A 56,847-nucleotide genomic window follows, 5' to 3' on the forward strand; every position below is an offset into this window, starting at 1 on the left:
CGCGGATGGAACGGTGTTTCGAAGCGCGGCGTGGCGATATGGCCTTGCAGGGCGCGGCGGGTGTTCATCTCCAGCATCATGGTCTCTCCGAAAGGATGTGGCGAGCGGCCAGAAGTCCCGGCAGGCCGGAAATCCCGCCGCCCGGATGCGATCCGGCGCTGGCCAGATAGAGGCCGGACAATGGAGTCGCATAACCGGCAGCCGCGTTGACGGGGCGGTTTATCAGCAGCTGGTCAGCCTGCAATTCGCCGTGATGCCAGTGGCCGCCGGGAAGATTGTACTGTGTTTCCATATCGGCTGGCGTCATGAGATTGCTGGCGACAACGCTTTTCGACAGGCCGGGTGCATAGCGCTCCAGCGTTTCGAGGATGATCGCTTCGAAAGCCGGTTTGCCGCTCTCCCAGCCACCCTTGAGATCATAAGGTGCGAACTCGGCCAAAGCCGACAGCGTCGCCCCACCGGAGGGTGCGAGATCGGGGTTGGCGAGACTTGGCAGCGTGATCTCCAACACCGGATCGGTTGAGAATTCGCCATATTTGGCCGGATTGAAGGCGTCTTCGACATGGGCGATGGAGCGGGCGATAACGAGGCGGCCGCGATGATCGGCGCTTGAGACACCGGTAAAAGTCGGTGGCCGTTCCAGCGCCAGATCGAGCTTGGCGACATTGCCTTTGGAGCGGACGTTGCTGATCGAGCGCACGAAGCCGGTGCCGAGTTCGGCGGTGTCGCAGAGGCTGAGGAATGTCGCCTGCGGGTGGATGGCCGAGACGATGGCGGAAGCATTCAGTTGTTCGCCGGTGGAGAGAATGACGCCGGTTGCCGCGCCTCGGTCGGCGACAATGCGTGTGACATGGACACCGGTGCGGATGGTGACGCCTGCCGCTGCCGCCGCGTTTTCGAAGGCGGGGGCAAGCGTGGCCATACCGCCTTGCGGCACGTGTTGTGCGCCCGTTGCCCCATCGGTTTCGCCGGTCAGGCGATAATAGAGGCCAAGCAGCGAGGTCGGTGAGCGCGGCCCGAGGTGAATGCCAAGGGTGGCATCGAAGGCAACCAGGCCTTTCAACCGGTCGTCGCTCAGATATTCGTCGGCAACATCGGCGACGTTCATCAACAGCATGCGCAGGAAGTCGCGGCCTTCCTCGCGCCCCTTGGTGATGAGGCTGAAGCCCGCGCCGGCAAAGGTGCTGAGATCGCTCATTCCCACCTTGCCGATTTCCGGCGGACGGCGCTTGAGGAAACGCTTGAGAATTCCGGCCTGAAACACCAGCTTCTTGCGCATCGCCGCAAAGGCTTTCATTTCGGCCTGGCTGATGCCGTCGATGGTTTCGCCATAACCGCCGCGCAGCACGGCGTGTTTGCCGTCTGGCGAGAGCGCCACGGTCGGCAATGTTTCTGCTCTCCGGCCCTTGCTGTCGAGCTTGAGCAGCTTGGCGACATCCGGGTCGAGCCGGTTGACGATGTGGGCCAGGCCGGCGGAGCAGTAGCCCGGGTGGAATTCGAAGCCGCGCATCGCGCCGCCAGTGCTTTCGGCAGCCTCGAGCACAATGACCTTGCGGCCGTTCTGGGCGAGCAGGGTTGCGGCCGTCAGGCCGTTATGGCCGCCACCGATGACGATAGCGTCGAAGTTTGGGGCCTCGAAGGATGCCGGGCTGGTGGAGGCGGATGTCCGGGCTGGATCAGATGACGTCATGGGCCGGGCTCATTTCAGCGGGTTTCAGTTTCAGGTCACGCAGGATTTCAGCGGCGGCATTGCGGCCGGGTGCACCCATGACGCCGCCACCGGGATGGGTGGAGGAGCCGCAGAGATAGAGCCCGGGCACTGGCGAGCGGTATTGCGCGTAGCCAGGCACGGGGCGATTGAACAGCAGCTGGTCGAAGGTGAGTTCGCCCTGGAAGATATTGCCTTCCGTCAGGCCGACTTCCGTCTCGATTTCGTGGGGTGTGCGCACTTCCATGTGCAGGATGCGGTCGCGGAAGCCCGGGGAATAATCGGCGATCTGGCTGACGACCGTATCGGCAAAGGCATCGCGATCGGCGTCCGTCCAGTCGCGGCCTTCGATCTGCGGCGGACAATATTGCACGAAACAGCTCATGAAATGTTTGCCAGGCGGCGCCATGGTCGGATCAAGTGTTGTGGGGATCACCATGTCGACGAAGGGATCGGCGGAATAGCGTCCGGCTTTCCAGTCGTCGTAGGCGCGTTCCATCCGCTCCATCGAATCGGTGAAATGCAGGTCGCCGCGGATGCAGGACGAATTCTTCGGCAGGGCCGGAAATTCCGGCAGGCTGTCGAGCGCGATGTTGAGCTTCCCCAACGAGCCGCGCATCTTGAAATGCTTGACGCGGTGGACGAAGGTTTCGGGCAGGGCGTCTTCTTCGACCAGCTTCAAGAAGGTGCGCTTGACGTCGGCATTGGAGACCACGAGGTTGCCGCGCACTTCCTCGCCATCGGCAAGCACGACGCCGGTGGCGCGGCCGCTGCGGGTCATGACCCTTGCCACATCGGCGCCGGTGCGGATCGTGCCGCCGGATGCCTGGAAGGAGGAGGCGAGCGCTTGCGTCACCGCACCCATGCCGCCGCGGGCATAGCCCCAGGCGCCGACGGAGCCATCCACTTCGCCCATGTAATGATGCAGCAGCACATAGGCCGTGCCGGGCGACATCGCCCCAAGCGCGGTGCCGATGATGCCGGACAGGGCGAGATAGGCCTTGATCACATCGGTTTCGAAATACTCGTCGAGAAAATCGGAGATCGACATCGTCCAGAACCGCAAGGTCTGTGCCATGTCATGGGCCGAAAACTCGCCGAATTTCTTGCCGAGATAAAGCAGTTCGGAAATGTCCCGCGGCTTGAAGGAAAACGGATCGGGGGCTGTGCGCATCAACAGTGGCTGGATGAAGCGGCACTGGCGGGTGACGTCGCGGGCGTAGCGGTCATAGGCCTCCGCATCGCGCTTGGAATATCGGGCGAATTCGCGGCGATGGCTGTCATGATCGCGATAGGAGGCGATGTAATCGCCATCGCGGGTGAAGACGGCGCCGCCCTCATAGGCGATGACCTGCAGGCCATGTTTCGGCAATTCGAGATCGCGCATGATCTCCGGGCGGAACAGCGAGCAGACGTAGGAACAGTTCGAATAGAGGAAACCCGGCGTCAGTTCGCGGCTGGTGGCGGCGCCGCCGACCCAATCGTTCTTTTCAAGCACCAGCACATCGAGGCCGGCGCGCTGCAGATAGCAGGCTGCAACCAGGCCGTTATGGCCGCCTCCGATCATCACCACGTCGCATTTCTTCATAATGCCGTCTCCTTCGCAATGAAAAATCTGGCATGAAAAGCAGAATGTTGTCCAGATATATTGAATGAATATTCAGCAAGTATGTTGCAATCCTCTGATAATGCGATAGGATTTCGTGCCAGAGGTCGGGTAGCGGGAAGTGGGTATGCAGAAGGTTCTTGACATGGGGCGGCATTGTCCCGCTCATCGGTCCGATGAAAAACCGGGTGGGAGCATGTCATGACCGTTGCTCTCAGTCTGAAGGGCGAAAAGGTAACAGTCAGAATGAAGGTAGTGTCTGCGGCGGTGCAAGCTGGAGAGGGCGACAAGCGGGGCCGCAAGGCATCCAAGGAAACACGGCGCCAGCAGCTGGTCGAGGCGACCATCGATTCGCTTGCAAAGCGCGGCTATTCCGAGACGACACTTGCCGATGTTGCCGATGGCGCGGGCCTGTCGCGCGGCATCGTCAATTTTCATTTCGAAAGCAAGGAAAAGCTGCTGATCGCCACGCTGCAGTTCATGGCCGACGAATATGCGGCACATTGGGGTGCGGCGCTCGACAAGGCCGGTGAGGGGGCATCATCGCAGCTCTGGGCGCTGGTGGCGGCCGATTTCGACCGCAAGATCTGCACCAAGCGTAAGCTTGCCGCCTGGTGCGCCTTCTGGGGCGAGGCGAAATCGCGCCCGACCTATCAGGCGCTCTGCGGCGCTCGCGACACCAAGTATCAGGAACTGTTCATCGCGCTCTGCGCGAAACTGAAGGCTGAAGCTTCCTACACCTATGACGCCGAGACCATCGCGCTGGCTCTGAGTGCCATGATGGAGGGCCTGTGGTTCCGGCTGATGATGGGCGACGGGCTGACGCGCGAAAAGGCCCATGCCGCCGCGATCGAATATCTTGTCTCGGTGTTTCCGGGCCATATGACCCATGAGGGTCCGAAATAGGGAACAGCTGAAAACGGCGAAGGAGAACGGCATGCGGATAATGGGAATGGTCAGACATTTGGGCAGGGCCGCGGTGTTGGCTTCGCTACTTTCCGGCACGGCTGCACGCGCCGCCGACAATATAACCGTTTTCGACTGGTCCGGTTATGAAGATCCGGCCTTCCATCCGGCCTACACCGCCAAGCACGGTACGGAGCCGGATTTCAGCTTCTTCGGCGACGAGGAGGAGGCATTCCAGAAGCTTCGGTCCGGTTTCAAGGCGGATCTGGCCCATCCCTGTTCGCAGAGCGTCAACAAGTGGCGCGAGGCAGGTCTGCTGGAGCCGCTCGATACCTCGAAGCTGACCGGCTGGAACGATATCCTGCCCCGCATCAAGGACATGAAAGGGCTGATGACCTCGGACGATGGCAAGGCCTGGTTTCTGCCATTCGAGTGGGGCAACTCGGTCCTGACCTATCGCACCGATACCGTGAAGCCGGAGGAGATCCAGTCGCTGAAGGCATTCGCCGACCCGAAATTCAAGGACCGGGTGTCGATTGGCGACAGTGTTGATGATGCCTATGCACTGGCGAGCCTCGTCATCGGGCTGAAGGACTGGACGAAGATGACGGATGCGCAGTTCGCCGAGGCCTCCGCCTTCCTGCGCGAGGTTCACAAGAATGTCCGGCTCTACTGGACCGATTATACCGAGGTCAATCAGGCGATGGCGAGCGGCGAGGTGGATCTGGCCTGGGCCTGGAACGACACGGCGACCGTGCTGCAGAAGGATGGCATACCCGTGGAGATGAAGCGGGATACGGACGAGGGAATGTCGACCTGGGTCTGCGGCTATGTGCGGCTGAAGGGGGCTGAGGGCGACGAGGCCAAGGAATATGATTTCCTCAACGCGATCAGCGATCCCGCTGTCAGCGCCTATCTGGTGAATGACTGGGGTTACGGCCATGCCAATGCCAAGGGCATGGCGGCGATGGACCCACAAGTGCTGACGGCGAAGGGCTATGCCGATGTCGATAAATTCGTCGACAAGACGCTGTTCCAGTCGCCGATGCCGACCGAGCTTCATCAGAAGATGATTGCCGAATTCGAGAAGATCAAGGCGGGCTATTGAGCGGCTATGATGCAGATGTGATCGTCGCCGGGGCCGGTTTTTCCGGCCTTTCGGCGGCGGATGCGCTGGTTTCGGCCGGGCTCGACGTGATCGTTCTCGAGGCCCGCGATCGTGTCGGCGGCAGGGTCGAGGCGATGGCTTTTGCCGATGGTGTGGCGATCGATACCGCCGGTCAGTTCATCTGTGATGAAATGCCGAACGTGATGGCGCTGACGCGGCGGTTCAGTTTACCCCTGGTGGAAACGCCGCTGGAGGGCAATTTCCTGGTCCAGCCACAGGCTTTCGCCGAGACCGGTTCGTCCTTTGCTGAATCCGGCCGTATCCGCGCCCGGGCCAACCGGATCGACCCACGTGATCCGGGTATTGCCGGGTTGACGGCGGGTGAGTGGCTTGCCCGCCAGAATGATCCTCCGGGTGCGAAGGCCAGCTATCAGGCGATGGTCGAAGGACTCTGGTGCCGGGCGATTGGGGAGATCCCGCTGTGGTACCTGATCGACAATGACCGGCGCACGATCAGCAATGGCAACGAGCTGCAGTATTTCGCTGAGGGTACGATCCATGCGGCAGCCGAGGCTTTGGCCGTTACACTCGGCCAGCGTCTGCGGCTGGAAACGCCTGTGGTTGGCGTGGCGCGCAGAGATGGGGCGGTTTCGGTGACAACCGGTAAGGGCGACGTGCTGACGGCGCGGCAGGTGATCATTGCGGTGCCGCCGGTGATGGCATCGCGTATCGCACATGAACCCGATCTGCCGCAACCGTTGGCCGGGGCTTTGGGTGTTTGGCAGAGCGGCACGGTGATCAAGGCGCTGGTGCGCTATAAGCGGCCGTTCTGGCGGGAGCGCGGTTTGAGCGGCATGATCATGTGGCGCGATACGCTCGGGCTTTTTGCCTGCGATGTCAGCAGCGTGCAGGCAACGGCTCTGGTGATCTTCGCAGGCGGTCCGCTTGCCGCCGCATGGAGTGCGAAAGGGCGGGCGTTCATCGAGGCTGAAATCCGCCGGCGGCTGGTGGAGGCGCTGGGGGCGGAGGCGGCTGATGTAGCGGGCCTGTTGATCCGTGACTGGGTGGACGACCCGTGGAGCGGCGGCGGTTACAGCGATGTGATCAGCGATCTCCAAGCTTATGATGCCGAGGATATTCTCCGCGCCGGTCTGCCGCCGGTGCATTTTGCCTCGTCGGAACTCGCATCGTCATTTCCCGCCTATATTGAGGGCGCGATTGTCGCCGGGCGCGAAGCGGCGGCGCGGGTCATCGCCGCGCTCTAACTGGCCATTGCCACCAACGCATCCGGATCGTAGGCGAGCCGGATGGGCGCGCCGACTGGAATGTCGTCGGCGCCGAAATTGTTGGTCTCCGAAACCGACAACGGTTTTTCCAGCCCGGGTACCTCGACGATCAGGTGGGTGATCTCGCCGAAATAATGCCGGTCGACCACATGGCCGGTGACCTCGCAATCCGCCTTGGCGTCGTCCCAGAGAACCCGCAGGCGTTCCGGCCGGATGCCGATGGTTGCCTGGCCGTTGCTGGCGGTAAAACCCTTGGGCTTGGCGATGGTGACATTGCCGAAGCGGGTGGTTTCGACGGAGAGATTGACGGCGCTTTCACTGGTGATTTTCGCCTGCATGAAATTCATACCGCCCAGGAAGTCGGCGACCTGCCGGGTGAGGGGATGCTGGTAGATCTCCTTCGGCGTCGCCACCTGCGCGATCCGGCCGCCGAACATAACAGCGATCCGGTCCGACATCGCAAGGGCTTCATATTGATCGTGCGTGACCAGGACGAAGGTAATGCCGACGGCCTTTTGCAGGGTACGCAGTTCGACCTGCATTTCCTCGCGCAGCTTCTTGTCGAGCGCAGACAGCGGCTCATCGAGCAAAAGCACTTTTGGCCGCATCACCAGTGCTCTGGCAAGGGCGACACGCTGGCGCTGGCCGCCTGAAAGCTCGTGGGCCTTGCGCTTGCCAAGATGGGCAAGCCGCACCTGTTCCAGTGCATTGCCGATGCGTCGGCGCTCGTCGTCGGCGTCCAGCTTCAGACGCTTCAAACCGTAGCCGACATTTTCCTCGACATTCAAATGCGGAAAGATCGCGTAATTCTGGAAGACCATATTGGTCGGCCGCTTGTTGGGTGGCAGGCCGATGGCCGATTGGCCGTCGATGCGGATATCGCCGGATGTCGGTGTATCGAAACCGGCGATCGAGCGTAAGAGCGTGGTCTTGCCGCAGCCCGAAGGGCCGAGCAGCGAGAAAAATTCGCCAGCGGCAATATCGAGGCTGACATCATCGAGCGCCCGGTAGATGCCGTAGTAGCGGCTGACGGCATCGATCTCTATCATGGGTGTATCAGCCATGGACGGAGGCTCCAGCTTTGAGGCGGTTTTCCGCGCGGCGGCGCAGGATTTCAGCGATGGTGATGAGGATGATTGATAGTGCGATCATCAGGCTTCCAAGCGCCAGAACGCCCGGCAGCTTGGCGGCGAAACGCAGCTGCCCCCAGATATAGACCGGCAGTGTCGGCTCGGTGCCGGACAGGAAGAAGGCGAGGATGAACTCGTCCAGCGAGATGGTGAAAGAGACCAGCAGGCTGGAAATGATCGCCGGCGCCACCACCGGCAGCGTCACCCGGCGGAAGGTGCCGATGGCGGTTTCGCCGAGATCGAGCGAGGCTTCTTCCAGCGAGCGGTCGAAGCCATCGAAGCCGGAGATCAGCACCGACAGCGCATAGGGCAGACAGAAAACGGTCTGGCCGAGAATGACGGTCGCCAGCGATAATTCGATGCCGAGTTGCAGCACGATCATCAGCAGGGATACCGCGACGATGATTTCCGGCAGGAACAGCGGCGCCATCAACAGGCCTGTTGCCGCGTGTTGTCCGCGGAATTTGTAGCGGGTGACGGCGCGGGCGGCGCAGTTGGCAAGGCCGGTCGAGAGGACGGAAACGCAGATGCCGACGATCAGGCTGTTGCGCGCCGCCACAAGCATGGCCGTATTGCCCCAGAGCGAGGCGTACCATTTGGTGGTGAAACCGGCGAGCGGGAAAGTGGTGGACGCCGCATCATTGAACGAGAAGATCGGCAGAAGCAGGATCGGCAGATAGAGAAAGCCGAGGTAAACCGTCACGTAAGCCGGGAGCCAGCGGGATTTTCGAATGCCGTGACGACCGCTCATTTGATCCGCCTCACGAAGAGTTTCAATGCCAGCACCATGCAGCCGGCCATCGCCGAGACAATGACCATGGTGGTGACGGACAGGGCGGCGCCGAGCGGCCAGTTGGCGCCCTTGCCGAACTGCGCCTGGATGGCGGTTGCGATCATCACGCCATCCTTGCCGCCCACCAGTTTTGGCGTGACGTAATCGCCGACTGTCGGGATCATCACGATCAGAAAGGCTGAAATGACGCCGGGCAGCGACAGCGGAAGCGTGACGCGCAAGAAGCTCCAGAGCTTGTTGTCGCCGAGATCATGCGCCGCTTCGATCAGCGAACGGTCGATCTTCTCCAGCGACACATAGATCGGGAGGATGGCAAACGCCGCCCAGCTGTGGACAAGCGTGATGATCACGGCGTTGGAATTGTAGAGCAGGGAGGCAACCGGCTTGTCGATGAGTCCGGTTGACATCAGCCCGGTGTTGAGCACGCCCTGATAGCCAAGAATGACCTTCCACGACATGACGCGCAGCAGATAGCTGGTCCAACAGGGCACGGTGATCAGGAAGAGCCAGAGGTTCTTGTGAACACCGCCATGGAAGGAAATGAACCAGGCGACCGGGTAGGAGAAGACAACCGTGATGACGCTGACGGCAAGCGAGATGGTGAGGGAGCGCCAGAGCAGGTCGCGGTAGATCGGCTCCGTCAGCGCGATGCGGTAATTTTCAAGAGTGAAGCTGCGGTCGATGGTGAGATAATCTTGCGACCAGAAACTGTAGGCGATGACGATGAGAACCGGCAGGAAGAGCAGCGCCAGCGCATAGAGCAGGGTTGGTGAGATCAGCGTCAGGCCCTTTGCCTCGTCGCTGGATGTCCATCGGCGGCGGCCGGCAACGGATCGTCTGTTCTCCGTTTCAATGGAGCCCGGCAACGCCACCATCAGCGCCGCCTTTCCGGCGCGATGCCGGTACAACAGTGAAAAGTGAGGGATCGTATCATGCTGTCCGTCCCTGGCGGTTTTCCGCCTGTTCTTTGTTCCCGCTGACAGAATGAGCGCAAAACAGGATTGAACGCAAGTGTTTTTTCTGCCAATATTGATTGAACGGACATTCAAAATAAATGTAATTGATATTTTATATCAGTTACTTGTTTTGAAAATCTCTTTTAAATATTTATGTGGAGATGGCGAATGGCGGCGAAGCGCGAAGACGTGATCAGCTCTTTGGAAGCATCAGAAAGCATGGTTGCGCTGGCCAGGGATCATCTCGTGCAACCCTGGCCGACGGCCGGTGAGATCGGCGCCGAGGCGCGTGGCGGCATCGTCAGCGGCGATGGTATCTATGTCGTCGACAGCGAAGGGCGAAAGCTGATCGATGGCCCGGCGGGCATGTGGTGCGTCAATGCCGGGCATCGGCGCAAGGAGCTTGCCGATGTGCTCTACCGGCAGGCGATGGACCTGTCCTACAATTCGCCCTGGTACACGATGAACGAACCGTCGGTGACGTTGTCGGCGCGGCTTGCCGCGCATGCCCCCGGCGATCTCAGCCACGTGTTCTATACGACGGGCGGTTCGTCGGCGGTCGAGACGGCGCTCCGCTTCATGCAGTTTGCCAACAATGTGAAAGGGCGCCCGGACAAGAAGCTGATCGTGTCGCGCCAGGGCGGCTATCACGGCTCGACCTATCTTTCGGCCTCACTGAACGGCCGGCCGCGTGATCACGACTGGATGGACAGCGCCGGCGAGCAGGTCGTCAAGTTAACCTGCCCCAATCCGTTCCGCCGGCCGGATGGAGTGAGCGAGGCGGAATTCTGTGACGTTCTTGTCGAAGAATTCCGTACAGTCATCGAGGCAAGGGGGGCGGAGCACATCGGGGCGTTCATCGCCGAGCCAGTGATGGCGTCCGGTGGCGTCATCGTGCCGCCGGAAAGTTATCTGCGCCGGATGCGGCAGCTCTGCACCGAAAACGATATCCTGTTCATCGCCGATGAGGTGGTGACGGCCTTCGGGCGGCTTGGGCAGGTTTTCGCGTCCGGCGATGTTTTCGGCATCGAGCCCGATATGATCACCTTTGCCAAGGGCGTGACGTCCGGTTACTTCCCGCTCGGCGGCGTGATGATCTCGTCGCGTTTGTTCGAGGAGTTGCGCCGGTCAAACCATCCGGATGCGATGTTTGCGCATGGGCTGACCTATTCCAGCCATCCAATCGGCTGCGCCGTGGCGCTGAAAAATCTCGACATCCTGGAAGGTGGGTTGCTGGATCATGCGCGCGCTGTTTCCGGACACTTCCAGGCGAGCTTGAAGACGCTCGAGGATCTGCCGCTTGTCGGCGAGGTGCGTGGTGTCGGGTTGATGGCGTGCGTCGAGTGCGTTGCCGACCGGGTGCATAACAATCCGCTGACGCTGGATCTCGAGGTCGGCAAGCGCATTGACAGGCATTGCCAGGAACTGGGCTTGCTGGTGCGGCCGCTGATCCACATGTGCGTGATGTCGCCGCCGCTGACCATTTCCGTGTCGCAGATCGATGAGATGACGGCGATCCTGCGCGCAAGTATCCGCCGGACGATGGATGAGCTGGTGCGCGAAGGGCTCTGGCGCGGCTGAGCATTCTTTTGAGCAGGGCATCCATTCCCCGTCATGCTCAATATTAAAGGGCCGGTTTTCCCGGCCCTTTCTTTTGGCTGGTCAGGAGGTGGCAGACCGCAGCCGGTTGTTCATTCCGGCCATTTCCCGCTCGTCCGGGGCGGCGGGGAGATTCATCACCGGCAATATGCTGCGCAGGTGGTCGTGATGGGTGCGCACGCCATATTCGAGATCGGAGAGGTAAAAGCCGGTGAAGGCCTTCGAGGTCATCGATTCGTTCGACCAGATGGTCAGTTGCACATCCTCGGCCTGCGTGTCGCGATCGATGCGGTGGGCGAGATAGCGGGCGGCACGCTGCTGCCGGTTTTCGTCGCGATGGCGGTAGATGCTGCCCCGCAGGATCGTTTCACCGGTCGAGAGTGGAAACTCCTGATAGAACTGCACCGCTTCCGGCGTCACCGCAATTACCGCATTGGCGAAGATGCCGTAGTAGATCCAGGCCTTGCGCAGGCGCTCCGGCAGATGGGTGGCCTCCGGGGCGATCTTGATATAGTTGCGTACGCTCCAGCGCCGTCCGGCATGCGGATTGTAGGTGGCAAACGAGCGGCAAAGCCCGTTGACGAAGGGTTCGTCGTAATAGGTCGAGCCATAGAGATCCTGAAGTGCTGGATGCGCCATCGCCACGTGGTAGCCTTCGTTGTCGACGTCGCGGACTGATTTCCAGTTGACCGGCGAGGTCTGGGTCCAGATATCGGCGGCGGGGACCATGTCCTGCGTCTTGTATTCGCCGAGTTCGCCCGCAAACGGCTGCATGAGTTCCGCGACGGAAGCTTGAGGTCCGGGGGCAAAGCGGATGAAGACGAAGCCCATCCAGATTTCGAGATCGAGCCCGATCAGTCCAAATTCCTGCTTGTCGAGCGGCGGGAAGGAGCGGGGGCGGGCAGCGCCCCTCAGCGTGCCGTCGAGATTGTAGACCCAGCCGTGAAACGGACAGACAAGCGCGTTGCGGCAAGTTCCCTTGTTGTCGGCGACGACGCGCGAGCCACGATGGCGGCAGATATTTTGGAAGCCGCGCACGGTCCCTTCCTGATCGCGCAGGATCAGCGCACGCTCGCCGACGACATCCATGGTGATGTAGTTGCCTGGCTCCGGAATATCGGAGACATGGCAGGCGATTTGCCAGTGCTCGCGGAAGACATGCTGTTTTTCAAGCTCCAGAAGCGCGTCGCTGTGATAGCACCAACCGGGCAGGCCGCTCCGGTCCCAGTCATTGGGAATGCTGATATTGCGGGTCATTTCGTTCATGAATTCCCCATTTCTTGCTGAACGTTCATTCAATATAACCACATTTTTCTATAAATAGGAATAGTTTGGATTATGAATGAGTCAGCGAAACTTCGCAGAGAGGCTGGCTCTCGCAGACGCGTAACGAGACATTGCCAATGCCCGGTATGTGCTCAAGGCAATCGCGTGCGAGAAACTATTTATCCAGTTCCGGATAGACCCGGTCGAGAAAGCCGGGACGCAGCTTCTCGCCCATCATGCAATCGGTCAGCGGTGCGATTTGCACGGGGATAATCCGCGCCGCCGTCTTCGATCCGCTGACCTCCATGACCAGTTTCTGCCGGATGGCGACGGCAAAGTCTTCGGGCTGGTGGACCGGCAGAACGAACGAGCCGGGACCGCCGATAACGCAATCGGCATAGTAACGGTCAAGCGAAACAGTGCCGCCCGAGGGGCGGATGAGGATGGCCAGGCCGTTTATGATAATGCCGCTGGCAACGGCTGCGTTGCGCATCGGATCGACCGGAGGGCCGAGATTGTTCGGGCCGTCACCGGAGATATCGACCACCCGGCGCATCGCATCGTAGGGGCTCGCCGCAATCAGTTTCGATGCGAAGGCGATAGCATTGGAAATGGAAGTGCCCCGGCGGGTGAAGACCGGGCGGGCGGCAAGATGTTCGGCCAGAATTGCGGCGTCCTGCGCATCATCGATCAATTGCCAGTTGATGACGGAGGTCTCGTTGACGCTGCCGGCCCATTCGAAATAGCTGATGGCGATGCGGCCGTTGAGGCCGGCCGTGACCGCATTGATGAAGTCTGGATGACGCAGGGCTTCGACATATCCCAAGCGCTGCACCTGTGCCTCTTCAATGTCCATCGATCCCGACATATCGACGGCGAGCACCAGCGCGACATCGACCGGGACTGCATCAGCGACCGGTGTGGCAATCGGCGCGCTCGAAATCGTGAGAAACATCGCAAGTGTTGTGAACATCCAGTCATCCAATCGCTGCTAAGGATCGTATGAAACTAAAATGTAACACAGATCGTAGGTGAGGCGACCGTTCCGGATGCGGGCGTCTTCAACAATCGGTGATTTGTACTGACTGCCATTTTAGTGAATTTCGATCGACTGGAGTAAGCCTGCAATGCTTCTGAAAAACGAAACCGACACGGTCATTCTCGACCGGTTGCAGCAAGCGGCGTTCGGATACTTTCTAGAGTTCGTCAATCCCGAAAACGGCTTGATTGCAGATACCTCGCTGCCCGGCGCTCCGTCGAGCATCGCTGCGACCGGTTTTGGCCTTTCTGCCTATCCTACCGGCGTCGAGAGAGGCTGGATGAGCCGTCAGGACGCTGCGGCAAGAACACTGGTGACATTGAGGTTCTTTGCCGAAAGCCCGCAAAGCCGCAACAAGGACGCCACCGGCTACAAGGGGCTCTACTACCACTTTCTCGATATGAAGACCGGTCTGCGGACATGGCGCAGCGAGCTTTCGCTGATCGACAGCGCGCTTCTGATCGCCGGCATGATCACGGCGGCGGCTTATTTTAATCAGGACAATGAGGTCGAGACAGAGATCCGGTCGCAGGTCGATATGCTCTACGCCCGGGCAAACTGGGCCTGGGCGCTGGACGGAGAGGGGGCTTTGTGGCTCGGATGGAAGCCCCGGACAGGCTTTCTGCCCTATCGCTGGGAATCCTACAGCGAGGCGATCATCCTCTATGCGCTTGCTCTGGCTTCGCCATCCTATCCGATCGGCAAGGAAAGCTATGATGCTTTTGCCAGCAAATTCGATTGGATGACGGTGAAGAACAAGCCGTTCCTCTACGCCGGACCTCTGTTCATCCACCTGTTTTCACATGCATGGATCGATTTCCGTGGCATCCAGGATGAGGCTGTGGCAGCGCACGGCACGGATTATTTTGAAAATACCCGCCGGGCGATCGCCGTCCAGCGGGACTATGCGAGCACCAATCCGGGCGGTTTTACCGGCTACGGTGCCGACGCATGGGGGCTGACATCCTGCGATGGCCCCTTACGCCCCCGCCGGCTGCAGGATGGTCGGCGCCAGCAGTTTGCCGGTTATGCCGCGCGCGGAGCGCCGCTCGGGCCGGACGATGGCACGATCGCGCCCTGGGCGCCGCTCGCATGTCTGCCGTTCGAGCCACAGGCCGCGATGTCGGCGACACGGCATATCCTGTCGAGCTATCCCGACGTTATCGACACAGGGCGTTTTATCGGCAGTTTCAACCCGAGCGTTCCGGGCAAGACGGCGGAAGGTTGGCTCAACGACCGTAGCGTTGGCCTTGATCAGGGGTTGCTGGTGATGATGATCGAGAACCATCGCAGTGGTCTTTACTGGAACATGCTGCGCGAAACGCCGGTTATCCGGCGTGGCCTCCGGCGGGCAGGCTTTTCCGGCGGCTGGCTTTAAGCTAAACCGGCTGCCAGGTGATAACAGGCGGCCCCATTGAGCGAGAACCGGGTTTCAAGCAGCTTTCGACCGGATGATGTGCGGCACGCAAAAGCCGCCATAGCCTGGCAGGCGGAGCATTTTCCGCAGGTAGCTGTGTCCCTGGGGCGGGAGGGCGGCGATTTTCTGCCGGTCAATGAGGCATGGCATCTCGGTGGCGATATGGTCGAGCGCCTGCTGGACTACCAGAATTGTTTTGCTGCCGGCATGGACGACCGCGTCAGAGGCGCCCATCTAATTTCCTTCTACAGCCACCATCTCGGCATCGCGGCAGCAGCTGTCTATTTACAGACGGGGCTGGTGCCCAATCTGCATCCGGATCGCCTTGCGTTCCGGTTCGAACCTGTCGTTCAGCATGGCAGGGGGACGCCTTCGGACACTTATCCCTCCGGTATCAGCCGCCTTCATTTTCGTTTCCGGAGCTTTGCACGCGGGGATGATTGGGTGGCAGCATTTCATGGTGGCTTCGTCGAGAGCTTCAATCCGGTGATCGGCTTGCTGCAAGGCCGCACTGGCCTATCCCCCGTCGCGCAGTGGCGGCTGGTGGGTGACGGCATTGCGGGGGCTTTTCTGGAGATCGGTGCCGCCTTGGGCGAAGCGGATCGCGCAATGGCCGCAGCGCTTGCCATCATCAAGAGGGCCGGTTCACCGGTATTTTCCGAGACGGCGCACTACGCCAAGGTCGGCGCTGTTTGCGATGGCATCCCCGTCGAGCGAATCTTCCGGCTGCGAAGCGGCTGCTGTCTCTACTATCGAACAGAGGGTGGGGATTTTTGCGATGTCTGCGTGCTTCTCGATGACGAGACACAAAAAAGCCGCCTGCAGGCCCTTGTCGAGCGCACAGGCGGCCTTTGATGTACTTGCGGCGCAAGCAATGCTAGCGCCGCAACGATAGGGCTTAAGCCGATTTCAGAAACCGGTCGTTCAGGTATCCCGAAATCACGCCGAGCACGATCCAGAACGCCAGTGTCGTTGCCAAGGCGGCGACCGCGAATTCCGCGCCGAGAACTGCGGGTACCGGGCTCGAGATGTCCGTCGGCTGTGGCGCTCCATAGACGTGCGGAGCGGCGATCAGGACAAGGCCGATGATCTTGGCCAGGATCTCACCGCGCAACACGACAAGATAGAGGCCGGCGACGGAGAGAACGATCGCTGCGATCCACCAGGTCTGCCGGTCGTGGAGATCAGCGGCAGGGAAGCCCGGCAATTCCGGCGGCAGGCCGATGGCGGGCAAGAGATGGATAGCCAGCCAGCCGCAGGCGCCCCAGAGAGCGCCGTTGCGCAGCGTGATGGGGTAATTGAAGGCGAGGCTGGCGCCCGCAAGCAGCAGGCCAAATCCGGCGCCGGCCACCAGATTGGCAAGCAATGTGCCGGAGAACCGGCTCATGCCGAACATGATGCCGCCTTCGTCTTCGTGCTCGCCTTCATGGGCGTAGGCGGGTGTGATGGGTGAGAGTGCCGACAGCATTTCGCCGATCAACGAGGAGCGGTCGAGAGAAGAGTGCTGCTGCTGGCCTTCGGTTGCGGCCGGTGGTTCGGCGGCAGGTTCCTTGACTTCATATTCCTCGGCATGAAGGATGAGCGGGACCACCCGCAACTCCTGCGCCGCCGTCATGAAGACGCCCGCGATCAATCCAGCCACCAATGCGGCCAGAAGCGTTTTGACAATCATTTGATACCCCCAAAATCAAGCGGAGCAGATCGATCTTTAGTGCTCAACGCTTGCTGTGTTTGAATTCCCACGGCAAAGCCCGCCCGATGCCGGAGCATGGGCGCAATCCACGGCCGCGTGATTTCCAAAATGAAACCCGCGATCCCCTATCGATAGAGTGTGGAAAGGCTGAGCTTCCCACTGCCTATATCAATGGCAGGGGAAACCGTAGGAGTGGCGGACGTCATGCGCGGTGTCGTGCAGCACGGCGGAATTGGCAAGGCCGGCACCGAAAACCAGGAAGCCGCCGATCAACAGGGCGAGAATAGCCGTGGTGATACGGTCATTGAGAGAAAGCGGGACGCTTGAAACTGTAGTCGTAGCCATGACAACCTCCGTGATGGCGCGTGGGAAATATCCCACCAATTGGGCACCATGCCCTTCATCAACCGGCAGGTTTCCTGGCTCGCGGCGTCAGGCACTTTCGTGCCAAGGAGCTTGTCTCACCTTCCCGCGGCAGAGGCAAAACGCCCATCGCCGCAGTGGCTTTTACCGGCTGAACGTACCGGAATGACAACCTCTGACCGCTCTACAGTCGCGGGGTCGGCCGTGATAAAGATGCCCAGAATGGGTCCACCCGTCACGTTCCCATTTACTCCCCGAAAGCGCCTCGCTCCCAGGGAACCAATTGATCTGCTGATGATTATGCCGTCACCCCGGTCATGTCAATTCGGCGCTGCGACCAACAATGGCGCATTGCGGCTCTTGATTTTTCCGCGCAGTGTCTAAATTTGATATGTAATACAGTACGAGATGCGCCTAAGTTGCAACTGGGTTTCTTTGAAGAAGCACTTAATGGTTGTTTGTTTAAAAAGTACTCTTTTTGCTCATGGAACAATAGTTCTTTAGGAACCTTGGTGTAGAATGCGGAGGCGCTGATACGCGAAGCATCCTCTGCAGAGAAAACCATGAAGGCGGCGAGGTCCGAACAGGAATTCCAGAATATTCTTCGCCGTTTGGGAATTGCGCTTGACGCTTCTCAGATCGGCGTGTGGGAGCACGACACACAGAAAGACGAAGTCGTCTGGGATTTGCAGATGCACCGGCTCTACGCAACCGGCAAGACGCAAAGGCGCGTCAAGGCGGAGGTCTGGACGAATGCGATCCATCCCGATGATTTTGCCCAGGCCCAGGCCGATTTCGACCGGGCGATTGCAGCCAAGGATGCCTATTCTTCGGAATACCGGATCATTTTGCCGGACGGTGAAACCCGATACTTGCGTTCACGCGCCTATTGCTTCGAGGAAGACGGCCATATCACCCTTATCGGCGCCGAATGGGATGTGACGGCGGATGTGCTGCTCAATCGCGAACTGCGACGGCAAAAGGCGATCGCCGAGGCGCGGGCCGTTGCCCTTGAAGCGAGCCGCGAGCGGATCGCATATGCAGCCGAACATGATTATCTAACAGGACTTCCCAATCGACGCTTCTTTGACAGGCGATTGGCGGAGCTTGCGGGGGAGGCCGGACCGGAAAAGCTGGCGATCCTGCATATCGGTCTAGACCGGTTCAAGCAGATCAACGACACTGCCGGCCATACGACGGGAGACAATGTCCTGATATCCTGTGCCAGGCGGATTGAAGCCAGTGTGCCTGAGAACGCATTCATTGCCCGCGTCAGCGGTGATGAATTTGCGGTTTTGATCGCAAATTTCGTCTCGCTGGATGACCTCAAAATCCGTGCAGAGCGGCTGGCGCAGCAGTTGAAGCAGTCGGTCTGGCATAATGAGGAGGTCTTGCGCACCGGTGGGTCGATCGGTGTCGCGGCTGCCAGTGGCCGCAATATTGGCAGCCTGCTGGCACAGTCGGATATTGCCCTGCATCGTGCCAAGAAGCTCGGTCGGGGACGGGTCGAGGTGTATTCGGCTCAGATGAAGGCACAACTCAATGCCGAGCAGCGCGTTGGCAGGCAGTTCGCTCATGGTTTGGAAAAAGGGGAGTTCATTCCCTATTATCAGGCTCAGGTCGATGCGCGGACCCGGCGCATCGTCGGGATGGAGGTTCTGGCACGCTGGCGCCATCCGAAACGCGGATTGATCCTGCCGGGCGAATTCATCAAGGTTGCTGGCAGTCTCGGCCGGCTGGACGATCTCGATGCTGCGATCTTGAAGGCGGCGTTGAAGGACCGTCAGGCCTGGATGGGGCAGGGAGTGCATGTTCCGCGCATTGCGGTGAATGTCTCGGCTGCCCGCCTGTCGGATCCGCTTTTGATCGACGAATTGAAACGCCTGGATGTCCGACCGGATATGCTGTCATTCGAATTGCTGGAAACCATTTTTCTCGACGACAGCGAAGATGACGTGTTTTCCAACGTCGCAGGCCTGAAGGCCATGGGTATCGACATCGAGATCGATGATTTCGGATCCGGTCATGCGTCGATCATCGGGTTGGTAAAGCTGAAACCGCGGCGGATGAAGATCGATCGTCAACTGGTTTTGCCGACCACCACATCGCGCGAACAGAAGCGCCTGTTGCGCTCGATCATCGACATCGCCAAAGCGCTCAATATCGAGGTCATTGCCGAGGGCGTCGAGACGCTGGAACACGCCAAGTTGTTGACGCGCCTTGGATGCGATGTGCTGCAAGGTTATGCGATCGCCTATCCGCTTCCGGCCGCAGATATGCTGGCCAGGTTGAACGAGGATCAGCAGTTGGTTCTGCTCACTCAGCACTGACCGCATATGCCGCTTGTGGCTGCTATCGTTCCAGAAGATCCTGCATGGCGCTGATGATGCGGCGGTGCTGGTGGGCGTGGCGAGTGCGGATGCTGGTGGCGGCGTAGACAGCTTGCTGTATCGGAGGGGCGTCTGCGATGGGGAAAGCGGCGCCTTCGCCTTCGAGCCTCAGCGCCGTGCTGCTCGTCACATAGGCTGCCCCTCCCAGCGTCTTCAGCAGGCCGGTAATGGCGATATTCTGGCCTGACGCCAGCGGAGCGGATGAAAGCTGCGGCAGGGCCAGCCGATGCGCACGGTCGAACGCCGGAGAGTAGACGGCCTGGATATAGGTTTCCGGTAACAATTCGCCGACCGTTCGCGTCGCGGTGCCGACCAGCATGTAGGTCATTTCGCCGATCCGCTCATAGTGAAGATCGGGCAGGTAATGCGGCGTATAAAGGATGGCGAGATCGAGATCGCCGGCTGCCAGATCGCGGTTCATCTGGTTGGAGTAATCGGCCTCCATATAGATCGAGGTCGTCGGCAGGTCGGCCCGGACGGCTGATAGCCATTTTCCGGCAAAGGCTTCGGCGAGATCATGCTGGATGCCGAGCCGCATCGAGCGCTCGTAGGTACCGGCGTTTTCCACCGCGCGGGTTGCCTCGTGCCATTGATGCTGCAGCGCCTTGGCATGGTCGAGGAAACGCAGGCCGGAGGCAGTCGGCGCAGTTCCTCCTTTGTTGCGCGTGAAAAGCTTGCGGTTGAACTGTGCTTCGAGCGCCTTGACCCGATGGGACACGGTGGATTGCGTGATGTTCAGCCGTTCCGCCGTGCGATTGAAACTGCGGGTTTCCATCAGGTCGAGGAAGGTTTCGATAAGGTCGATCTGCATGGGTGTGTCCGGTGTCTCCCAATTTTGCCCCTCACCCTATCCCTCTCCCCGCAAGCGGGGAGAGGGGACGACGGAGGTGGCCGCCTGTCCCTTCTCCCCGTTTACGGGGAGAAGGTGGCCGATAGGCCGGATGAGGGCTTCTAGTTCAATCTAATCGAATTCTTCGATCAATAAAGCCCGTTCTGACGGCTTGATGCAAATGTTGTTCATGGCCAAAACTTCCCCCAAACAAGGGAACAGCCATGTCGAATTTGCCGTCTTATGCACGCGTCGTGATCATCGGGGGAGGTGCGGTCGGTGCGTCCGCTCTCTATCATCTGGCCAAGGCCGGGTGGACGGACTGCGTGCTTCTGGAAAAGAACGAGCTGACGGCCGGTTCGACATGGCATGCGGCGGGCAACGTGCCGACATTTTCGTCCTCCTGGTCGATCATGAACATGCAGCGCTATTCGGCCTCGCTCTACCGCGAACTGGGCGCGCTGGTCGATTATCCGATGAATTACCATGTCACCGGCTCGATCCGGCTTGGTCATTCCAAGGAGCGGCTGCAGGAGTTCAAGCGCGTCGTCGGCATGGGGCGCTATCAGGGCATGGATCTCGACATCCTCTCGCCGGATCAGATCAGGTCGAAATACCCCTTCGTCGAAACCCATGACCTGACCGGCGCGCTCTACGATCCCTATGACGGCGACATCGACCCGGCGCAGCTGACGCAGGCGCTGGCCAAGGGCGCGCGCGACATGGGCGCGAAAATCTTGCGCTTCTGTCCCGCCACCGGCGCGCGCCGGGAAAATGACGAGTGGATCATTTCCACGCCGCAGGGCGAAATCCGCTGCGAATACGTCGTCAATGCCGCCGGTTACTACGCCCGCGAGGTCGGAAAATGGTTCGGCCGCGACGTGCCGATGATGGTCATGAGCCATCAGTACATGCTGTTCGAGGAAATTCCGGAACTGGCCGCCTGGTCGAAGGAAGCAGGGCACAAGCTGCCGTTGCTGCGCGATGTCGATAGCTCCTATTACCTGCGCCAGGAAAAGACCGGGATGAATCTCGGTCCCTATGAGAAAAACTGCAAGGCGCACTGGATCACGCCGGACGATCCGATGCCGGAGGATTTTTCGTTCCAGCTTTTCCCTGACGATCTGGAACGCTTGGAATGGTATCTGAACGACGCCGTCGAGCGTGTGCCGATCCTCGGCACTGCCGGTCTGTCCCGGATGATCAATGGGCCGATCCCCTACGCGCCGGACGGCAACCCGCTGATTGGCCCGATGCCGGGCGTGCCGAATGCGTTCGAGGCCTGCGTCTTTACCTTCGGCATTTGCCAGGCAGGCGGTGCGGGCAAGGTACTGGCCGAATGGGTAACGGAAGGGCAGACGGAATGGGACATGTGGTCCTGCGACCCGCGCCGGTTCACCAGTTTTACCGATCAGGATTATTGCATCGCCAAGGGCATGGAAATCTATGGCCATGAATATGCCATGCATTTCCCGAAGCACGCCTGGCCGGCGGGCCGCAACAAGAAGCTGTCGCCGATCCACGGCCGGATTGCGGCCCTTGGCGCACAGTTCAAACCCTATAACGGCTGGGAGCGGGCCAACTGGTACGCCAAGCCGGGGGATGACCTCTCGGAAGAAGCCACGCAGACCTGGAACCGGGCGGGGCCTTGGCAGAAACGCATCGAGGAGGAATGCCTCGCCGTCACCAACGCTGCCGGCATTCTCGATCTTCCTGGTTTCTCCCGCTACCGCCTGAAGGGCGAGGGTGCCCGCGACTGGCTGCTTGGCCTGACTACAGGCAAGGTGCCGAAGCCTGGCCGTATTGGTCTCGCCTATTTCTCCGACGACAAGGGCCGGATCGTCACCGAAATGTCAGTCATGGCACTGGAGGAGGATTTCTTCTTCCTGATCACGGCGGCAACGGCGCAGTGGCACGATTTCGAATGGTTGAAAAAACACCTGCCACAGGATGCGGCGTTTACGCTGGACGATGTCACGGAGAGCTTTACCTGCCAGATACTCTCCGGACCGAAGTCGCGGGACATCTTGGCTGAGGTCTGTGATGCGGATCTTGCGAAGGGTTGGTTGACGCATCAGTCGGTACAGATCGCCGGGCGCTGGTGCCAGCTGGTGCGCGTCTCCTTCGCCGGCGAACTCGGCTGGGAAATACACACTAAGATCGATGACACGGCCACCATCTTTGACGCGGTCTGGGCTGCGGGACAAAAGCACGGCCTGAAACCCTTTGGCATGGAAGCGCTGGACTCGCTTCGGATCGAGAAGGGATATCGCGCCTGGAAAGGCGATCTTTCAACCGATTACACCATTCTGCAGGGTGGATTGGAGCGTTTCGTTGATTGGGCCAAGCCCGGATTCAAGGGCAAGGCGGCGCTGGAGCATGAGAAACAGCAGGGTGTGACCAAACGCTTCGTCACGCTGATCGTGGACGCTGGCGATTGCGACGCGCCGTATATGTCGACGCTCTGGCATGGCGGCAAGGTGGTCGGCGAAACCACGTCCGGAAACTGGGGCTACCGGATCGGCAAATCGGTGGCACTTGGCATGCTGCGCGCCGATCTGGCTCAGCCTGGAACCGAGGTCGAGGTCGAAATCTACGGGGACCGCTTCACGGCAATCGTCCAGGCCGATGAGCCGCTGTTTGATCCCAAGAATGAAAGACTGCGCGCATGAGCAAGCCTATCCCCCAAAAGGCCCGCGTGGTCATCATCGGCGGCGGTGTGTCGGGCTGTTCGGTCGCCTATCATCTGGCGAAACTCGGCTGGACTGACGTTGTGCTTCTCGAGCGCAAGCAGCTGACTTCCGGCACGACCTGGCATGCGGCCGGACTGATCGGCCAGCTGCGCGCCAGCCAAAACATGACCCGGCTCGCCAAATATTCGGCCGATCTCTACACCAAGCTGGAGGCCGAAACCGGTATCGGCACCGGCATGCGCCAGTGCGGCTCGATCACGGTTGCGCTGACCGAAGAGCGCAAACAGGAAATCTACCGGCAGGCCTCGCTGGCCCGCGCCTTTGACGTCGATGTGCGGGAAATATCGCCGGACGAAGTCAAGGCGATGTATCCGCATCTGAATGTCTCGGATGTGGTCGGTGCCGTGCATCTGCCGCTGGATGGCCAGTGCGATCCCGCCAATATCGCCATGGCGCTGGCCAAGGGTGCCCGGCAGAACGGCGCGACCATTCTTGAGGGCGTCAAGGTAACGGCGGTCCACAAGAAGGATGGCCGGGTCTCAGGCGTCACCTGCGAGCAGAACGGCGAGACGTTCACGATCGAGACCGAAAATGTCGTCAACGCGGCGGGCATGTGGGGCAGGGAGCTGGGCCTCATGTCCGGCGTGACCGTGCCGCTGCATGCCTGCGAACATTTTTATATCGTCACCGAACCGGTCGCCGGGCTACAGCGCCTGCCGGTTCTGCGAGTGCCGGACGAGTGCACCTATTACAAGGAGGATGCCGGCAAGATGCTGGTCGGCGCCTTCGAGCTCAAGGCCAAGCCCTGGGGCATGAACGGCATCAGCGAGGATTTCTGCTTCGACCAGTTGCCGGAGGATTTCGATCACTTCGCGCCGATCCTGGAAAAGGCGGTTGGACGCATGCCGATGCTGGAAACGGCAGGGATCCATACCTTCTTCAACGGCCCTGAGAGCTTTACGCCGGATGACCGCTACTATCTCGGCGAAGCGCCGGAGCTGAAAGGCTATTGGGTTGCGGCCGGTTACAACTCGATCGGCATCGTGTCGTCCGGCGGTGCCGGCATGGCGCTGGCGCAATGGATGAACGATGGTGAGCCGCCGTTCGATCTCTGGGAGGTCGATATCCGCCGGGCGCAGCCATTCCAGAAAAACCGCACCTATCTCAAGGAGCGGGTCACCGAGACGCTCGGCCTGCTCTATGCCGATCACTTCCCCTACCGCCAGATGGCGACGGCACGCGGCGTTCGCCGCACGCCCTTGCACGAACACCTGAAGGCGCGCGGCGCCGTCTTCGGAGAAGTGGCGGGTTGGGAGCGGGCCAACTGGTTTGCCAAGGAAGGTCAGGAGCGGGAATACAAATATAGCTGGAAGCGGCAGAACTGGTTTGAAAACCAGCGCGACGAGCATCTGGCGATCCGGGGTGGCGTCGGTCTGATCGATATGACGTCGTTCGGCAAGATCCGCGTCGAAGGGCGCGATGCGCTGCCCTTTCTGCAAAAACTCTGCGCTAACCAGCTGGATGTGGCTGCGGGCCGCATCGTCTATACCCAGATGCTCAATGCCCGTGGCGGTATCGAGAGCGATCTGACGGTCACTCGTCTCTCGGATACGGCTTTCCTGCTGGTCGTGCCCGGCGCGACGTTGCAACGCGATCTTGCCTGGCTGCGCAAGCATCTCGCCGATGAATTCGTCGTTATCACCGATGTGACGGCATCGGAATCGGTGCTCTGCGTCATGGGGCCGAAGGCGCGCGAACTGATGCAAAAGGTCAGCCCCAACGACTTCTCTAATGCGGCGCATCCGTTTGGTACGGCGCGGGAAATCGAAGTCGGCATGGGCCTCGCCCGCGCTCACCGGGTCACCTATGTCGGCGAACTCGGCTGGGAACTCTATGTCTCGACCGACCAGACGGCGCATGTGTTCGAGACGCTGGAAGCGGCAGGGGCCGATATAGGCCTGAAACTTTGTGGCATCCATACGCTCGATAGCTGCCGGATCGAAAAGGCCTTCCGCCATTTCGGCCATGACATCACCGATGAGGACCATGTGCTGGAAGCCGGGCTCGGCTTTGCAGTGCGCACGGGCAAGGGCGACTTCATCGGCCGCGAAGCCGTCTTGAGGAAACAGGACAAGGGGCTTTCGCGCCGGCTGGTGCAGTTCCGGCTGACCGATCCGGAGCCGCTTCTGTTCCACAACGAAGCGGTGGTGCGCGACGGCAAGATCGTTGGAACGATCACGTCAGGCAATTACGGCCACCATCTCGGCGGCGCGATCGGGCTCGGCTATGTGCCGTGCCGGGAAGAGAGCGAGGCCGATGTGCTGGGCTCTGTTTACGAGATCGAGATTGCCGGGACACGGGTGAAGGCGGAGGCGTCGCTTGCGCCGATGTATGATCCGAAGTCGGAGCGGGTGAAGGTCTAGGCGAGGTTGTTTCTTCTCCCCATCGGGGAGAAGTGCCGAGCGCATGCGAGGCGATGAGGGGGCGGCGGATGCTGAGTTTGCGGCCCCCCTCATCCGGCCCTTCGGGCCACCTTCTCCCCGATGGGGAGAAGAGGAATTACGCGGCGGCCTCCGTCGTCCCCTCTCCCCGCGAGCGGGGAGAGGGCTAGGGTGAGGGGCTTGTCGGACCCAGCCCACAGCGAAATGCGCGCGCCGGAACGCGATTTTTCCGGTGAGGTCTTTCAGGAGAGAAAACATGCTCGCGCCCGAACTTTCCAACAGCGTTGCCGAGGGCGACCGCATCGACCAGTTCGTCGCCGCCCACAAGCCCGGCCATGGGCTTGCCCGGCCGTTCTACCGGGACGTGGATATCTACGAGCGCGATCTGGAGCGTGTCTTCCGCCGCCATTGGCACTGCGTCGCGCATGAAAGCGTCATCCCGAAGCCGAACGATTTCGAAGTGTTTCGCATGGCCTCTGAGCAGGTGATCCTGACGCGGCATGCGGACGGGACTGTTCATGCCATTCTCAATGTCTGCCGCCATCGCGGGGCGGAAGTCTGCACCAAGGACAAGGGCAATGCGCGTGTGTTCGTCTGTCCCTATCACGCCTGGACCTATGGCAATGATGGCGCGTTGAAGGCCGCACGGCTGATGCCGAAGGATTTCAAGCGGGAAGACCATGGGCTGAAGAAGCTGCATGTCCGCGTCGTCGAAGGCCTCGTCTTCATTTCCTTTGCCGAAAACCCGCTCGATTTCACTGAAGTCGAAAACCTTCTGCATGCCACCTGCGGCCAGTATGGCTGGGGGCAGGCGAAGGTTGCTTACCGGCAGAGTTATCCGGTCGATGCCAACTGGAAGCTGGCGGTGGAAAACTATGTCGAATGCTATCACTGCGGCCCGGCGCATCCGGAGTATTCGCAGACCCACGCACTGGAACAGCCGCTGCACATGATCGAGGCGCTAAATGCCGCAATGGAGGAACGCACTTGCGCGCTCGGTATCCAGGTCGGTTCTGGCGACCATTGGCAGACTTCCGAGAATGGCAAGGAGACGATCCATGCTTTCCGCTATGCACTCTATGATGGCGTCAAGACCGGCAGTCAGGACGGATCGCCATTGGCGCCGCTGATGGGCCGTTTCACCGAGTTCGATGGCGGCGTTACCTCCGTTCATCTCGGCGGCACGTCGTTCCTCGTCTGCTATCCCGACCATGGCATGATCTACCGCTTCATTCCGAAGGGTCCGGAAGCCTGCGAGATGGAACTGATCTGGCTCGTCAACGGCGAGGCGCAAGAGGGTGTCGACTACGACCTCGAGAAGCTGAAATGGCTCTGGACCGTCACCACCGACGAGGACAAGTCGATCATCGAGCACACCTCGCGCGGCGTGCGCTCGCATTACTTCGTGCCCGGCCCGATCGCACCGATGGAGCAGAACGAGTTGCGCTATATCAACTGGTATCTCGACGAGATCAGCCGGGCCTAGCCACCGCGCCTGTCAAAATGCGTACGAAGCGCGACGTGGGTCTGCACGGTCGCTACGCCCGCGATCGTGGCGATTTGTCTTCGGATGGTGTCGAGATCTCCGTTCGATCCGCATTCGATCAATAGCATCAGGTCGGTGGGGCCTGCCAGCGACCAGCAGCTGACAACCTGCGGGATACCGGAAATATGCGGCACGACATGGTCGCAATTCTTGCCCGGCTGAAAGCTGACTGCAACCACGGCCCGCACGCCGGGATCGGCAATTTCGGTCCCAAGGCGTATTGTATAGCCCGCGATCACATTCTTGCTTTCCAGACGCCGCAGCCGCTCATGAACGGCGCTGCGTGAAAGGTCGCTGCGCCTGGCAAGCTCGACCAGGCTCTGGCGAGAATCACTGCGCAAGGCAGCGACAAGGAGGCGGTCTTTTTCGTCCAGTTCGATCACTTTGTCCGGTCTCCCCCTGTCAAACCGGATGGATGACCGGTTGCCCGGCATCCTGCTCAATGAAACCGGACGAAATGGCAAGTAGCTTCTGCGCGTAACAGCCAAAGGAGTGATCGGGCTATGAAATTTTCTGACAGGGCAGCGTTGATACTTGTGGACATGCAACAGGCCTTCGATACCGCGCCATGGCCGAAGCGATGGAACGACAAGGTCGATGCGAACGGGCTGGCAGTTCTGTCGGCGTGGCGTGCGGCCGGGCGTCCGCTCTTCCATGTGCGGCACGACAGTGTCGAAGAGGGATCGTCGCTTCGGCCCGGGAGCCCCGGCAACGCGTTCCGCCGCGGTTTCGAGCCGCAGCCGGGTGAGCCGCTGGTCATCAAGAGTGTCAACGCCGCTTTCATCGGTACGGACCTGGATCTCCGGCTGCGGCGGGCGGATATCGACACGATCGTCGTGTTTGGAATTTCGACGGACATGTGCGTTTCGACGACGGTGCGTGTCGGTGCCAATATGGGCTACAAGGTCACGCTGGTGGAGGATGCCTGCGATTGTTTTGATCTTGCCGATGGTCACGGTGAGAAGATCGCTGCGGTTGATATTCATCGCGCGCATATCGCGACGCTTCGGGCTGATTTCGCAACGGTTGTGACCACAGCGGAAATCCTGCCGAGAGTGTGACGGCAGGCCCCGCAGGCAGCCTTCAGGGTAAACGACCGCGAACCTCTGTAATCTGATGGGACCATTTTGGCGCGGTCGGTTCGACGCCATAGGCGTTTTTCGGGAAAGTGAAGAAGGTCGAGAAGCTCTGGCTCTGGCCGGCGGGGACGCGCGCCAGAATCAGGGCCGTGTCCACGCCGAGCGTCCGGCAATTGTTTTGCGGGCAATCTTCCAGCGTGACCGACAGTTTGAAATAGTCGAGATTGTAGCCGCTGTTGTTTTTTACTGTGCCGGTTGCGCGGTAGCTCATGTCGGGTTGATTTCGCGTGAACTCCAGGTCTCCGACCGATATATCCTGCGGCGCCAGCGCCGGTTGAGCTTGCGCGTCGCCAGGATCTGTTACGGCTTCTGCCGGGGTCCTGCCTTCATTGATCCAGATCAAAAAAGCCGAAACAAGCGCCAATGCGACGAGGATGCTGAGCACCGGTTCTGCAAAGCGCCGGAAGCGCGACGAGCGCATGGCAAAATACACGATCAACAGGCCGGCAACCGCAGGAAATATCCAAATCATCAAAGTCCTCCAGACCTCTATATAGGCGGGGCGGCATCGTGAGGGAAGCGGGGACCGGCAGGATCCTGCGATTGCTGCGGACGGCGGAACAAAGCAAAGGATTAGCCGTTACCTGCTCGAACCCAGACATACTTCAATTGCTGAAAGGAAGAGACCAATGGCTGGTAAAGCCCTGGAAGACCTGTTCTATGACATGCTTAAGGATGTCTATTACGCCGAACGCAAGATTCTGAAAACCCTGCCCAAAATGGCCAAAGGCGCGCAGAGCCCGAAGCTCAAGGCGGCGTTCGAAAAGCACCATGAAGAAACCGAAGGCCAGATCGAGCGCCTGCAGCAGGTGTTTGAAATCTTCGGCAAGCGTGCGGTCGGTAAGACCTGTCCGGCGATTGACGGTATCGTTGAAGAAGGCGAGGAAATCCTCGATGAATTCAAGGGGTCACCGGCGCTTGATGCCGGACTTCTCGCCACGGCGCAGGCTGTCGAACATTATGAGATGGCCCGCTACGGCACGCTGAGGACCTGGGCCGGAATGCTTGGCCTCAAGGATGCGGTCAAGCTGCTTGACGAGACCTTGCAGCAGGAAGGGGCGACCGATCATGCACTGACAGCGCTTGCCGAGGCTTCCGTCAATGCAACGGCGATGAAGAAAGCCGCATAACAGGGCGGGATCCGATTGGCCGGGGTTCATCTCCGGCCAATTTGCTATTTCAGGCTGATCCAGTAGGAGCCGCGGAACGGAACGGCGGCAAAGCGCTCGTTGATTTCCTTCAGGCTCTGATCCGGATCGATATCCGCAAACATCTCCGGCCGCAGCCAATGGGCAAAGGCCTCCGCCGCCAGAATGTTGAGCGGTACGGCGTTGAAGAAATTCCACAATCCGTGCACCCGGCCTTTCTGGACGCCCGACAGGTTGGCAAGAACCGGATTTTTCACCGCTTCGCCCAGTGTCTTGCGCGCCTCCTCGGCGGAAACGCCGGGGCCAATGGAAAAGGCGCTGTAGGTGCCGCCGGGTGAGGCCGTGGCGATGTACACTTCAGGGTCGGCCTCGATCAGATACTCGCTGCTGACGATGCCGCCCTGGCGTGGCAGGTTCTTGGTCGCAATGTTGCGGCTGCCGGTAATGCCGATGAATTCTCCGAGGCCGCCGGTGCCGTAGGCATAGCAGCATCGATCGGGATTGGGGAATGCGTCCATCAGTACGGTCGGGCCTGGCTCGGGATTGGCGGCGACCCGGTCTGTGATGCGCTTCAGGTGTTCCTCGTAGAAATCGGCAAAGGCGTTTGCCTGTTCCTCGCGCTCCAGGACCTTGCCGAGCAACCGCATGTTGTCAGGTGTATTCTTCAAGGGATCGCTGTTGAAATCGACAACGAAGACCGGGACGCCAGTGCTTTCGAGATAGTCGATCGCCCGCTTGCCGAGATCGGTATCGGCCTGCCAGTTGGCCATGATGGCAAGGTCAGCCTTCAAGGACAGGATGGTTTCGAAGGACAGGCCGTCGCCCGTGCCATCGCCGATAATCGGAACGTCCGCAAGGGCCGGAAATTTTTCCACGAAGTCCTTGTAGATTTCGGGGTTGTCGCCCTTCAGGTCTCCCGACCAGCCAGCCAGCAGGCTGACGGGATCGGGATGGATCAGCGACAGCGCCACCAGATTGAAGCCGCTGCCGAGCAGGATGGCTTGGGGTGTCTCCTTGATCGTCACCTGCCGGCCAATCCCGTCGGTGAGCGTCAACGGCCAGCGATCCTGCGCGTTCGACATGGCAGCACAGGCCAAAAACAGGCCAAGGGTCAAAAGAAGGAGGCGTTTCACAATCATTGCTTTCTTTGGGCGGGCAGGGCGCAGAGTTCGCCACAGCTGGGTATGCCCGGCAGAAGATAGCGCAGGCAACAGATCTTGCGGCGGCAGACGGTCTCTTCGCCATCAGCTTCATGCCGCAGGCAGCCGAGAAACGGGTTTGGGGTCCCGTCGGGCAGGTGTGTCTGCGAAAACAGCGACCGTGAGGCCCAGGTGTCGCCGTCGGCGGGGCGTTCCCGTTCGGTGGCGTTGAAAGCGTAGTCGATATAGACCGCCGCATTGTTCCACGCGAGCTTTGGTGCAATGCCGCCCACCGCTTTCAACTGCGCGATAATCTCGGCTAGATGCTGGCTGACCAGTGGCATGACGAAGGAGAGAAGGTCGGCGCCCTTGCCCTCGCTCCAATCACCCTCGCGGGCAAGTCCGAGAGCGCGTGGCAAGCCGTCTTCGGCCAGCGCGATCGTCATTTCGCCGGGAACGACCGGCAAAACGTGATCGGCCCGGCGAGCAACGATATAAGGGATGGTCAACATCGAGAAATAATAGAGCGACCACATCGAGGCGACAGCGCGCCTGTCCGTGCCGCCGTGGGCGTTCGCATAGGTATCAAGAGCCTCTGTGAAACCGCCGGAACCGAAGAACTCCGACAGCGGCACGCCGCCTTCCAGCTCCGACGACAGCATCATCTTCTCGCCGCACCAGGCGTGCTCACCGGCAAACACCGCCTTCAGGCTGGAGGCCCCGAAAGCGGTGCTGACGTCGTGGTTGGGGGAAAGGCTCAAACGGTCACCAGCTGTATTTCAACGAACCGATGACGGCACGGCCCTGATCACGGTAGCAGAAGCCTGCCGAGCAAACCGTATCGCGGCGGTCAAAGACGTTGGTTGCATTGACCTGCAGGCGCAGGCCCTCATACTTCTTGTCGATGGCCGCGAAGTCGTAATGGGCGGCGGCATCGAAGAGGACGCGCGCGCCGTTGCGCGTCGTGTTCTGGTCGTTACCGAAGCTCGAGCCTAAGAAGCGGGCACCGGCACCGAAGCCGAGGCCGGCTGCCGGGCCATCTTCCGGCAATGTGTAGTCCGCCCAGAGCGATGCCATGTGGCGCGGCACGGAGGAGACGTAGTTGCCAACCGTATCGGCCGGGCCTTCGGTGATCTTGATGTCGGTATAGGTATAGGACGCGATCAGCGACAGGCCGTTGTCGAGGCTGGTATTGGCTTCCAGTTCGAAGCCGCGCGAGCGCACCTTGCCGCGCTGAACCTGAATGTTTTCCGGGCCTGTCGGCAGGTCCACAACCTCGTAATAAAGGCTGTTCTTCTGGTTGATATTAAAGAGAGCCGCCGTGACCATCGTGTTGCTGTTGGGCAGCAGATACTTGACGCCGATTTCTTCCTGCTGGCTTTCGGTCGGCTTGAACGGCTGTTCCGTTTCCTTGTTCCAGCCGGCATTGGGCGAGAAGGCTGTGGAGTAGCTGATATAGGGCGCAAGGCCGAAATCGGTTTCGTAGGTCAGGCCGATACGGCCGGAAAATGCCTTGTCCTGTTGCGAAACCTGGTTCGTCAGACCAGTGGTCAGATCGGTGTTGTCCGTATCCGTCGAGACCCAGTCATAGCGGGCGCCGGCTGTCAGCGTCCAGGCGTCGTAACGAATCTGGTCCTGAAGGTAGGTGCCAAGCTGCCACTGGTCCTGGACGACGCGTTCGTTGAAGTCGATCGGGTCGGTCGGACGGCCTTTGGTCGGGTTCTTGGTGTCGAGCGGCGGCGTGAAGCCGGTTCCGGCGAGGGACTTGAACCGCAATTTCGTGTAGTCGACACCTGCGAGCAATGTGTGATCGAGTGCGCCGGTATCGAACTTGGCCTCCATCTGATTGTCGATGACCACGGAGCTGAGGCGCTCGTCGAACGTTCCGGCGCTGCTATCCAGCAAGGTCGGATCAATGGCGTTCGGCGCGTAGGCAAAGGCCCAGTCGGCATCGACGTTCAGCGTCGAGACGCGCATGTTCTGGCGGAAGGTAAAGACGTCGTTCAGGCGGTGCTCAAATTCGTAGCCGAGGCGCGCCTGTGTTTGCACCGAATCGTTGAAGTCCGGATTGCCGGCGAAAATGTCGGTTACCTTGCCAGTCGGGTCGTTGTAATAGGCCGCCGAACCGCCGGTCTTGGTGCGGGAATATTCGCCAAGAATGGTCAGCTTGGTGTCTTCGTCCGGCTTCCATGTAAAGGCCGGTGCGATATAGGCGCGGTCATCCGGGACGCTGATCTGCTCTGTGTCGGCGCTGCGCAGCAGGCCAGTCATGCGGTAGTAGAGCGGATCGGTGTCGTTGATCGGGCCGGAGAAATCGAACTGGCCCTGGTAGCGGTTGTCCGTACCGTATTGCAGCTGCAGTTCGCGCAACGGCTCCTCGGTTGGCCGCTTGGTGATCAGGTTGAACAGGCCGCCGGCGCCGGACGCACCATAGAGGGCCGACGACGGGCCGCGCAGGATCGACACGCCTTCCAGGCCATAAGGCTCGTTCTTGAACAGCGAGGAGCTGGCGCCGGGCTGGCGCAGGTTGTCACGGAACATGCCGGTATAGGTAACGTCGAAACCACGCACGGTGAAGGAATCGAAGCGCGGATCGAAACCGTATCCACCGACACGCGAGCCGGGCGTGTAAGCAAACGTTTCGAGAAGCGTCTGCGGGTTGCGATCCTTCAACTGCTGCTCGGTCACGGACGAGATCGATTGCGGTATCTGCAGGAAGGGGGTGTCGACCTTGGCGCCGGTGGCGCTGCTGGTGCCGACATAGCCATCGGCCGTGATGACGCCGCCGCTGCCGCCCGTGACGGTCAGTGTCTCCAGTTCGGTCGCTCCATCAGCACCTGTCGTAGATTGCGCCGCATCCTGTGCGAAAGCTGTCAGCGAAAGGGCGAGCAGCGAGGTGCCGGCAAGAGCGAAACGAACGGTGGACCGGGTGGCACGGCGAAGTTGGGGCATGTCATGCACTTTCTGGACAGGCGGGAGTTATAAGATGACTCGTTCTATCAAGATTACTTTCACAGGAAAGTGAAATGTATGACTTAAACACTCATGTTTTTGAGTGTGTGGGATTCGAGCAACATTTTCGGTTGGAAATTCCAACCGTTTCCGGCAGTTAGGCCAAAAATTGCAAAAGGCCGCACGTGATGGTGCGGCCTTGGTCTTGCGAGCGGGCTGTGCCGGACGCTGAATGGATTATCCGTGATTGATCATCACATGCCGGACGGCCGTATAGTCCTCCAGCGCGTAGATCGACATGTCCTTGCCATAGCCGGATTGCTTGATGCCGCCATGCGGCATTTCGTTGGTCAGCATGAAATGGGTGTTGATCCAGGTGCAGCCATATTGCAGGCGGGAAGCAGCTTTCATGGCCTTGGAGATGTCCTTGGTCCAGACAGAAGAGGCAAGGCCATAATCGCTGTCATTGGCCCAGGTGACGGCCTGATCGTCTTCAGCGAACCGGGTGACCGAGACGACAGGGCCGAACACTTCGCGGCGGACGATTTCGTCTTCCTGGGTGGCGCCGGCAACGACGGTGGGTTGGAAGAAGAAGCCGTCCTTGCTGCCGAGATTGCCGCCGGTGGTGATCTCGATATGCTTCTGCTCGGTGGCGCGCTCGACGAAGCTTGCCACCCGATCGCGCTGGCGCTTGGAGATCAGCGGGCCGATCTCGTTTTCGGCGTCGTCTGCGAGATTGTACTTGATCGTGGAGACGGCGGAGGTGAGGTCGGCGACGAGCTTTTCGTAGATGCCGTCCTGCGCATAGATGCGGCAAGCGGCGGTGCAGTCCTGACCGGCATTGTAGTAGCCGAAGGTGCGGATGCCGTTGACGACGGCTTCGAGGTCGGCATCGTCATAGACGATGACTGGCGCCTTGCCGCCGAGTTCCAGATGAGTGCGCTTGACGGTTTTTGCGGCCGCCTGCAGCACCTTCTTGCCGGTGGCGATATCGCCGGTGATCGAGACCATGCCGATCTTCGGGTGGTTGATCAGCGTGTTGCCGACGGTATCGCCGCGGCCGAGGATGACGTTGACGACGCCTTCCGGCAGGATGTCGGCCAGCAGGCGCGCCATCTTCAGCGCTGTCAGTGGCGTCTGTTCCGATGGCTTGAAGACGACGGTGTTGCCGCCGGCAATCGCGGGCGCCAGCTTCCAGGCCATCATCAGCAGCGGATAGTTCCACGGTGCGATCGAGCCGATGATGCCGACGGGATCGCGACGGATCATCGACGTATGGCCAGGCAAGTACTCGCCGGCAACAGTTGCATGCAGGTTGCGGATGGCGCCTGCGAAAAAGCGCCAGCAGTCGACGATGGCGGGCAGTTCATCATTGCGCACGGCATTGATCGGCTTGCCACAGTTCAAGGCTTCCAGTGCCGCAAAGGCATCGGCGTCCTTCTCAATGGCGTCGGCGATCTTCAGGAGGTAGCCGGAGCGCTCGCCGGGCGTGGTCATCGACCAGGTGGAAAAGGCCTTTTCGGCGGCATCGACGGCGCGCTCGATCTGCGACTGCGAGGCCTCGGCGAGATCGATGATCTTTGCGCCGGTACGCGGGTTGAGGATCAATTCCTCGGCTTCGGTGCCTGCCTCGAACTGTGATCCGATCAGCAATTGTGTGTCCATGTCGTTCTCCCTTAATTGCTGGCTTGTTTGTTGGCGTCTGTTTCTGCCGGAAAACCGGTGAGTATTTTCCCGGAACAGGCGCGGGATTATTTGCCTGCACCGGCGATCTGGTCGCCGTCGCGGGTGAGGTAGTAGGCGGCCAGGATCGGCAGGAAGGTGACCAGCATCACCACCATGGCGACGACGTTGGTGACCGGCCGTTGGCGGGGGCGGATGAGTTCTTCCAGCATCCAGATCGGCAATGTCGATTGCTGGCCGCCGGTAAAGGTGGTGACGATGACTTCATCGAAGGACAGGGCGAAGGCGAGCATGCCGCCAGCCAGAAGCGCCGTGCCGATATTCGGCAGAATGATGTGGCGGAAGGTCTGAAAACCATCGGCGCCGAGATCCATGGAGGCCTCGATCAGCGAGCCGGAGACGCGGCGGAAGCGGGCGACTGCGTTGTTGTAGACAACGACGATGCAGAAGGTCGCGTGGCCGAGCACGATGGTCCAGAAGGAGGAGGGGATATCGGCCATCGAGAAGGCAGAGCGCAAGGCGATGCCGGTGATGATGCCGGGAAGGGCTATCGGCAGGATGACCAGAAGCGAGATGGTTTCGCGGCCGAAGAAGCGTGTCTGGCTGACGGCGGCAGCGCAGAGTGTACCCAACACCAAGGCGATGGCCGTGGCGATGGTGGCGACCTTGACGGAGAGCGTGAGCGCCGCCCAGACATCCGGCCGGTTCCAGGTAACGGCAAACCATTGCAGCGTCAGGCCGGGCGGCGGAAATTGGTAGCTCTTTTCCTCGGTGGTGAAGGCATAAAGGAAGATCAGCAGGATCGGGATATGCAGGAAGGCGAGCCCGCCGATGGCGGCGATCTTCAGGCCAAGCGGGGCGGTGGTGGAGCGGTCAGAGCGCATCGAAGGCTCCCATGCGTTTGGCCATCCAGAGATAGAGGCCCATGATGACGATCGGGACGACGGTGAAGGCGGCGGCGAGCGGGATGTTCCCCGCGGTGCCCTGCTGGGCGTAGACGGCCTGACCGATGAACAGCCGGGACGAGCCGACGATCTGCGGGATGATGTAATCGCCGAGTGTCAGCGAAAATGTGAAGATCGAGCCGGCGACGATGCCGGGCAGGGCAAGCGGAAACAGCACATGGCGGAAGGTCTGTTGCGGTGTGCCGCCGAGATCGGACGAGGCCTCGATCAGGTTGCCCGGTACGCGTTCCAGCGCGGCCTGGATCGGCAGAATCATGAAGGGCATCCAGACATAGACGAAGACGAGGAAGGTGCCGGTATAGCTGACCGACAGCGAATTGCCGCCGATGATCGGCAGGGAAAGCCAGCCGTCGAGCAACCAGAGCAGATGGAGCTTGGTGAAGGCCCAGGTGAGAATGCCTTCCTTGGCAAGGATCAGCTTCCAGGCGTAGATCTTGACGAGATAGCTCGACCAGAGTGGCAGCATGATGCCGAGATAGAACACGGCCTTCCATTTTCCCTTGGCATAACGGGCGGCGTAATAGGCAATCGGAAAAGCGATCAGAGCCGAAAAGATCGTGACCACCGCTGCCATGGTGATGGTGCGGACGATGATGTCGAAATTGGCGTCCGAAAGCAGTTGCTTGTAGGTCGAAAGCGTGAACTCGTAACTGATCAGGCCCGAGAAATCATCGATTGAGAAGAAGCTCTGCAGCAGCAGCGCAAACAGCGAACCGAGATAGATGATGCCGAGCCAGAGGACGGGCGGGCCAAGCAGGATCACGAGAAGAACGTGCGGGTGCTTCCACAGGAAGTCCGATATCCGTCCCGTCAGGCCCGGCCGGTTCGGCATGATTGCCGCGGGAGTGGCGAGCGCGCTCATGCTTCCTCCATCAGGTGAAGGTCGTTGCGGGAGAACGCGAGTTGCACGTCCGCGCCGATCTCGGGAACCGGCATGGCGGCGGGGCTGGCGACGATGATCTTCTCGCCATTGCAATCGACGCTGACACGGTTGGTCGCGCCCAGAAAACTGCGGGCGGTGACGGTGCCGGGCAGGCTCAGCTGTTCGGCCCAGGAGGTGCCAATGGCAATGGCTTCCGGGCGCAGGCTGGCGGCTTTTGCCGGAACCCCGAGCCGGGCGCAGATGGCGCTGGAGAGTACATTGGAGGAACCGACGAAATCGGCGACGAAACGGGTCTGCGGCCGCTTGTAGATATCCTCGGGCGTGCCGAGCTGCTGGATCTTGCCGTCGTTGAACACGGCGATCCGGTCGGCCATCGACAGGGCTTCACCCTGATCATGGGTGACGAAGACGAAGGTGATGCCGAGCGATTTCTGCAGGCTCTTCAATTCTTCCTGCATCTGTTCGCGCAGCTTGAGATCAAGCGCACCGAGCGGTTCGTCGAGCAGCAAGACCTTGGGCTTGTTGACCAGGGCACGGGCCAACGCCACGCGCTGGCGCTGGCCGCCGGAAAGCTGGCCGGGGCGGCGCTGGCCGTAGCCGGGCAGTTTGACCATGGCGAGCGCATCTTCGGCGGCCTTCCTGCGTTCGTCCTTGCCGACGCCCTTGACCATCAGGCCATAGGCGACATTGTCGAGGATGGAGAGATGCGGGAAGAGGGCATAGTCCTGAAATACCGTGTTGACGCTACGGCGATAGGGCGGCACGCCTTCTGCGGTTTCGCCAAAAATCTCGATATGGCCGCCGGTCGGCTGCTCGAAGCCGGCCATCAGGCGCAGGCAGGTCGTCTTGCCGGAGCCGGAAGGGCCAAGCATGGCAAAGAACTCGCCGGCTGCGATTTCAAGATCGACCGCATCGACGGCCTTGACGGCACCGAAATGGCGCGAGACGTTTTCGAACAGGACGGCGGCGGTCATGGGGACTCCGTAGATAATGATCTCCATCCTCATCAGCGATGAAGAGTAACAAGTAGTGGCGGCTGGTTCGGACAACTCCCTCCCCCTTGTGGGGAGGGTTGGGGAGGGGACTTTCTTCTCGAACAAGAAAACCCCTCCCGGCCCTTCGGGCCACCCTCCCCACAAGGGGGAGGGAAAGATCAGAAATCAGCGCCCGCCGATGACGCCGATATAGTCGGAGACCCAGCGGTGATAGGGGACGCATTCTGTCTCACTGGCGCATTTCGAAGTCGGCGTCTTCCAGAACTTCACCTTGTCGAAATCATCATAACCATTGGCCTTGCAGCCGCCGTCGGTGAGAAGTTCGTTGCCCTTGCAGGCCGCTCCTACGGACGGGTTGGCGCCGAACCAGGCGGAGACATCGCCCTGAACCTTGGGCGACAGCGAATGTTCCATCCACATATAGGCGCAGTTGGGATGTTCGCTTTCGGCATGCAGCATCGTTGTGTCGGCCCAACCGGTCACGCCTTCTTCTGGAATGGTCGAGGCGATCGGCTGTTTTTCCGCCTGCAGCAGATTGACCTGGAACGGCCAGGAGCCGGAAGCGACGACGCCTTCGTTCTTGAAGTCGTCGATCTGGATCATCGCGTCATGCCAGTAGCGGCTGGCGAGCGTGCGCTGGACGCGCAGCACGTCAAGGGCTGCCTTGTACTGGTCTTCGTTGAGTTCGTAAGGGTCCTTGATGCCAAGTTCCTTGTTGTGGAACATCAAGTAGTTGGCGGCATCGGCCACATGGATCGGGCCATCATAGGCCTGAACGCGGCCCTTGTTCGATTTGCCATCGGGCAGGGTCATTTCCTTGAAGACGACATCCCAACTCTTCGGCGCTTGCCCCTTGAAGGTGTCGGTATTGTACATCAATACGTTCGGACCCCAGACGTAGGGAACACCATAGTGGACACCGTTGACTGTGTACCACGGCGACGACTGCATGCGTTCATCGACAGTCTTGAAGCTCGGGATCAGGTCGGTGTTGATCGGCTGGACACGCTTGCCGGCAACAAGGCGGAGCGATGCGTCACCAGAGGCGGTAACGAGGTCGAAGCCGCCTTCATTCATCAGCGCGACCATTTCGTCGGAGGTCGCAGCCGTCTTGACGCTGACCTTGCAACCCGTCTCTTTTTCGAAGCTGGTGACCCAGTCGTAAGACTTGTCAGTCTCGCCGCGCTCGATATAGCCGGCCCAGGCGACGATCGACAATTCGCCTTCGCCCTTGCCGAGTTCCTTCAAGGGTTCCTGTGCGAAAGCGTGGGTTGCGAAAGCGAGCGAAAGGGTGAGCACGGTGCAGGATTTCAGAATCTGCTTCATCTTCAGTCTCCCGTTTTGGTGTCCGAATTTTTCGGTCTTGTTCCCAAAACGAAAGGTGCCTCGATTTCGCCGCTTTCGCAAATTCATTAATCAGAATGGCGTTATCGGATTTTCCGATATCGTCCCGAGTTATCGCGGCCGGCCGCTGCGTAGGGCCTCGGCCACCCCGATGAAATCCTTGGCCGCTTGCGGAAGGCCCGAGCCCTTGCGCCAGACCATGCCAACCTGAACGACGGGCAGGGCGCCGGAGACATCGCGGCTTTCGATCCGGTCGCCTTCCAGAGACCAAGGGCGGTAAACCAGATCCGGCAAAAGGGCGATGCCGGCGCCGGTCGCCACAAGGCTGCGCACCGCCTCGACGGAGCGGGTGCGGAAGGCCACATGCGGGCGGGCGCCCAGCGCGGTCAGGAGCTTGCCGGTATTTTCCTCGATTTCATCGACCGTCAGCATGATCAACGGTTCCCTAGCGATATCGGCGACCGAAATAATATCGGCGGACACCAGCGGATGGCCGAGCGGCAGCCACAGACGATAGGGCGAGGTCTCGATGATTTCCGCCTGCAGCGCCATGCGATCGCGCAGATTGGAGATGACCATGACGGCAACATCGAGTTCGCCGCCGATCAACAGGTGCTCGAGATAGGAGCCATTGTCCTCGATGGCGCTGACCTCGACACCGGGGCAGGCGCGGCGGTAGCGGGCGAGCAGATCGGACAACACGTAACCGGCAACCAGTGAGGTGACACCGAGATTGAGCTTACCGCCGGTGCGCTCTTCCCGCTCCTGCGAGAACGAGCGGCGTGCATCGGAAACACCGGCGAGAATCTTGGTCGCGTGGCGCAGGAACTGGTGGCCATTATGGGTGATATGTAGCCCGCGCGGATGGCGCTCGAACAGTTCGACGCCAAGATCGGTTTCCAGCTCCTTGACAGCCTCTGTGATCGAGGATTGCGAAATCGACAGGTTCTGTGCCGCACGCGTGACCGAGCCCTGTTCGGCGACGGCGATGAAATACTGAAGCTGACGGAGCGTGAAGGCCATGATCTAGCTAACACGGTTGCGGGGGGAGATGGCAAGGTGCTGAAAGACTTCGCTTCGTCATCGATTGGCGGGTGCAGCCGTCAGAAGCGTTTCGGAATGCCGGTTTCTGAATAGTACATGGAGATGGATTTGATAGGTTCACTGTAATGGATGCAGGAAAAGCTCATGGATTCGATATTTTCAAAACCAATCCCCACCGAACCCGGCATCCTCGCCTTCCACAAGCGCTGCGAAGCGTTCTATCCGGCCGATGCCGTCGATGCGCCGATCGGGCAGCAGCGGGAATGGTATAACGCGCTCTGTGCCGAGTTCGACGCTCCGTCACCGGAAGGGCTGACGCGACAAGACGAGATGGTGGGCGATCGCATTCCGGTTCGCCGCTACCGGCCGGCAGATATCGCGACGCAAACAAGGATTTTCTATATTCACGGCGGCGGTTTTGTCGTCGGTTCGCTGCAAAGTCATGATGCCATCTGCGCCGAGATTGCCCATGCGGCAAAGGCGGAGCTGGTCTCCGTCGATTACCGGCTGGCACCGGAGCATGTCTGGCCTGCAGCGTTTGACGATTGTTTTGATGTTTTGTCGTGGCTGCTCGCTGATAGGCGGCCGCTGGTTGTTGTTGGGGACAGCGCGGGTGGTAATCTGGCAGCGGGAATGACGTTGAAAGCCAAGGCGGCGGCGCTGAGCGGCATCGTAGGCCAAGTTCTGATCTATCCGGGACTGGGCGGCGATCTCGTCTCCGGCTCTTATGTTGAAATGGCGGAGGCCCCGGGCCTGACGACCGCCGATGTTGCCTATTACCGGGATGTCCTGAAGGCTCCGGCGGAAAACGCCTTTGCCCATCCCTTGAAAGTAGCTGATTTTTCCGGCCTTCCGCCAGCCTACATCACATCGGCGCATTTCGATCCGCTGCGCGATGATGCGGCACTTTATGGCCAGAGGTTGATTGCTGCGGGTGTCAACGTCACATACCGCGACGAGCCGCAGATGATCCATGCGTGGCTGCGCGCCCGTCATATGAGCGAGGGCGCGCGGGACGGTTTTGTGCGGCTGTGCCGTGGTGTCAGCGATCTTGTTGGGACGCTGTGATCAGCCTTTGGCCTTCAGCACCAGGACCGGCTTGGCGCTGAATTCGGTCGGAAACAGCGCCTTGAGGTTCTCGATCTTCGGCATGTCGTTGTAGACGATATAGGGGTAGGTCGGGTTGAGCGTTAGGAAATCCTGGTGGTATTCCTCGGCCGGATAGAAGGCGGTCATGTCGGATACCTTGGTGACGACCGGTTCGCCATAGACCTTCGCCTTGTCGAGCTGGGCGATGTAACTCTCAGCGATCTTCTTCTGCTCGCCGCTGGTCGCAAAGATTTCCGAGCGGTATTGGGTCCCGTGGTCCGGTCCCTGATAATTCAGCTGCGTCGGGTTGTGTGCGACCGAGAAATAGATCTGCAGCAACTGGCCATAGGTGACCATCTTCGGATTATAGGTGACTTCGACGGCTTCGGCATGGCCCGTATTGCCGCCGCTGACGGTTTCATAGGCGGCGGTATCCTTGGTGCCGCCGGAATAGCCGGAGACCGCATTCTTGACGCCCTTCACATGCTGGAAGACGCCCTGAACGCCCCAGAAGCAACCGCCGGCAAAGACGGCTTTCTCCGTGGTGGCCGTCGAGGCTTCATCGATGGCGGGCGGGGGGATGACTACGGCTTCCTCTGCGGCGTTGCTGAAGGTCGAGGATATCGAAAACATTGCCGCAGCAATGGCTGTTATGCCGGTAAATCCCAAAATGAACGGGCGTTTGGTTGCATCCGAAATTCTGTCTTTTTCAAGCTGCGGCATGCTAGTCCTCCTTCGATGGCCTTGGACCCCTGGCAGGGCAGTGCGCTACTGATCGCAGCGATATGCGGCCTTGCTTTATGAGCAAACTCTGGCCAACAGAGGCAGGCGGGTCAAATCGCAAATGCGTGCGTAACGCCAAAGTGACAGGCCGGAGATGAGGATACACGTCCGTGTGATCCGGCAGAGATTGAAGAAGGGGTATAGACATGAGTGGCATTACCGATCTCGAAATACTGTTGCGCGAGATGCGGCCGGATTTGCGCCCGGGCGATTATGTCTATTGCAGCGTCCCGGCTGAGGACGCCAGCTGGCTTTCGCTGAAGCCGCTCGGCTTCTTTCGCGAGGATGAGGGGCTGACCCTGATTCTGGACAAGGCCGATGCCGACAAGGCAGGCCTGACTTATGGTTTGGTGATGCGCTGCATCACGCTGACCGTGCATTCTGCCCTGGAGGCGGTTGGTCTGACGGCGGCGGTTGCGGTGGCACTGACGCGGCATGGCATCAGCGCCAATGTGGTCGCGGCCTATCACCACGACCACATTTTCGTGCCTGCTGATGATGCGGAGCGGGCGCTTGCGGCCCTGGCAGAGGCCGCGCCCGTTCTCACATGAAGTCGCGCGGCACGCGCGTTTCGCCGAAGGTCTTTTCGAAGATCTTCGTCTCTCCTTCGAAGGCAACCACGGAAGCCGAGGTCAGCCACTCGGTCGCCGTGCAGGCGATCCGCGAGACCGAAACCGTCTTCACTGACCAGTTTTCGCGTTTGGCAATGCAGGTCCAGGTCGAAGTGCCTGTCATCGACAACGGATCGTCCGCTGCGATTGTCCAGGTTTCGTCGCGGATATCCTGTGTGGCAAGGCCGGTATCGGGATGTTCGGTCAGGCCGCCGTCCTCGTAGATATAGTAGTGCGTCTGGCCGGTGGTCATATCGCGCTCGACCCGGCGGCTGGTGCTGCCGGCCGTGCGCTCGATGTATTTCGGCAGCGGATCGGGATTGGCAGGCTCAGGCATGGTAATCGCCCGATGTTCGCCGAGTTTCGGCAGGGCCAACCCCAGTGAAGCGAGATCGAGCGTCAAGCCGGGATCGGACGGTGCGGGCAGGACCATCGGCCAGTATGCGGTCGAAAGTGACAGCCGGATGCGATGGCCCACGCCGAAGCGATAACCGCAGGCATCGAGTACCAGCTGCACTCTTGTCTTCTTGCCGTGCTCCATCGGTTTTGGCGCGGCATTGCCGTCGCGATGGGCGAGGTTCAACACGCCGAAGGTGACGCGGGTGGCGGTGCCATCCGGATGGACGTCGACGACACGGGCGATGAGATTGGCCCAATCGGCATCGCAGGCGAGCTCGACCGTCAACACCGGCTGGCCGAGATAATCGACGGCCTGCGTCAGTGGCGCCGTTTCGAAGGTCAATGATCCGGCGTCGTCGCTGCGCTGGTCGCCAGCCATCTCGGCATCGGGCTTCAGGGTGAACCATTCACCGGACGCTGTGCCGGTGTCGAGCGGCGATTTCAGATAGGCGTTGTGATCATGGGCGCCCGCAATCGGCATGCCCTCGTTGAGACTGCCGAACTGATCGACATAGAAGGTCTGCATTTCCGGCGGACGCCATTCGTCCTTGGCGATCCAGAAGCCGGGATCGGCGTTGCGGCGAAGCGCCGGTTTCGGACCATCAAGGATGTAGGCGCGCATCTGCGGCAGCGCCTCGACGCCGGTTTCCTCGCCGCGCAGCCAATGGTTCCACCAGGCGATCGCTTCGCCGTGGAAATCGGCACGCGGTTTCGGCCAGGCAAAATGCGGATATTTGTGCACCCAAGGGCCGATCAGGGCCTTTACTTTGCCGCACAACCCCTCGGCGGCCTTCATCGGGGTATTGCGGTAGCCGTCCGCCCAGCCGGCAATGACCATGGCGGGAACCGGAAAACCTTCGAAATCCTCGCAGATCGAGCCATGTTCCCAAAAAGCGTCCCGGCGTTGATGCTGGAGCCATTCTTCCATGAAGTAGGGCTCGTTTTCCAGCCGCTCCAGCCACATCTCTTTCCATGTGTCGCCGACCAGTGCCGGATCGGGCGAACGCGACTGATAGGCCAGCATGGTCGCCGCCCAGGAGAGCTGGGCCGAAAGATGCGTGCCGTTCTTGTAGTGGATGTCGTCATTGTAGCGATCGACCGTGGAGGCGATGGAGATCACCGCCTTCAGTGCCGGGGGCCTCAGGGCGGCCACCTGCAGGCAGTTGAAGCCACCCCAGGAGATGCCCATCATGCCGACATTGCCGTTCGACCAGGGCTGGGCGGCGATCCAGGCAATCAGCTCGCAGCCGTCGCTCAGTTCGCGCGGCGTATATTCGCCGTCGATAACGCCGTCGCTTTCACCGGAGCCGCGGATATCGACGCGTATGCCGGCGATGCCGGCGGCCGCAAACATCGGATAGGTGGACTCGTCGCGGGCATTGGTGCCGCCGCGCTTGCGATAGGGCAGGTATTCGAGAACGGCCGGAACGGGGCTCGTATCGGCACCATCCGGCATCCAGATACGGGCGGAAAGCCGGGTGCCGTCGGCAAGAATGATCCACTCGTTCTCGATCAGGGTGAAACTGCGTTTGGACATGCTATCCATCTCTGTCATTCCGCTCTTAATTCTCGAACCAGACGCGGCTTGCGACATAGCCGTTCGAAAGATCATTGCCGATGTCGTGGACAAAGCCCTTCAGCGAAGCGGAAGCCGCGTTCACATAGTCGTTGAAGACCGGCAGGATGAGGCCGCCTTCGTCTCTGACTGTCAACGCCATGGTGCGGTAAAGCTCCTTGCGCTTGGTTTCATCAAGCTCGGAGCGGGCTTGTAGCAAGATCTTGTCGAAATCCTCGCGCTTGAAGCGGGTGTCGTTCCATTCGGCGGTCGAGAGATAGGATGTCGAATAGCGCGAATCCTGCGTCGGGCGGCCACCCCAATAGGAGGCGCAGAACGGCTGGACATTCCAGACATTGGTCCAATAGCCGTCTTCCGGCTCGCGCTGGACCTCGATCTGAATGCCGGCCTTGGCAGCACTTTCCTGAAACAGCACCGCGGCATCGACAGCGCCGGCAAAGGCGGCGTCCGAGGTGCGCAGCGGGATCGGCCGGTCGTGGCCGGATTTCTTGTAGTGAAAGGCCGCCTTGTCCGGATCATAGGCGCGCTGCTCGATCCCTTCCGGCGCCAGCGCGTAGTTCTCGTTGACCGGATAGTCGTTGCCGATCTTGCCGTAACCGCCGAGGATGCGGTCGAGAATGGCCTGGCGGTCGATCGCGTATTTCAGCGCCAGCCGCAGGTCGTTGTTATCGAACGGAGCTGTGTCGCAGTGCATCAGGAAGCTGTAGAAGCCCTTGCCCGCAGTTTTCAGGATCTCGACCTTCGGCGCCCGCTTCAGCATCGGGACTGTCTTTGGATCGACGTTATTGATGAAATGCACCTGGCCGGATGCAAGCGCTGCGACGCGCGCCGTGTTGTCGTTCATCACGATGATTTCGACGCTATCGACGAAACCGCGATCCGAGCGCCAATCGGTGGTGTTCTTTTCGAAGGTGGAGCGCAGACCGGCTTCATAGCTGGTCAGCTTGTAGGGGCCGGTTCCGACTGTCGAGGTCGGGTTGCTGACGCCGCCACCCGGCTGGATGATCAGGTGATAGTCGGTCAAGATCAGCGGCAGATCGGCATTGCCTTCCGTCAGTGTCAGGACGAGTTCGCCGGCCTTGTCTTCGATCGTCTTGATCGAGCGCATCAGGCCGAGCGCGCCGGACTTTGAACCTTCGTCTGCATGGCGCTTGAGGGTGGCGATCACGTCGGCGAGGGTCAGCGGGCTGCCATCATGGAACGTCACACCGCTGCGCAGCTTGAATGTCCAGACCGACGCATCGGGCGAGGGGCTCCAGGATTCGGCAAGCGAAGGCAGGGCAGCGCCTGTGGTCGGATCGGACTCGACCAGAGTGTCGCCCCACAGATGGCCGATGGTGAAGAGGACGGAGCCGCTATAGGTGGCCGGGTCGAGCGAATCCGTGGTGGCGCCGCCCTTGAGGCCAAGCTTGAGATGGCCGCCGCGCTTGGGTTCTTCGGCGCGGGCCATGCCGGCGATCAACGTGCCGGAGAAGCCGGCCGCAAGACCGAGTGCCGCCGTGCCGCCCAGGAACGTCCGGCGGTTGACGCCGCCGCCCACAATCAGGCTGTCGGGCTTGTTGGTGAAATCACGCATGCGCTGTTCCCTTTATGGCTGGTTTTTCGAAGGGAAACGTAACGGGAAACGTCCCAAGCACAATTTCGCGACTTGACGCTGGTTTAAGCGACTTTACGCTATATGAAAATCGAAAGGGACCGACTCGTGACGGACAGTGACGCTTTTACCGAAAATCTGCGTTTTGCCTGCGCCACGCGGCCATCGATCTCGCAGATTTGCCGGGAAATCGGCATCAACCGCCAGCAATTCAACCGGTATATTTCCGGCGAGGCCAAGCCGTCGGCGCACAACCTTGCCCGTATCGCTGTATTCTTCGGGCTAGGGGCTCAGGACTTTTTGCTCGCCGTGCCCGAATTCCAGACACGCATGACGCGTCCGTTGCAGCGCAAGGCTGATGGTGGCGTTTTGCTGGAAGGGCTTCCGGGCGACCTGGTGTCGCTTCGCCGTCACCTGGGCTACTTCCAGACTTATCATCTTTCGCCGTCGTGGCCGGGTCTCGTCGTCTGTTCCTGCGCCCGGCTTCTCGAGGAAAACGGTTCCGTTCACGTCAAGTCAATCGAACGCATCCACGATGCCGCCCATGAAATCCGGCAATACTCGAAATATATCGGGCTTGCGGCTTTCTTGAGAAACCGCGTTTTCATCACCGAACGTAGCGTCAGCCGGCAGCCGATGATGTCGCAGACGATCCTGATGCCGTTCGAGGTACATCAACGGGTCTATCTGCGCGGCGTCACTATGGGGGTCTCCTGGCGCAAGGAAAACCTGCCTTATGCCTCGCGGGTCATCTGGCGCCACCTCGGCACAAATCCGGACAAGCGGCAGGTACTGTCCCGCTGCGGCGTGCTGCCGGAGAATGCGCGACAATTGCCGGCGACAGTGCGGGATTACCTTGATGCCCCGTCGTCCGGCATCCTGTCCGTTCCGGAAATTTTCTGAACTCGCATCAGGCGTAGCCGGTCGCGCTGGCGTTGGTTTCGTCGTAGGGTTCGGGCGATGAAAGATGGGAGGACGGGATGAGGACTGTTGCCGCCGGATTGCTGCTGTTCGGACTGTCCGCCTTGCCGGTTCTCGGCGAGGATGCTTCGCCGCTTGCCGGTTGCGCACTGTCCGGCGCATCCAGCGTCTTCATCGGCGGTGCGCCAGCACTCAGGCTGTCGGACGTCGTCAATTGCCCGGCCGATCTCTACGAAATCGTTCCGGGCATCATGATCGAAGGGCAGCCGCTGGTGCGCGTCCGTTCAGGGACTTCGGAAAAGGCGGATTGTACCGCCAAGGGCGAAACGACCGTCATGGCAAACAATCAGCCGATGCAGCGGCTGGGTGATGTCGCCTGCACCACAAAATGAGCGTGAGATCCTTCCCTTCTATGGGGGCATGGAGGGAAGGCCATTCTTGTCTGATCAGTTTCCGGCGCTTTCCATCCGGCGGGTGGTCAGGACCTTTTCCAGCCAGCCGATCTCCATTTCCGGAACCGACTTCAGCAGCAGGTCCGTATAGTCATCGAACGGTGGCGTGAGCACTTTCGACTTGGGTCCGAAACGGACGAGCTTGCCGCGGTGCATGACGGCGACCGAGTCGGCGATGGCGCGGACAATTGCTATGTCGTGGGTGATAAAGACATAGGAAACAGCGGTTTCCTCCTGAAGCCTCAGAAGAAGATTCAAGATGCCTTCCGCCACCAGCGGGTCGAGCGCCGACGTTGGTTCGTCGCAAAGGATCAGTTCCGGCTTAGCCGCCAGCGCCCGTGCAATCGCCACGCGCTGCTTCTGGCCACCGGACAGTTCGGCCGGGTAGCGGTCGAGGAAGCGGTCTCCCATCTCGATCTGATTGAGAAGCTCCTTCACCCGCTCGGTCTTTTTCGCGCCATGCAGGCCGTAGTAGAACGAGATCGGCCGGCCGATGATATCGCGCACGGTCTGGCGGGGGTTCATTGCCGTGTCAGCCATCTGGTAGATCATCTGCACGCGGCGCAGTTCTTCCTTGCTGCGTCCATTCAGCGCTTTTGGAAGCTGCTTACCGTCGAAGGTGATCATTCCTTCCGAAGGCGGCAGGAGCCCGGTGATGACGCGGGCGAGCGTCGATTTTCCGGAACCGCTTTCGCCGACGATCGCCAGTGTCTGGCCCCTGGGCAGGTGCATGGACACGTCATGCAGAACCTTGAAGCCGTTGCCGTAGCCGGCGCTGACATGATCGATCTTCAGGAGCGTATTGCTCTGATCCTTTGCTTCCTCGCGCTTGGCCTGGCGGACGCTGACGAGGGCGCGGGTATAGTCCTCGTTCGGTGCCTCGATGATCTGCTTGGTCGTTCCGTATTCGATGGTCTTTCCATGGCGCAGCACCATGATGTCATCGGAAATCTGGGCGACGACGGCGAGATCATGGGTGATGTAGAGGGCGGCCGTATGGGTTTCCTCAATCGCATGCTTGATGGCGGCCAGAACGTCGATCTGGGTGGTGACGTCGAGCGCTGTCGTCGGCTCGTCGAAGACGATCAGCTCGGGGTTGGGGCAGAGTGCCATCGCCGTCATGGCGCGCTGCAGCTGGCCGCCGGAGACCTGGTGCGGATAGCGGTCGCCAAACGTTTCCGGGCTGGGCAGGCCGAGAACCTTGAAGAGATACAGCGCCCGCTTTTCCGCTTCGGGCCGGGTCATGATCTTGTGGCGCAGGGCCGCCTCGATCACCTGTTCGCCGAGCTTGTGGGCCGGGTTGAAGGCGGCGGCCGCCGATTGCGCCACATAGCAGACCTTGCAGCCGCGGATGGTGCGCACACCATCGCGGCCGAGCGTCAGGATGTCCTTGCCGTTCAGCAGGACCTGGCCGCCGGTGATCGCCGCACCACCACGGCCATAGGCAAGCGCCGAGAGGCCGATGGTGGACTTGCCGGCGCCGCTTTCACCGATCAGACCGAGCACCTTGCCCTTCTGGACGTCGAAGGAGACATTTTCAACCAGCGTCACCGTCTTTGGCGGTTCACCCGGCGGATAGCTGGTGGCTTCGATCTTCAGGTTCTTGACAGACAGCAGATCAGGCATCGCCGCGCCCTCCCTTGAGGCTCGAGGTTCGCTTCATCAGCCAGTCGACGACGAGATTGACGCAGATGGCAAGGCCGGCAATCGCGCCGCCCGGCACCAGGGCCGCCGAGATGCCGAAGATGATGCCGTCCTTGTTGTCCTTGACCATACCGCCCCAATCGGCGGCTGGCGGCTGGATGCCAAGGCCGAGGAAGGAGAGGGTGGACAGGAACAGGATAGAAAACGCGAACCGCAGGCCGAATTCGGCCAGCAGCGGCGAGAGCGTATTCGGCAGGATTTCGCGAAAAATGATCCAGCGCGTTCCTTCGCCGCGCAGGCGCGCTGCCTCGACGAATTCCATGACTGCGACATCGAGCGCCACGGCGCGGCCGATGCGGAAGACGCGGGTACTGTCGAGAATGGCCATGACAAGGATCAGGATCCAGAGTTGCTGCGGCAGAACCGCAAGCACCACCAGCGCGAAGATCAGCGTCGGGATCGCCATCATCAGATCGTTGAAGCGTGAGAACAGCTGATCGATCAGGCCACCGGTGACGGCAGCCGTGAACGACAAGAGCATGCCGAGCGAAAACGAGATGACGGTTGCTGCAAGGGCGACGAAGATCGTCGTCCTTGCGCCGAAGATCAGGCGGGATAGAAGGTCACGACCCAGATTATCGGTGCCGAGCAGGAAATCGCCACCCATCGGCAGCCAGATATCGCCGACGACATCGCGTTCGCCGAACGGCGCGATCCAGGGCGCGAAGATGGCGCAGAACAGGGCCAGGGCAATGCCGATGAGGCCGACCCAGGCGCTGAGGGGAATGGTGCTTAATCTCATCGTGGGTGCCTCAATCTCGGATTGGCGAGGATGGCGAGAATATCCGCGGCCATGTTGAGGAAAATATAGAAGGCGGCAAAGATCAGGCCACAGGCCTGCACCACCGGCATATCGCGAACCGTCACCGCATCGACCATGTACTGGCCCATGCCCGGATAGACGAACACCACTTCCACGACGACGACGCCGACCACGAGGTAGGCGAGGTTGAGCGCAATGACGTTGATGACCGGGGCAACGGCGTTGGGAGCGGCGTGCTTGGCAATGATCCGGAAGGCGCTCAGCCCCTTCAGTTCTGCCGTCTCGACATAGGCCGACGACATGACATTGAGGATGGCCGCGCGGGTCATGCGCATCATATGGGCGAGAACGACGAGCACTAGCGTTGCGACGGGCAGCGCGATGGCCGAGAGACGTTCGCCAAAGCTCATGCCGTCATAGACGGTGGCAGGGAAGGTCGCGACGCCCATCTGGACGGCAAAGAACAGGATCAGCAGATAGCCGACGAAGAATTCGGGCAAGGAGATTGCCGCGAGAGAGACGACATTGATGATCTTGTCCGGCAAACGGTTTCGATATTGCACGGCAAGCATGCCGAGCCCGACCGCCAGCGGCACAGAAATGATCGCGGCGAAGAAGGCGAGGAACAGGGAGTTTCCGAGGCGTTTGCCGATCTGCTCGCTGACCGAATTCTTGCTGGCCCAGGATTTTCCGAAGTCACCTTGCAACGCGCCGCCGAGCCAGCTGAAATAACGCTCCGTCACAGGACGGTCGAGACCGAGATCCTTGCGGATGTTTTCGACAGCTTGTGGTGTTGCCGATTGACCGAGATAGGTCGTGGCGAAATCGCCAGGCAAAGCTTCGACGCCGCCGAAGATCATCAGCGATACGGCAAACAGAAGACCAACGCTTAGACCCAGCCGCTGGACGATGAGCGCCGCCAAGGGGCGGCGAAGGGTGAAACGGCGCCAGAACGTGCCGGTAACGACCCCTGTCGGGGGCGTTACCATAGTTCCGGAAACGGGCGCCTGCTGCGAGAGGCTTTCGCCTCCCGTAGCCGGACCTGTTGTCTGCGCCGGACCCGTGACCGGTCCGCCCGCCATCAGGCGTCGAGCCAGACGCGAGTTGCGACGAAGCCGTTGGACATGTCGTTGCCGACGTCCTTGACGTAGCCCTTTACCTGCTTGGTGCTGGCGTTCACGAAGTCGTTGAACATCGGCAGGATGACGCCGCCTTCGTCGCGGACCATCGTTGCCATTGCCGTATAGAGTTCCTTGCGCTTGCCATCGTCAAGCTCGGAGCGGGCTTCGAGCAGCACCTTGTCGAAATCAGGACGCTTGAACCGGGTGTCGTTCCAGTCCGCGGTCGACAGATAGGCGGTGGAATACATCAGGTCCTGCGTCGGACGTCCGCCCCAGTAGGAGGTCGAGAATGGCTGGACGTTCCAGACATTGGTCCAGTAGCCGTCGCCCGGCTCGCGCTTCACCTCGATGTTGATGCCGGCCTTCTTGCAGCTTTCCTGGTAGAGCACGGCCGCATCGACGGCACCCGGGAACGCGACGTCGGACGTGCGCAAGAGAACCGAACCGTCGTGACCGGACTTCTTGTAGTGGAAGGCCGCCTTGTCCGGATCGTAGGTGCGCTGTTCGATGCTGTCGGGGAACAGGGCGTAGGTCGAGTTGATCGGGAAGTCGTTACCGACCTTGCCGTAGCCGCCGAGGATCTTGTCGACCATCGTCTCGCGGTCCATGGCGTATTTCAGCGCCAGGCGCAGGTCGTTGTTGTCGAATGGCGCCGTGTTGCAATGCATGATGAAGACGTAGTGGCCGCGGCCCGATGTCGAGAGGATTTCGACATTCGGCGCGCGCTTCAGCATGCCAACGGTCTTCGGATCGACACGGTTGATGAAATGGACCTGACCGGACGAGAGCGCAGCCATGCGGGCGGTCGCATCGTTCATGACGATGATTTCGACGGAATCGACGAAGCCGCGATCGGTGCGCCAATATTCCGGGAATTTTTCGTAGGTGGCGCGGACGCCGGGTTCCCAGCTCATCATCTTGTAGGGACCGGTGCCGATGCCGGCTTCCGGATCGTCGAGACCACCGTTCGGCTGGATCACCAGATGATAGGCGCTGAGCAGCAACGGCATGTCGGCGTTGCCCTCGTTGAGCGTCACCACCAGATTGCCGCCGTCGGCCTTGATGTCCTTGATCGATTTCATGACGCCAAGAGCGCCGGATTCGGATTTTTCGTCGGAATGCCGCTTCAGTGTTGCCACGACGTCATCGACGGTCAGGTCCTTGCCATTGTGGAACTTGACGCCGCTGCGGATCTTGAAGGTCCAGGTGACAGCGTCTTTCGAAGGTTCCCAGGATTCGGCCAGCGACGGCACGGGCGCACCGGTGAACGGGTCGGATTCGACGAGCAGGTCGCCCCAGTTGTGACTAGACACAAAGGTGACCTGCGACAGGTTCTTGCCCGGATCCTTGCTGTCCGTGGCCGAGCCGCCTTCAAGGCCAAGCTTGAGGTGGCCGCCCTTTTTCGGTTCCTGTGCCGAGGCGCTGGTGGCAAACAATGTGCTGGCGCTGGAGAGCGCGACACCGGCAGCCACGGTACGGCCGATAAATTCGCGGCGGTTCATCTTGCCCATCATCACCTGATTGGCGAGGTAGTTCTTGTAATCGCTCATTCCCCTGTTCCCTTTGTTGATGGCTTTTCGCCGTTTTTCTTTATTGTTTTCAATCTTTGCCGATCGTGTGTTTGCTAGAATGCATGCCCGAGGGCGGGTAGGCCAGTCACATTTGCGGGTTGGTTTGCCGCAATCGAGCCTTTCGCGAAATGGGGATTTCCTGCACCGAAAACCCCGTTGAAATTAATGGTATATTCTGAAGTACACTCTGTATTCACATAAAAATTTGGCAATTTACATAAGTCTGGCTTATGATTGAAAGCCGAGTGCAATCGTCCCACATCCTTTCGTTGTGGCGGTTTGAGGCCGTTATTTTCCCTTCCAGACCGGATCGCGTTTTTCCGAAAAAGCCCGTGCGCCTTCCAGCTGGTCGTCGCTCGAATAAAGAATGTCGACCGTCTTGAACTGGCGCTTGGTGATCTTGTTCATCGTCGTCTGGAAATCCTCGCCTTCGGCGGCGCGGACCACTTCCTTGATGGCGGCGTAAACCAGCGGTGGGCCGCTTTCGAGCAGGCGGGCGAGGTCCCAGGCGCGCTCCATCAGTTTGTCAGCGGGCAGAATTTCGTTGACGAAGCCCCAGCGATTGGCCTCGGCTGCATCCAGCCAGCGGCCGGTGAACAGCATGTCCATGGCGATATGGTAGGGGATGCGCTTGGGCAGCTTGATCGAGGCAGCGTCGGCAACGGTGCCGGAGCGGATTTCCGGCAGGGCAAAGGTCGCGTGTTCGGCCGCAAGAATCATGTCGGTCGAAAGCGCAATCTCAAGCCCACCGCCACAGCAGATGCCGTTGATGGCGGCGATGACCGGCTTGTTGAGGTCGCGCAGTTCCTGCATGCCGCCGAAACCGCCAATGCCGTAATCGCCATCGACCGCGTCACCGCCGGCTGCGGCCTTCAGATCCCATCCTGGACAGAAGAATTTTTCACCGGCGCCGGTAATGATCGCGACACGCAAGCTATCGTCGTCGCGAAAGCCGGCAAAGATTTCGCCCATGATGCGGCTGGTCACCAGATCGATCGCATTGGCCTTCGGCCGATCGATGGTGACTTCGAGAATACCGCCTTCGCGGCGGGTTCTGATAGGTCCGGTCATAGGGTCATTTCCTTCGACGGATCAGGGCATCGGCTGCAACGGTTCCAGACCCTTGCGGCAAGACCATGATAGGATTGATATCGAGTTCTTCGAGCTTTGAAGCGTTTGCAGCGACATAGGATGCTACAGCAGCGACAGCTGTAATAAGGGCAGCCACATCGCCTGCCGGACCGCCGCGATAGCCATTGAGCAGCTTTCTGATTTTCAGGCCGGAAATGGCCTCACCGATGGCCTCCCGTGTCGTTGGAAGGGTCAAAATCGCCGAATCTTCCAATAATTCCACCAGAATGCCGCCTGCGCCGATGGTGAGGACCAGACCAGCAACGGGATCGCGCAGGGCGCCGGCGATGATCTCGGCGACCGGTTTTGCGATCATTTTTTCGACGAGATAGCCGGATGCGACAGTTTTCATGGCGCCGGCTGCCTCCAGAACCGACTGGCGGTCACCGAGGTTGAGCTTGACGGCACCTGCTTCGGTTTTATGGGCGACGCCAAGGCCCTTGAGGACCACCGGGAATCCGAGAGATTCCGCCGCATCGGCTGCCTCATCCGCGGTGGCTGCGGTTTTTCCGATGGGTACGACGAGGCCGAATGCCGCCAGCTCAGCCTTTGCCTCGTTCTCGCTGATCGTGATGATTTCACCTTCTTCCGCGCCTGCGGACAGAAGTGGGGCGGGCGCCGGTTTAGCCCAGATCTCACCGATACCGGCCGAGATTTCGGCGGCGGCGAGGGCTTCATCGATGCCAGAGAAGGCAACGACGCCCGACGCCATCAGAGACAAAGCTGTTTCTTCCGGCATGTTTTCACCGAGGCTGGCGACGATGCCGGCAACGGCCCCGGTCGCCTTGGCTGAGGCGATGACTGCCTCGCAGGTGGTGTTCCAGTCTGCGGCGTCGCAGCGGTCCTGACGGGGGAAGTCGAGAACGATGAGGTTCAGCGCGTAATCGCCTTTCATCATCGCGGTAAACGCCGTCGTTTGTTTTTCGAGGTTACCCCAGACGAAGGTGTGGTAGTCGAGCGGATTGGCGATCGTGACCATTTCGCCGAGGCTTTCGCGCAGCGGTAGGCGTTGTTCGGCCTTCAGCGCCCGGAATACGGTCTTCCGCTTCACCCCGGCGTCGGCCATCAGGGATGCTTCGCCACCCGAGCAGCTCATCGATGAGATGTCGAAGCTTTTCAGCGGTGGATGCAGGTGGAGCAGTTTCAGGGTTTCGAGTAGCTCCGGCAGCGTATCCACCCGGCCGATGCCGAGACGTTCGAGAACGGCGCCAGAAACGGCGTCATTGCCGGCGAGCGAAGCGGTGTGCGAAACCGTTGCCAGCTGGGCGGCTTCGGATTTGCCGACCTTGAGGGTGACGACCGGTTTTTTCAGTTCGCGCGCCCGCATTGCCAGCCGCTGCAGAGCCTCGATGCTGTCGAAACCCTCGATATGCAGGCCGACGGCCGTGACGCGCGGATCTTCGAGCGCTGCGATCGCAAGCTCCGAGAGCCCCGTCTGCGCCTGGTTTCCGGCCGTCATGATATATGCGAGCGGCAGGCCGCGCATCTGCATCGATATGTTGCAGGCGATGTTTGACGATTGCGTGAGAACGGCGACGCCGCGCTCGACGCGCTGCATGCCGTGCTGGTCCGGCCAGAGCAGGGCGCCATCGAGCGCGTTAATGAAGCCATAGCAGTTGGGGCCGACGATCGGCATGTCACTGGCCGCTGTGACCAGCGCTTCCTGCAGGTCGTTTCCATCGGCGAGTTCGCTGACGGCCTCGCGAAAGCCGGAGGCATAGCAGATGGCGCCACCGGCACCCCGGGCAGACAGGTCGCGGATGATGTCGATGGTCAGCTGGCGGTTGACGCCGACAAAGGAGGCGTCAGGGGCCGCTGGAAGCTCGGCCACCGAGCGATAGCAGCGGCGGCCGAGGATTTCGCCCTGCTTCGGGTGCACAGGCCAGATATCGCCGGTAAACCCCATCTTGTCGCATTGTTCGATGACCCGGCGTGCTTCCTTGCCGCCGAAGACGGCGATGGATTTGGGCCGGATCAGACGGTCGAGAGAGCGTGTCATGGATCAATCACGCTCCCAACGGACGCAAGAGGTCGCGGCTGATGATGTGCCGCTGGATTTCCGAGGTTCCGTCCCAGATGCGCTCGACACGGGCGTCGCGCCAGAAGCGGGCAAGTGGCAGATCATCCATCAGGCCCATGCCACCATAGATCTGGATTGCCTGGTCCGTGACGCGGGCGAGCATTTCGGAGGCATAGAGTTTTGCCGACGCGATTTCGCGGTTGGCGGGAAGCTTCTGATCGAGCCGCCAGGCGGCAGCAAGCGTCAGGTAGTCGGCGGCGTCGATTTCGGTGATCATGTCGGCGAGCTTGAACGAGACGCCCTGGTTGGCGCCGATCGGCTTGCCGAACTGCTTGCGCTCGGCGGCATAGGGCAGGGCATAGTCGAACACCCGGCGGGCACGGCCGACGCAGGTTGCGGCAACCGTGATGCGGGTGGCGTAGAGCCAGTCGTTGGCGATGTCGAAGCCCTTGTGCACTTCGCCGAGAATGGCAGACGAGGGCAGGCGGCAATCATCGAACGATAGGATGCAGTTCTTGTAACCGCGATGGGAGACTGAATCGTAACCGTTGCGGATTTCGAAGCCCGGCGTGCCGCGATCGACGAGGAAGCAGGTGATCTTCTTCTTCGGACCGCGCGGGGTTTCTTCTTCGCCGGTGGCGATGAAGACGATGACGAAATCAGCGATGTTGGCATGCGAAATGAAATGCTTGGTGCCGTTGACAATCCAGTCATCGCCATCGGGTCGGGCAAAACACTTCATGCCGCGCACGTCGGAGCCCGCATCCGGCTCGGTCATGGCGAGAGCGTCGAACTTTTCGCCTTTGACGGCCGGGATCAGGTATTTTTCGCGCTGCTCGTCATTGCAGGCCATCAGGATGCCGGAAGGGCGGCCGAAAAACACCGTCAGGCCCATCGAGCCGCGGCCGAGTTCGCGTTCGACCAGCGTAAACGTCTGGTGATCGAGCCCCGCGCCGCCGACTTCCTCGGGCATGTTACAGGCGAAAAAGCCGAGATCCTTGCATTTTTGCGCAATCTCCTGGCCGAGTTCCTTCGGCACGATGCCGGTGCG

At 60.4% G+C, this 56,847-nt stretch carries 48 protein-coding genes and 1 riboswitch (2 of these 49 only partly in view); of the genes, 16 read left to right on the top strand and 32 right to left on the bottom strand.

Annotated elements, in window-relative coordinates; all coding sequences use genetic code 11:
- The 3 genes in view from ACSQ3J_RS08950 to ACSQ3J_RS08960 are tightly spaced (each overlapping or abutting the next) and all read right to left on the bottom strand, a layout consistent with a single transcriptional unit that may run on beyond the window.
- Positions 1 to 80, bottom strand: partial view of an aminomethyltransferase family protein gene (locus ACSQ3J_RS08950; RefSeq protein ID WP_060511761.1) — the beginning only. 1,141 nt of this gene lie to the left of the window's left edge; the window shows 80 of its 1,221 coding nt (coding positions 1–80); it begins with the start codon at positions 78 to 80; its stop codon lies off the left edge, out of view.
- Positions 77 to 1,690 (bottom strand): phytoene desaturase family protein, encoded by a 1,614-nt coding sequence (locus ACSQ3J_RS08955; protein WP_082562845.1) that lies wholly within the window; start codon positions 1,688 to 1,690, stop codon positions 77 to 79. Before ACSQ3J_RS08955 ends, ACSQ3J_RS08950 begins: the two co-directional genes overlap by 4 nt.
- A complete protein-coding gene (locus tag ACSQ3J_RS08960; protein WP_436039001.1) occupies positions 1,677 to 3,296 on the bottom strand; it encodes a phytoene desaturase family protein in 1,620 nt (539 codons plus the stop codon). Before ACSQ3J_RS08960 ends, ACSQ3J_RS08955 begins: the two co-directional genes overlap by 14 nt.
- Positions 3,297 to 3,560: 264 nt before the next feature.
- Here ACSQ3J_RS08960 and ACSQ3J_RS08965 point away from each other — a divergent pair, with 264 nt between their 5' ends.
- Genes ACSQ3J_RS08965 through ACSQ3J_RS08975 form a run of 3 tightly spaced genes read left to right on the top strand, consistent with a single transcriptional unit; the run spans position 3,561 to position 6,593 of the window.
- Positions 3,561 to 4,220 carry a TetR family transcriptional regulator C-terminal domain-containing protein gene (locus ACSQ3J_RS08965; protein ID WP_060506790.1) on the top strand — a complete coding sequence of 220 codons (660 nt, stop codon included), beginning with the start codon at positions 3,561 to 3,563 and terminating at the stop codon, positions 4,218 to 4,220.
- Between the two features lie 37 nt (positions 4,221 to 4,257).
- The gene (locus ACSQ3J_RS08970; RefSeq protein ID WP_436039221.1) at positions 4,258 to 5,328 is read left to right on the top strand and encodes an ABC transporter substrate-binding protein; all 1,071 of its coding nucleotides are present in this window, start codon (positions 4,258 to 4,260) and stop codon (positions 5,326 to 5,328) included.
- Positions 5,325 to 6,593, top strand: coding sequence for a flavin monoamine oxidase family protein (locus tag ACSQ3J_RS08975; protein ID WP_436039002.1), 1,269 nt, complete (start codon positions 5,325 to 5,327; stop codon positions 6,591 to 6,593). The genes ACSQ3J_RS08970 and ACSQ3J_RS08975 overlap by 4 nt, the downstream gene beginning before the upstream one ends.
- Here the strand turns inward: ACSQ3J_RS08975 and ACSQ3J_RS08980 are convergent.
- From ACSQ3J_RS08980 to ACSQ3J_RS08990, 3 genes are read right to left on the bottom strand one after another with little or no spacing between them, the layout of a single operon-like run.
- Positions 6,590 to 7,663, bottom strand: coding sequence for an ABC transporter ATP-binding protein (locus tag ACSQ3J_RS08980; RefSeq protein ID WP_060506791.1), 1,074 nt, complete (start codon positions 7,661 to 7,663; stop codon positions 6,590 to 6,592). The genes ACSQ3J_RS08975 and ACSQ3J_RS08980 overlap by 4 nt on opposite strands.
- A gap of 7 nt (positions 7,664 to 7,670) precedes the next feature.
- Positions 7,671 to 8,495 (bottom strand): ABC transporter permease, encoded by an 825-nt coding sequence (locus ACSQ3J_RS08985; RefSeq protein WP_436039003.1) that lies wholly within the window; start codon positions 8,493 to 8,495, stop codon positions 7,671 to 7,673.
- Entirely contained in the window at positions 8,492 to 9,412 is a 921-nt protein-coding gene (locus ACSQ3J_RS08990; protein WP_082512316.1) for an ABC transporter permease, read from the bottom strand. Before ACSQ3J_RS08990 ends, ACSQ3J_RS08985 begins: the two co-directional genes overlap by 4 nt.
- A gap of 249 nt (positions 9,413 to 9,661) precedes the next feature.
- Here ACSQ3J_RS08990 and ACSQ3J_RS08995 point away from each other — a divergent pair, with 249 nt between their 5' ends.
- Entirely contained in the window at positions 9,662 to 11,074 is a 1,413-nt protein-coding gene (locus ACSQ3J_RS08995; protein WP_060506654.1) for an aminotransferase, read from the top strand.
- 81 nt (positions 11,075 to 11,155) lie between these two features.
- Here the strand turns inward: ACSQ3J_RS08995 and ACSQ3J_RS09000 are convergent, their stop codons facing one another.
- Positions 11,156 to 12,358: an aromatic ring-hydroxylating oxygenase subunit alpha gene (locus tag ACSQ3J_RS09000; protein ID WP_060506655.1), complete on the bottom strand. Its 1,203-nt coding sequence runs from the start codon at positions 12,356 to 12,358 to the stop codon at positions 11,156 to 11,158.
- A 175-nt stretch (positions 12,359 to 12,533) separates the two neighbouring features.
- Complete coding sequence (locus ACSQ3J_RS09005; RefSeq protein WP_060506656.1) at positions 12,534 to 13,331, bottom strand: DUF1194 domain-containing protein; 798 nt, start codon at positions 13,329 to 13,331, stop codon at positions 12,534 to 12,536.
- A gap of 154 nt (positions 13,332 to 13,485) precedes the next feature.
- Between ACSQ3J_RS09005 and ACSQ3J_RS09010 the strand changes: the two genes are divergently transcribed.
- Both ACSQ3J_RS09010 and ACSQ3J_RS09015 read left to right on the top strand, forming a co-directional pair.
- Positions 13,486 to 14,775, top strand: a complete 1,290-nt coding sequence (locus tag ACSQ3J_RS09010) for a glucoamylase family protein (protein WP_060506657.1) — start codon at positions 13,486 to 13,488, stop codon at positions 14,773 to 14,775.
- Between the two features lie 36 nt (positions 14,776 to 14,811).
- Positions 14,812 to 15,669, top strand: a complete 858-nt coding sequence (locus tag ACSQ3J_RS09015; protein ID WP_060506658.1) for a (2Fe-2S)-binding protein — start codon at positions 14,812 to 14,814, stop codon at positions 15,667 to 15,669.
- Between the two features lie 43 nt (positions 15,670 to 15,712).
- On the opposite strand, the gene ACSQ3J_RS09020 is transcribed toward ACSQ3J_RS09015, so the two are convergent.
- Together ACSQ3J_RS09020 and ACSQ3J_RS09025 are read right to left on the bottom strand one after the other, a co-directional pair.
- Complete coding sequence (locus ACSQ3J_RS09020) at positions 15,713 to 16,486, bottom strand: CbtA family protein (RefSeq protein ID WP_060506659.1); 774 nt, start codon at positions 16,484 to 16,486, stop codon at positions 15,713 to 15,715.
- Between the two features lie 189 nt (positions 16,487 to 16,675).
- A complete protein-coding gene (locus ACSQ3J_RS09025; protein ID WP_082512317.1) occupies positions 16,676 to 16,852 on the bottom strand; it encodes a CbtB domain-containing protein in 177 nt (58 codons plus the stop codon).
- A 47-nt stretch (positions 16,853 to 16,899) separates the two neighbouring features.
- A riboswitch (cobalamin riboswitch) is annotated at positions 16,900 to 17,169 on the bottom strand.
- A gap of 264 nt (positions 17,170 to 17,433) precedes the next feature.
- On the opposite strand from ACSQ3J_RS09025, the gene ACSQ3J_RS09030 reads away from it, so the two are divergent.
- Complete coding sequence (locus ACSQ3J_RS09030) at positions 17,434 to 19,200, top strand: bifunctional diguanylate cyclase/phosphodiesterase (protein ID WP_060506660.1); 1,767 nt, start codon at positions 17,434 to 17,436, stop codon at positions 19,198 to 19,200.
- 22 nt (positions 19,201 to 19,222) lie between these two features.
- On the opposite strand, the gene ACSQ3J_RS09035 is transcribed toward ACSQ3J_RS09030, so the two are convergent.
- A complete protein-coding gene (locus ACSQ3J_RS09035; RefSeq protein WP_060506661.1) occupies positions 19,223 to 20,071 on the bottom strand; it encodes a LysR family transcriptional regulator in 849 nt (282 codons plus the stop codon).
- Between the two features lie 242 nt (positions 20,072 to 20,313).
- Between ACSQ3J_RS09035 and ACSQ3J_RS09040 the strand changes: the two genes are divergently transcribed.
- The 3 genes from ACSQ3J_RS09040 (at position 20,314) to ACSQ3J_RS09050 (ending at position 26,709) form a co-directional block, all read left to right on the top strand.
- Positions 20,314 to 22,761, top strand: a complete 2,448-nt coding sequence (locus tag ACSQ3J_RS09040; protein ID WP_060506662.1) for a GcvT family protein — start codon at positions 20,314 to 20,316, stop codon at positions 22,759 to 22,761.
- Complete coding sequence (locus ACSQ3J_RS09045; RefSeq protein WP_060506663.1) at positions 22,758 to 25,205, top strand: GcvT family protein; 2,448 nt, start codon at positions 22,758 to 22,760, stop codon at positions 25,203 to 25,205. The genes ACSQ3J_RS09040 and ACSQ3J_RS09045 overlap by 4 nt, the downstream gene beginning before the upstream one ends.
- 274 nt (positions 25,206 to 25,479) lie before the next feature.
- Positions 25,480 to 26,709, top strand: coding sequence for an aromatic ring-hydroxylating oxygenase subunit alpha (locus tag ACSQ3J_RS09050; RefSeq protein ID WP_436039005.1), 1,230 nt, complete (start codon positions 25,480 to 25,482; stop codon positions 26,707 to 26,709).
- On the opposite strand, the gene ACSQ3J_RS09055 is transcribed toward ACSQ3J_RS09050, so the two are convergent.
- Positions 26,706 to 27,152, bottom strand: a complete 447-nt coding sequence (locus ACSQ3J_RS09055; protein ID WP_244482375.1) for an Lrp/AsnC family transcriptional regulator — start codon at positions 27,150 to 27,152, stop codon at positions 26,706 to 26,708. The two genes, ACSQ3J_RS09050 and ACSQ3J_RS09055, sit on opposite strands and share 4 nt — an antisense overlap.
- Before the next feature lie 120 nt (positions 27,153 to 27,272).
- On the opposite strand from ACSQ3J_RS09055, the gene ACSQ3J_RS09060 reads away from it, so the two are divergent.
- Positions 27,273 to 27,830 carry a cysteine hydrolase family protein gene (locus tag ACSQ3J_RS09060; RefSeq protein WP_060506665.1) on the top strand — a complete coding sequence of 186 codons (558 nt, stop codon included), beginning with the start codon at positions 27,273 to 27,275 and terminating at the stop codon, positions 27,828 to 27,830.
- Between the two features lie 22 nt (positions 27,831 to 27,852).
- Here ACSQ3J_RS09060 and ACSQ3J_RS09065 read toward each other — a convergent pair whose 3' ends face one another.
- Positions 27,853 to 28,380, bottom strand: coding sequence for a hypothetical protein (locus ACSQ3J_RS09065; protein WP_060506666.1), 528 nt, complete (start codon positions 28,378 to 28,380; stop codon positions 27,853 to 27,855).
- A gap of 157 nt (positions 28,381 to 28,537) precedes the next feature.
- Between ACSQ3J_RS09065 and ACSQ3J_RS09070 the strand changes: the two genes are divergently transcribed.
- Positions 28,538 to 29,038 (top strand): YciE/YciF ferroxidase family protein, encoded by a 501-nt coding sequence (locus tag ACSQ3J_RS09070; protein ID WP_060506667.1) that lies wholly within the window; start codon positions 28,538 to 28,540, stop codon positions 29,036 to 29,038.
- A gap of 44 nt (positions 29,039 to 29,082) precedes the next feature.
- Here the strand turns inward: ACSQ3J_RS09070 and ACSQ3J_RS09075 are convergent, their stop codons facing one another.
- The 9 genes from ACSQ3J_RS09075 to ACSQ3J_RS09115 all read right to left on the bottom strand — a co-directional run bounded on the left by ACSQ3J_RS09075 (position 29,083) and on the right by ACSQ3J_RS09115 (position 40,040).
- Positions 29,083 to 30,189, bottom strand: a complete 1,107-nt coding sequence (locus ACSQ3J_RS09075; protein ID WP_436039006.1) for an ABC transporter substrate-binding protein — start codon at positions 30,187 to 30,189, stop codon at positions 29,083 to 29,085.
- A gap of 2 nt (positions 30,190 to 30,191) precedes the next feature.
- Positions 30,192 to 30,956, bottom strand: a complete 765-nt coding sequence (gene fhuF / locus ACSQ3J_RS09080; RefSeq protein WP_060506669.1) for a siderophore-iron reductase FhuF — start codon at positions 30,954 to 30,956, stop codon at positions 30,192 to 30,194.
- A 4-nt stretch (positions 30,957 to 30,960) separates the two neighbouring features.
- Positions 30,961 to 33,147, bottom strand: a complete 2,187-nt coding sequence (locus ACSQ3J_RS09085) for a TonB-dependent siderophore receptor (protein WP_060506670.1) — start codon at positions 33,145 to 33,147, stop codon at positions 30,961 to 30,963.
- 237 nt (positions 33,148 to 33,384) lie between these two features.
- Positions 33,385 to 34,812, bottom strand: coding sequence for a gamma-aminobutyraldehyde dehydrogenase (locus ACSQ3J_RS09090; protein ID WP_436039007.1), 1,428 nt, complete (start codon positions 34,810 to 34,812; stop codon positions 33,385 to 33,387).
- A gap of 86 nt (positions 34,813 to 34,898) precedes the next feature.
- Positions 34,899 to 35,714 (bottom strand): ABC transporter permease, encoded by an 816-nt coding sequence (locus ACSQ3J_RS09095; protein ID WP_436039008.1) that lies wholly within the window; start codon positions 35,712 to 35,714, stop codon positions 34,899 to 34,901.
- A complete protein-coding gene (locus tag ACSQ3J_RS09100) occupies positions 35,704 to 36,657 on the bottom strand; it encodes an ABC transporter permease (protein WP_060506673.1) in 954 nt (317 codons plus the stop codon). Before ACSQ3J_RS09100 ends, ACSQ3J_RS09095 begins: the two co-directional genes overlap by 11 nt.
- A complete protein-coding gene (locus ACSQ3J_RS09105; protein WP_060506674.1) occupies positions 36,654 to 37,652 on the bottom strand; it encodes an ABC transporter ATP-binding protein in 999 nt (332 codons plus the stop codon). Before ACSQ3J_RS09105 ends, ACSQ3J_RS09100 begins: the two co-directional genes overlap by 4 nt.
- Positions 37,653 to 37,838: 186 nt before the next feature.
- A complete protein-coding gene (locus ACSQ3J_RS09110; RefSeq protein WP_060506675.1) occupies positions 37,839 to 38,999 on the bottom strand; it encodes an ABC transporter substrate-binding protein in 1,161 nt (386 codons plus the stop codon).
- A 129-nt stretch (positions 39,000 to 39,128) separates the two neighbouring features.
- Positions 39,129 to 40,040: a LysR family transcriptional regulator gene (locus tag ACSQ3J_RS09115; RefSeq protein ID WP_060506676.1), complete on the bottom strand. Its 912-nt coding sequence runs from the start codon at positions 40,038 to 40,040 to the stop codon at positions 39,129 to 39,131.
- A gap of 165 nt (positions 40,041 to 40,205) precedes the next feature.
- Here ACSQ3J_RS09115 and ACSQ3J_RS09120 point away from each other — a divergent pair, with 165 nt between their 5' ends.
- Complete coding sequence (locus ACSQ3J_RS09120) at positions 40,206 to 41,129, top strand: alpha/beta hydrolase (RefSeq protein ID WP_436039009.1); 924 nt, start codon at positions 40,206 to 40,208, stop codon at positions 41,127 to 41,129.
- On the opposite strand, the gene msrA is transcribed toward ACSQ3J_RS09120, so the two are convergent.
- On the bottom strand, positions 41,130 to 41,783 hold the full coding sequence (gene msrA, locus ACSQ3J_RS09125) for a peptide-methionine (S)-S-oxide reductase MsrA (protein WP_060506794.1): 654 nt from the start codon (positions 41,781 to 41,783) through the stop codon (positions 41,130 to 41,132).
- Positions 41,784 to 42,079: 296 nt separating this feature from the next.
- On the opposite strand from msrA, the gene ACSQ3J_RS09130 reads away from it, so the two are divergent.
- The gene (locus ACSQ3J_RS09130; RefSeq protein WP_060506678.1) at positions 42,080 to 42,484 is read left to right on the top strand and encodes an ACT domain-containing protein; all 405 of its coding nucleotides are present in this window, start codon (positions 42,080 to 42,082) and stop codon (positions 42,482 to 42,484) included.
- Here the strand turns inward: ACSQ3J_RS09130 and ACSQ3J_RS09135 are convergent.
- Together ACSQ3J_RS09135 and ACSQ3J_RS09140 are read right to left on the bottom strand one after the other, a co-directional pair.
- Complete coding sequence (locus tag ACSQ3J_RS09135; RefSeq protein WP_436039010.1) at positions 42,477 to 44,480, bottom strand: CocE/NonD family hydrolase; 2,004 nt, start codon at positions 44,478 to 44,480, stop codon at positions 42,477 to 42,479. The two genes, ACSQ3J_RS09130 and ACSQ3J_RS09135, sit on opposite strands and share 8 nt — an antisense overlap.
- A gap of 25 nt (positions 44,481 to 44,505) precedes the next feature.
- Entirely contained in the window at positions 44,506 to 46,095 is a 1,590-nt protein-coding gene (locus ACSQ3J_RS09140; protein ID WP_060506679.1) for an ABC transporter substrate-binding protein, read from the bottom strand.
- A 126-nt stretch (positions 46,096 to 46,221) separates the two neighbouring features.
- Here ACSQ3J_RS09140 and ACSQ3J_RS09145 point away from each other — a divergent pair, with 126 nt between their 5' ends.
- The gene (locus ACSQ3J_RS09145; RefSeq protein ID WP_436039011.1) at positions 46,222 to 47,016 is read left to right on the top strand and encodes a helix-turn-helix domain-containing protein; all 795 of its coding nucleotides are present in this window, start codon (positions 46,222 to 46,224) and stop codon (positions 47,014 to 47,016) included.
- A 77-nt stretch (positions 47,017 to 47,093) separates the two neighbouring features.
- Positions 47,094 to 47,426, top strand: a complete 333-nt coding sequence (locus tag ACSQ3J_RS09150) for a PAAR domain-containing protein (protein WP_060506681.1) — start codon at positions 47,094 to 47,096, stop codon at positions 47,424 to 47,426.
- A gap of 54 nt (positions 47,427 to 47,480) precedes the next feature.
- Here ACSQ3J_RS09150 and ACSQ3J_RS09155 read toward each other — a convergent pair whose 3' ends face one another.
- The 7 genes from ACSQ3J_RS09155 to ACSQ3J_RS09185 all read right to left on the bottom strand — a co-directional run.
- Complete coding sequence (locus tag ACSQ3J_RS09155; RefSeq protein WP_060506682.1) at positions 47,481 to 49,112, bottom strand: ABC transporter ATP-binding protein; 1,632 nt, start codon at positions 49,110 to 49,112, stop codon at positions 47,481 to 47,483.
- A complete protein-coding gene (locus tag ACSQ3J_RS09160; RefSeq protein WP_060506683.1) occupies positions 49,105 to 49,932 on the bottom strand; it encodes an ABC transporter permease in 828 nt (275 codons plus the stop codon). The genes ACSQ3J_RS09155 and ACSQ3J_RS09160 overlap by 8 nt, the downstream gene beginning before the upstream one ends.
- Positions 49,929 to 50,942 (bottom strand): ABC transporter permease, encoded by a 1,014-nt coding sequence (locus ACSQ3J_RS09165; protein WP_436039224.1) that lies wholly within the window; start codon positions 50,940 to 50,942, stop codon positions 49,929 to 49,931. The genes ACSQ3J_RS09160 and ACSQ3J_RS09165 overlap by 4 nt, the downstream gene beginning before the upstream one ends.
- A 92-nt stretch (positions 50,943 to 51,034) precedes the next feature.
- Positions 51,035 to 52,624 carry an ABC transporter substrate-binding protein gene (locus ACSQ3J_RS09170; protein ID WP_436039012.1) on the bottom strand — a complete coding sequence of 530 codons (1,590 nt, stop codon included), beginning with the start codon at positions 52,622 to 52,624 and terminating at the stop codon, positions 51,035 to 51,037.
- Positions 52,625 to 52,933: 309 nt separating this feature from the next.
- On the bottom strand, positions 52,934 to 53,716 hold the full coding sequence (locus ACSQ3J_RS09175; protein WP_436039013.1) for a carnitinyl-CoA dehydratase: 783 nt from the start codon (positions 53,714 to 53,716) through the stop codon (positions 52,934 to 52,936).
- Positions 53,717 to 53,720: 4 nt separating this feature from the next.
- Complete coding sequence (locus ACSQ3J_RS09180; RefSeq protein ID WP_436039014.1) at positions 53,721 to 55,775, bottom strand: acetate--CoA ligase family protein; 2,055 nt, start codon at positions 55,773 to 55,775, stop codon at positions 53,721 to 53,723.
- A 7-nt stretch (positions 55,776 to 55,782) separates the two neighbouring features.
- Positions 55,783 to 56,847, bottom strand: partial view of an acyl-CoA dehydrogenase family protein gene (locus ACSQ3J_RS09185; protein ID WP_436039015.1) — the 3' portion only. Its footprint extends 96 nt past the window's final position; the window shows 1,065 of its 1,161 coding nt (coding positions 97–1,161); its start codon lies off the right edge, out of view; the stop codon is at positions 55,783 to 55,785.

The organism is Rhizobium sp. LjRoot98, from assembly GCF_964252935.1.
Taxonomy (GTDB): domain Bacteria; phylum Pseudomonadota; class Alphaproteobacteria; order Rhizobiales; family Rhizobiaceae; genus Pararhizobium.

What these genes read in the sequence shown, in the direction of transcription:
- ACSQ3J_RS08955 (WP_082562845.1), bottom strand. Translation starts at nt 1,690, where the DNA reads ATGACGTCATCTGATCCAGCCCGGACATCCGCCTCCACCAGCCCGGCA.
- ACSQ3J_RS08960 (WP_436039001.1), bottom strand. Translation starts at nt 3,296, where the DNA reads ATGAAGAAATGCGACGTGGTGATGATCGGAGGCGGCCATAACGGCCTG.
- ACSQ3J_RS08965 (WP_060506790.1), top strand. Translation starts at nt 3,561, where the DNA reads ATGAAGGTAGTGTCTGCGGCGGTGCAAGCTGGAGAGGGCGACAAGCGG.
- ACSQ3J_RS08980 (WP_060506791.1), bottom strand. Translation starts at nt 7,663, where the DNA reads ATGATAGAGATCGATGCCGTCAGCCGCTACTACGGCATCTACCGGGCG.
- ACSQ3J_RS08985 (WP_436039003.1), bottom strand. Translation starts at nt 8,495, where the DNA reads ATGAGCGGTCGTCACGGCATTCGAAAATCCCGCTGGCTCCCGGCTTAC.
- ACSQ3J_RS08990 (WP_082512316.1), bottom strand. Translation starts at nt 9,412, where the DNA reads ATGGTGGCGTTGCCGGGCTCCATTGAAACGGAGAACAGACGATCCGTT.
- ACSQ3J_RS08995 (WP_060506654.1), top strand. Translation starts at nt 9,662, where the DNA reads ATGGCGGCGAAGCGCGAAGACGTGATCAGCTCTTTGGAAGCATCAGAA.
- ACSQ3J_RS09000 (WP_060506655.1), bottom strand. Translation starts at nt 12,358, where the DNA reads ATGAACGAAATGACCCGCAATATCAGCATTCCCAATGACTGGGACCGG.
- ACSQ3J_RS09005 (WP_060506656.1), bottom strand. Translation starts at nt 13,331, where the DNA reads ATGTTCACAACACTTGCGATGTTTCTCACGATTTCGAGCGCGCCGATT.
- ACSQ3J_RS09010 (WP_060506657.1), top strand. Translation starts at nt 13,486, where the DNA reads ATGCTTCTGAAAAACGAAACCGACACGGTCATTCTCGACCGGTTGCAG.
- ACSQ3J_RS09020 (WP_060506659.1), bottom strand. Translation starts at nt 16,486, where the DNA reads ATGATTGTCAAAACGCTTCTGGCCGCATTGGTGGCTGGATTGATCGCG.
- ACSQ3J_RS09025 (WP_082512317.1), bottom strand. Translation starts at nt 16,852, where the DNA reads ATGGCTACGACTACAGTTTCAAGCGTCCCGCTTTCTCTCAATGACCGT.
- ACSQ3J_RS09030 (WP_060506660.1), top strand. Translation starts at nt 17,434, where the DNA reads ATGAAGGCGGCGAGGTCCGAACAGGAATTCCAGAATATTCTTCGCCGT.
- ACSQ3J_RS09035 (WP_060506661.1), bottom strand. Translation starts at nt 20,071, where the DNA reads ATGCAGATCGACCTTATCGAAACCTTCCTCGACCTGATGGAAACCCGC.
- ACSQ3J_RS09040 (WP_060506662.1), top strand. Translation starts at nt 20,314, where the DNA reads ATGTCGAATTTGCCGTCTTATGCACGCGTCGTGATCATCGGGGGAGGT.
- ACSQ3J_RS09045 (WP_060506663.1), top strand. Translation starts at nt 22,758, where the DNA reads ATGAGCAAGCCTATCCCCCAAAAGGCCCGCGTGGTCATCATCGGCGGC.
- ACSQ3J_RS09050 (WP_436039005.1), top strand. Translation starts at nt 25,480, where the DNA reads ATGCTCGCGCCCGAACTTTCCAACAGCGTTGCCGAGGGCGACCGCATC.
- ACSQ3J_RS09060 (WP_060506665.1), top strand. Translation starts at nt 27,273, where the DNA reads ATGAAATTTTCTGACAGGGCAGCGTTGATACTTGTGGACATGCAACAG.
- ACSQ3J_RS09065 (WP_060506666.1), bottom strand. Translation starts at nt 28,380, where the DNA reads ATGATTTGGATATTTCCTGCGGTTGCCGGCCTGTTGATCGTGTATTTT.
- ACSQ3J_RS09070 (WP_060506667.1), top strand. Translation starts at nt 28,538, where the DNA reads ATGGCTGGTAAAGCCCTGGAAGACCTGTTCTATGACATGCTTAAGGAT.
- ACSQ3J_RS09085 (WP_060506670.1), bottom strand. Translation starts at nt 33,147, where the DNA reads ATGCCCCAACTTCGCCGTGCCACCCGGTCCACCGTTCGTTTCGCTCTT.
- ACSQ3J_RS09090 (WP_436039007.1), bottom strand. Translation starts at nt 34,812, where the DNA reads ATGGACACACAATTGCTGATCGGATCACAGTTCGAGGCAGGCACCGAA.
- ACSQ3J_RS09095 (WP_436039008.1), bottom strand. Translation starts at nt 35,714, where the DNA reads ATGCGCTCTGACCGCTCCACCACCGCCCCGCTTGGCCTGAAGATCGCC.
- ACSQ3J_RS09100 (WP_060506673.1), bottom strand. Translation starts at nt 36,657, where the DNA reads ATGAGCGCGCTCGCCACTCCCGCGGCAATCATGCCGAACCGGCCGGGC.
- ACSQ3J_RS09105 (WP_060506674.1), bottom strand. Translation starts at nt 37,652, where the DNA reads ATGACCGCCGCCGTCCTGTTCGAAAACGTCTCGCGCCATTTCGGTGCC.
- ACSQ3J_RS09110 (WP_060506675.1), bottom strand. Translation starts at nt 38,999, where the DNA reads ATGAAGCAGATTCTGAAATCCTGCACCGTGCTCACCCTTTCGCTCGCT.
- ACSQ3J_RS09115 (WP_060506676.1), bottom strand. Translation starts at nt 40,040, where the DNA reads ATGGCCTTCACGCTCCGTCAGCTTCAGTATTTCATCGCCGTCGCCGAA.
- ACSQ3J_RS09120 (WP_436039009.1), top strand. Translation starts at nt 40,206, where the DNA reads ATGGATTCGATATTTTCAAAACCAATCCCCACCGAACCCGGCATCCTC.
- msrA (WP_060506794.1), bottom strand. Translation starts at nt 41,783, where the DNA reads ATGTTTTCGATATCCTCGACCTTCAGCAACGCCGCAGAGGAAGCCGTA.
- ACSQ3J_RS09130 (WP_060506678.1), top strand. Translation starts at nt 42,080, where the DNA reads ATGAGTGGCATTACCGATCTCGAAATACTGTTGCGCGAGATGCGGCCG.
- ACSQ3J_RS09135 (WP_436039010.1), bottom strand. Translation starts at nt 44,480, where the DNA reads ATGTCCAAACGCAGTTTCACCCTGATCGAGAACGAGTGGATCATTCTT.
- ACSQ3J_RS09140 (WP_060506679.1), bottom strand. Translation starts at nt 46,095, where the DNA reads ATGCGTGATTTCACCAACAAGCCCGACAGCCTGATTGTGGGCGGCGGC.
- ACSQ3J_RS09150 (WP_060506681.1), top strand. Translation starts at nt 47,094, where the DNA reads ATGAGGACTGTTGCCGCCGGATTGCTGCTGTTCGGACTGTCCGCCTTG.
- ACSQ3J_RS09155 (WP_060506682.1), bottom strand. Translation starts at nt 49,112, where the DNA reads ATGCCTGATCTGCTGTCTGTCAAGAACCTGAAGATCGAAGCCACCAGC.
- ACSQ3J_RS09160 (WP_060506683.1), bottom strand. Translation starts at nt 49,932, where the DNA reads ATGAGATTAAGCACCATTCCCCTCAGCGCCTGGGTCGGCCTCATCGGC.
- ACSQ3J_RS09165 (WP_436039224.1), bottom strand. Translation starts at nt 50,942, where the DNA reads ATGGTAACGCCCCCGACAGGGGTCGTTACCGGCACGTTCTGGCGCCGT.
- ACSQ3J_RS09170 (WP_436039012.1), bottom strand. Translation starts at nt 52,624, where the DNA reads ATGAGCGATTACAAGAACTACCTCGCCAATCAGGTGATGATGGGCAAG.
- ACSQ3J_RS09175 (WP_436039013.1), bottom strand. Translation starts at nt 53,716, where the DNA reads ATGACCGGACCTATCAGAACCCGCCGCGAAGGCGGTATTCTCGAAGTC.
- ACSQ3J_RS09180 (WP_436039014.1), bottom strand. Translation starts at nt 55,775, where the DNA reads ATGACACGCTCTCTCGACCGTCTGATCCGGCCCAAATCCATCGCCGTC.